The following is a 57,671-nucleotide window of genomic DNA, read 5'->3' as shown; positions in this document are numbered from 1 at the left end:
GACTGATCAGGCAAGTAGAAACCGAGTTCTGCTGCGTGTAAAAACAAGCGTTTTAGACCCAATTGACGCATGCTTTCATTAATTTCATCATTGCCATACTTTTCATCCCCGACCAGACTATGGCCGGCATACTGCGCATGGACTCTTATCTGGTGGGTGCGACCGGTAATCGGTCGAGCTTCAATTAACGTAAAATCCCGAAAAGATTGGAGCACTGCAAATTCCGTGAGACTCGGCTTTCCTTCTGGATTCACTTTAACAATACGCTCCCCATCACCCACCTCACTCTTAAGCAAAGGCACATCAACCCGTTTACATGCCGCCGGCCACACACCATTGACTAACGCTTGGTATACCTTGCGCACACCACTTTGGCCCTTATTGCGCAAAGCGGCTTGCAGATGCCGCAGCATACTGCGTTTTTTAGCGACCATGATGCACCCAGAAGTATCCCTATCCAGCCGATGAACCAACTCAAGATAACGCGCGTCCGGACGCATCTGGCGCAAAACTTCAATCAACCCCAGACTCACTCCACTGCCACCGTGAACAGCCAAACCCGGCGGTTTATTGATGACCAATAACCCATCATTTTCAAACAAAATCGATTTTTCCAATTTATTGGTCAAGACATGGCTTGGCTGAGGAGAGTCGGCCTTTTCGGCAATCCGCACGGGTGGAATTCTGACGATATCGCCTGCTGCGAGCTTGTAATCCGGCTTGCATCGACTTTTATTGACCCTGACTTCACCTTTACGCAGGATGTTGTATATCCGCGATTTAGGTACGCGCTTGAGGCGTGCCATCAAAAAGTTATCAATGCGCTGGCCAGCCTGGTCCGCATCTATCTCAACATGCTGAACCTGGGCGACAGTAGTCTCTTCGGGGGCCTTCTGGGCAAAGGGGGCTTTTTTCATGGCGCGATCATACCGCAAACCTTCAGCTCAGATGTAGCAGGCACGAGATATTCAACTAGACTTGACGATGAAGCTTCCTTATCGCACACGTTCATTGAAGGTATTAATGAATACTGCTATATTCGGCGGCGCCGAGACAGGCAGGTTTCCGGATAACGCATTGAAAAGGCGTATCAAATAGGAAATACCGCTGACGGCGAAAGGAGGCTTTGACCCTTGAGGCAACCGATTGGGAACACTCGGGTCCAATACTCCACGAAACAAACAAAACGGTATTTTCGCAACGTTATATGTTGCGCGAATACACTGTGACAATCGCGCTTAACTGCGTCATAGCTATTGTTAATACCGAAAGTGTTTTGTAGGACTCTAGATTCTACGTATTGCCAGACAAAATTCTGGATGTGGTCCACCCTGACGAGCTAATACCGCGCCGCCAACAGGCCGGGAATGATACAGACCCACGAGGTCATATCATGCAGCCATTAAGGCTAGCAATTGCGATCACCATCCCGAAACGGTTGCTTGATTATCAGCAACCAGCAGTACATGAGCGGACTGGAATGACAACCGTCCAAAACCTGAGTTAAATGGGAAGAGAACTAACTATCAGCGCAGGAATGTTATCCGTCACGAGCCGAAATTCGCCCATGACAAATCCAGACTGAACAGCATCTGCCCACCAACCGCTGTCGCGAGCATTATGTAGCGCGGCAGTCTACACGGTTGCACAAAACGCCTCTGTGTTAACCCTAGTTATTTCGTTGCCAATGCGCTCGAACTAATCAGGTAACACATGAAAAGAATGCTCATCAATGCAACTCAACCCGAAGAGTTGCGCGTAGCTCTGGTCGATGGCCAATGGCTTTATGACCTCGACATCGAAAATCGCAACCGCGAACAAAAGAAATCCAACATCTATAAAGGCCGTATCACTCGGGTAGAACCGAGCCTGGAAGCAGCCTTTGTCGACTATGGTGCCGAGCGCCATGGTTTCCTCCCCCTGAAAGAAATCTCCCGTGAGTACTTCAGTAAAAATACTGGTGATAGCGATGGGCGCGTAAAGATCAAGGAAGTGCTCAAAGAGGGTACCGAGGTCATTGTCCAGATTGATAAGGAAGAGCGCGGCAATAAAGGCGCTGCGCTCACGACCTTTGTCAGCCTCGCCGGCCGTTACCTGGTATTAATGCCAAACAATCCGCGCGCCGGCGGCATCTCCCGTCGCATAGAAGGTGAGGATCGGGCAGAACTTAAAGATGCCCTCGGTTCTATTGAAGTGCCGCAAGGTATGGGCGTCATCATTCGCACTGCCGGCGTAGGCCGTAGCGCTGACGAACTGCAATGGGATTTGAATTATTTGCTGCAATTATGGGGCTCCATCGACAGCGAAGCCAAGAAGTCCCCTGCCCCAACCTTCCTGTTCCAGGAAAGCAACGTCATCATTCGGGCTATTCGCGACTACTTACGTCAGGACGTTGGTGAAGTCATTGTTGATAATAAAGAAGCCTTCGAATTGGCCTCGGCCTTTATTCAGCAAGTGATGCCCAACTACCGCAGCAAGGTAAAGCTGTATCAGGATGATATTCCCTTATTTAACCGCTACCAGATTGAAAGCCAGATCGAAACCGCCTTCCAACGCGAGGTGAAACTCCCCTCTGGTGGCGCCATTGTGATCGACGTTACCGAAGCGCTGGTCTCGATCGACATTAACTCCTCGCGCGCGACCAAAGGTGGCGATATCGAAGAGACCGCACTGCAAACCAATCTGGAAGCTGCAGACGAGATTGCGCGGCAATTGCGTTTGCGCGACATGGGCGGCCTGATTGTCATCGACTTTATTGATATGCAGCCAGTGCGCAACCAACGCGAAGTAGAAAACCGTATGCGCGATGCTCTTTTGATGGATCGTGCACGCGTACAAATCGGGCGTATTTCACGCTTCGGATTGCTGGAGATGTCCCGTCAACGTCTGCGCCCCTCCCTGGGAGAGATTCATTCCAAGGTGTGCCCACGCTGTAACGGACAAGGCACCATCCGCGGCACTCGCTCATTGGCACTGGCTATATTGCGCCTGGTGGAAGAGGAGGCTCAGAAAGAGCGTAGCGCTGAAATTCGCGCGATTGCGCCTATGTCTGTGGCCACTTATTTGCTGAATGAAAAACGCAAAACCATCTCCAATATTGAAGCGCGCAACAACACGCGGGTAGTCATTGTTCCGAGCGCGGATATGATGACACCTCATTTTGAAGTGCAACGTCTCCGTGACGATGACGAAGGGACACTGGAAACCAGTTACAAAATCACGCCAAGCGCTGATGAGAGCAAAGAAGAAGACGAAGAAATGAACGTAAAGGCACTGCCAGTTAACAGGCCTGCCGTTCAAGTTACCGCGCCATCACAACCAGCGCCTGAGCCGGTAAAAAAACCTGGCGTCATTGCACGGTTTATCAGCTTGCTACTGGGTCTGTTCAGCGGCGAGAAATCCGACCGCAGCAGCAAAGGCCACAAGCACGATCGTAATCGCCAGGGTCGCAACAGGAATCAGCCACAATCGCGTCATCGTCGCGATCGAAATCGTCGCGATAAAGATCGGAAAGATGATCGGGAACTTCGCGATAACCGTGCACCGCGTGAATCAAGCGATACACCCACGAGCGATACACGCAATACTAATGAGCGCGGCAATCGTGAAAATGAGCGCCGTGAAAATCGCCAACAACCGCGCGATACACGCGACAATAGCGACGCCCCCAAAGAAAGAGACAACAAGGATAAAGACGGCGGCGATAATCGCAACCAACGCGGCAATCGCAACAATCGTGATGATCGGGACAACTCCCGCCGCAACCAAGCGAGCAACGACGTTACCGCAGAAGTCAAAAGTGACAACATTGAAGCTGAACAAGACAGCGATGAACGTCCAGCAAAACGTCCCGCTGGAAGACGTGCCCGCTCACAACAGCGCCGCCGGGGTCGCCGTGAGACACAGGAAGATAATGCACAAAACGCAGGTGCAGTTGAATCCATCAGCGCAAACGACTCAGTTGCTGCCAATGAAACTGAATCCAGTATGGAGTTCATCTCTGATGAAAACGCAAATCTGAACACTCAGGTTTCTGAAGCGATTGCCGAGCAAACAGCTGCTTTTGGTCAAACCAGCCCCAACACCATGGAGCACCAAGAAGAAGTGGAAGTGGTAACTACCTCCACGCAATCGTTCGTCATCGACCAGGAGCCAGTGACAACTTTTGCTGAAGAATCTGTAGTAACTACAGAAGAAAGTCACATAACAGAAGCACCTTCCGTTTCACAGGTTTTTGAAGCGCCACTACCCGAAGCTGCGCCCTTACCCAAAAAAGAAACTGTGGCTGTAGCGGTTACAACAGAAAGCGTTGTCATTGAACAAGAACAGACGGACCAACCTGTTGCACCAGAGATTATTGAAACCACCGAAACAATTGCTGAAACGGAAATGGCTAAAGAAACTCCTGACAATGCAACATCCAACGGAGAAATTGTTCGTGCCAGTAATGATCCGCGTCGAGCACCAAAACCGGCAGCAGTTCATATCGTGACAGAAACATTGACACGGGTTCAGCCGCGCGCATTGGATACCAGCATGCCAGCAAATGTGGAGCACAATCCTCGCCCGCTGACGCGACCATCCAACGATCCCCGTCTTGCAAAACGCGTAGCGCAAGCTACTGATGCAAAGACTGAAGATCAGGAATAAAAACTAATACGCTGTAAAAAAGCCGGGCTAACCCCCCGGCTTTTTTATTTCTAAACCATTGCCGCTCATGAAGTGTTCAGGCTGTGGCCGTTAACGCGGCAACGGCTGCAAATATTATTCTCTGCGTCTTGCTCACCGAAAAAACCTATGTATAATCTGCACCTCTTCGGAAGGGTGGCAGAGTGGTTTAATGCACCGGTCTTGAAAACCGGCGTAGGTGCGAGCCTACCCAGGGTTCAAATCCCTGCCCTTCCGCCATATCTGTCGACAGACTACAAAAGGCGCCGCAAAACGGCGCCTTTTGTTTTTCTACTTTCCGGTCACTTGTGAACTGTTAATTTGCCCCAATGTCCAATAATCGACGCTTACCGCGTTCAGGCCGGGCATATAATCTCTTGGAATTTATAATCCGACTTTGTATGATGACCATCACTTTTTAACAAAGCCCAGTGGAGATTCACCATGCAAGAGCTTTACACACAAACAGCTTCGACCAGCGCCCTTGAAGTTAATAAGGTACTGCGTAACACCTACATGCTACTCGGCATAACTCTGGTATTCAGCGCCCTTACAGCAGGCATCAGCATGGCAGTCGGCATTGGCCATGGTGTCGGGCTGATTATGAGCCTGGTGGCTTTGGGACTGATATGGTTTGTCCTTCCACGCACCGCTAATTCCTCGGCGGGTCTGGCGGTGGTATTCGCCTTTACCGGCTTGATCGGAGCCAGCCTCGGCCCAATCCTTAATCACTACCTGGCTTTTGCTAATGGCGGCTCTATTGTGCTCCAGGCGTTGGGAGGCACAGCATTGATCTTCCTTGGCCTTTCCGCCTATACCCTGACGACTCGCAAGGACTTTAGCTTCCTGCAAGGTTTTGTCGTCGTTGGTATGATGGTCATGATCGTTGCCATGCTGGTATTAATTGGAGCCTCACTATTTGGCTTTAATGTTTCTGGCTTGCAACTGGCATTCTCAGCCGGTGTGGTTCTGCTGATGTCTGCGCTGATCCTGTATCAAACCAGTGCCATTATTCACGGTGGCGAAACAAATTACATCATGGCCACCACTACCCTTTATTTGTCTATCATCAACCTGTTCACCAGCTTGTTGCACCTCCTTGGCGCCGGCGGTGACGACTAAAACCCTTTAGGCTATTTGAGGAAGCCCCGTTAATACGGGGCTTTTTTATTACTACGCATGATTTTTTCATTAGCCATATATTCAGCCCCTCACACCACTCAAGCCAGCGATAGCGCATATCGGTTTGCCGAAACCCTATTGTCGGAAGGACACAGTCTCTATAGAGTCTTTTTTTATCAGGATGGCGTATACAATAGCAACAACCTTATAACCCCTGCACAAGATGAAACAGACCTTTCATCTGGATGGCAGCAGCTATCAGCTAAATATCAAATCGATATGGTGGTTTGTATTGCTGCCGCCCTAAAGCGCGGCATACTCAACCAGGAGGAAGCGGAACGCTATGAAAAACCTGCCCATAATTTGCGTGATGGTTTTGCTATCAGCGGTTTGGGCCAATTGGTAGATGCAGCGCTCATGTCAGATCGCCTGATAACCTTCGGTGGCTAACATGCGCAAAAGAATCCTGTTTATCAGTCGACACGCACCTTATGGCTCTTCAGTTGCCAAAGAAGCGCTTGATGCGGTGCTAACGACGGCAGCCTATGATCAGGATCTGAGCTTACTATTTATGGATGACGGTGTTTTTCAACTACTGAAAAATCAGCAAAGCACCGGGATTGCGCAAAGAAGTTTTGCTTCCATGTTACCTGTGCTCCCCCTATACGAAGTGGAAAATATTTTTGTACACTTGGAATCGCTACAGGCACGTGGCATAACAAGAAATGAACTTCTCCTCGACAGTGTCCAGGTTCTTGACAGTCATGCTGTCAGTGTCTTACTGGCACAGCAAGATCAACTGCTGAGCTTCTAATCACGATGAGCACTTTGCATACCGTTAATAAGTCACCGTTTACGCATAGTACTCTGGCCTCTTGCCTGTCTATCTGCGCACAAAATGATGGGATTTTATTGCTTGAAGATGGCGTTTTTGGTGCGATGACTACAGCACCTTGTGCAGATAAGCTATCAGAGCTGATTGAGTGTGGAGTAAAAGTCTATGCACTCACCAACGATATTAAAGCGCGCGGCTTGCAAGAAAAGCTTCTGAGCAATGTCCTCCTGACCGATTACACCGGTTTTATGCAATTGAGCATTGATCACCGCTGCGTGCAAAGCTGGTATTAACGATGGGGATATATATTGATGGCCAGAGCATTGAAACTGATAAAGAAGGCCATCTAAAAAACCTGCAGGACTGGAATGAAACCGTAGCCGAGCGTTTGGCTGCGCAAGAAAATATTGTGCTTGCTCAGGCTCATTGGGAAATCATTTATTTGCTGCGGGAATTTTACCAAGAGTTTGAGCTGGCACCGGCTATGCGACCATTGGTTAAACGTGTAGCCCAGAAACTCGGTGGCGACAAGGGACGCAGCGTCTATCTAATGCAGCTCTTCCCTCCCAGCCCTGCGAGAGTTGCCGCCAAGATCGCCGGCTTACCGCGCCCACCCAACTGCTTTTAACTTTCTTTCTTCGTGCGCTCAACACTGGTGTCATGTGCAAAATAGGATCTGGTCAGCCCCACCACTACCGGGCTGAGTAATATCAGCGCAATTAAATTCGGAATCGCCATTAAACCGTTTAGCGTATCCGCTAACAACCAGACAAAATCCAACTGCGCCGTTGCTCCCCAATAAACAGCTATCACCCAGAAAATTCGAAAAGGCAGGATAGTTTTTACACCGAACAGATAGCTCCAGCACCGCTCCCCAATATAACTCCATCCCAGTATGGTGGTAAAAGTAAACAATATCAGGGAGACCGTGAGCACATGCCCCCCAACACCAGGCAATGCCGACTCGAAAGCCGTTATAGACAAGGCTGCCCCACTCTCACCGCTACTCCAGACGCCTGAGGAAATAATGGCCAGACCCGTCATAGTGCAGATAATGATGGTATCAATAAAGGTACCCATCATTCCGACCAAACCGGACTTCACCGGATTATTACTAGTACCTGCCGCTTGAGCAATGCCGGCCGTACCCAAGCCGGCTTCATTGGAGAATACACCGCGTGCAACACCGAAACGAATCGCTGCCATTACCGCCGCACCAGCGAAACCACCTGTTGCAGCTGCGGGTGTGAATGCGTGAGTAAATATCAAGGAAAATGCAGCAGGAATAGCTGATACATTGATGATCAAAACAATAAGTGCGGTCACGACATAAATGACACACATAAATGGCACCAAAGACGCGGCAACCTTACCAATACGTTTTATACCACCCAGAATGACAGCGGCCACAACAACCATTGTCAATACACCGGTAAGCCGCACATCAATAGCGAAGCTCGATTCAAGTGCCTGGGCCATACTGTTCGCCTGAACCATATTACCGATCCCGAAACCAGCGAGCCCTCCGAACAGCGCAAAGAGCGCAGCCAACCAGGCCCAACGCGGCCCCAGGCCATTTTTGATCGCATACATCGGACCACCGACATGCTCACCATTTTGGTCTCGCTCCCGATAATGCACAGCCAAGACAACTTCAGAATATTTAGTGGCCATGCCGACCAGCGCAGTGCACCACATCCAGAACAAGGCGCCGGGTCCACCCCAAAAAATTGCGGTTGCTACACCGGCAATATTGCCGGTGCCCACTGTGGCAGCAAGGCAAGTCATTAATGCCTGAAAGGGGCTGATTAATCCTGTGTCCGGGTCACCTTTAATTCGCCCATGCCAAATGGAGAGTATCCCCTGCCGTATGCGCATAAGCGGCATGAGCCTTAACCGCAGCATCAAAAAACAGCCAGTCCCGAGGATCAACACCAACATGGGTGGCCCCCACACCAGGCCATTGAGGAAGTTCACCAGATTATTGACAGCATCCATGGAAGGCTCGCTCTTTGGGAAAAAGCACCTAATAATTCTTATTTATAGAATCAGGAAGGCGTTGAGAAAATATCAGTAGCAGGAAGATAACAAAATTTATGCGTGATCGCACAAACTAATCGTTAAGCACACTGTAGAGCGGGGATTTAATTAGGAGCTCTTATCCGATGAGGGCGAGCATGCGATGAGGGCAAGCAATAGCTCGCCCTGAATGGACCGCAACTATTCTTTAGCTGCGTCAATAGATTTAATCGTACCCTTGGGCAACACAGCATGAACGGCAACTTTCTGAAACTTCAATTCAATATTATTGCCTGTTTCCAACACGATATAATTCTCATCCACCTTGACCACTTTACCCAGCATACCGCTGGTCATGATGACTTCATCACCTTTCGCCAAACCTGAAACCAAAGCGGTGTGTTCTTTTTGACGTTTGCGTTGTGGGCGGATGATAAAAAGATACATAAACACAAACAAACCACCGAACATCAATAAGGTCACCATTGGGTTACCCTGCGGTGCGGCGCCGGTTTGTGCTTGTGCCATAGCGGAGGAAACAAAGAAACTCATGAAACTAACCCCTATTATTTGGAAAAGCGCTAACTCTACCCTGTTTGCACAGAGCAGGCAATTAGCGCCCCCTCCTGACGATATTGTTAGGTATCGTCACGTAGAGTTAGCCGCAAGAGCCAGGCTCTTGCGTCACGATCAGGCATAATCGCGGAACAACTTACGGAACACACTCGGGGAAAGCCCTGTCCAGCGCTTGAAAGCGTTGGTAAAGCTCGTGCGATCAGAAAAATCAATGCCTTGGATACGGTATCCACACTCATATGCTCATCAATTAAATACTTAATGGCATAATGGAAACGCATGCTATCACGCAACTGGGCAAAATTAGCTTGCTGTTGTTGCAGACGGCGTTGCAGTGTCCTTTTTGAAAGGTTGATGTCTTCGGCTATCTTATCGATCGATAGCTCAGCGTGACCAACACGCTGTTGCAGTGCATCCATGACACGCGCAGACACCCCTTCGCAAGAAGGTATTTTTGCCATATCCAGATACTCTTCATAAGATCGAATATGCGATCCATCAAAAGCATTTTCGGAAGCGGCATCGTTGTTGCGGTATATACGTTGTAACTGAATCATACAGGCCTCTCCTTCTGCCAAACTAAGCTGGGCATTTATTATCGAACAAAGTGTTTGCACACCGATTGAGAGAAACAAAAAATTTAACTTCGATTCCTCCCTGCACAAACTTAAGCCTACTTTCCGTGTGCACTCATTATAGGCCAATACTGGCAGATACAAAGTCCATCTCGTAAATATTTCCTGTTTAAAAGCTGCGTAAGATCACACAATTCTAAATCCGTTTTTTAAAAGTGCTCTTTGATGTAAGCAATGACTTCCTGATCATGAGTTTTCGTATTTACCTTGCTCATGATATAACGCAAACATCCGTTTTTATCAACAAAGAAAGAAGTTCGTAATATACCCATAAACTCCCTTCCCATAAATTTTTTCAAACCCCACACGCCGTATTTTTCTGCAACGGCGTGATCCTCGTCGGCCAACAAATCAAAGTTGAGATCGTATTTATCAATAAACTTTTGTAACTTTTTTGGGTTATCCGGACTGATACCCAAAACAACTGTATCGAGATTTGCCAATTCGGTTTTCGTGTCACGAATACCACAAGCCTGGGTAGTGCAACCCGGTGTTGAAGCCTTTGGGTAAAAATAAATCACTACATTCTTTTTACCCTTAAAATCTTTCAACGAAACATTTTCGCCGGCCTGATTTTGAAGCGTAAAGGCCGGAGCCAATTTACCTATTGCTGGAAACGTCATGAGCAACTCCAATAAGATTTTATTCGATCTATCCTTGATATAAAGGTGTTATAGCTCAATTGACATTACCATTATCGACCCGTTGCCGATGGCCAATGAACGCACATTCACCTGCATCCGTGCCTATGTTTAAACGATTACGCCCGAGCGTTTTCGCATCATACATTGCACGATCTGCAGAACGCAAAAGCGTTTCCGAGTCGTTACCGTGGTCCGGGAATACGCTTATACCAATACTGGCACTGATACGAGACAAACTATCCGGCGGACTGGCCTGGTTTGATAACGCGCTGAGAATTTTCAGCGCAACCTGCTCCGCATCGGTTAGCGCCTGAATGTTTTCCAATATCACCACAAATTCATCACCAGCGAGTCGGGCAGCGGTGTCCGTTTCGCGAATGCTGCCTTGAATACGGTTAGCGACTTCTATCAATAATCGATCACCGGCTTCGTGACCCAAAAGATCATTCACTTGCTTAAAGTGATCGAGATCAATAAACAACAGTGCCAACTTCTCATTCTTTCGCCGCGCACTTTGCAACGAGCGGGTAAAAGTCGCATTGAACATGTAGCGGTTGGCTAGACCTGTTAATGGATCGTAGTTTGCCAACACCCTGAGATTTTCTTCTGTACGCTTCCGCTCAGTAATGTCAGAAAAAATCGTAACGTAGTGAGTCAAATTGATAAAATCGTCGTACACACCATAAACCGCCAACTCTTGCGGGTAGTGACTACCATCGATTCTCACCCCTAAAGCTTCACCACGCCACTCCATACGGTTGTTAATCTGCATTTTTATAACTTTATGGAATTGTTCTGAGGGGATTTCGGCATGTTGGAAAATATAGCTCCGGCCAACCACGACATGTTCCTGCTGACCACTGATCTGACAGAAGGCCCGATTAGCAGCGAGAATCCTGAAATCCTTGTCCAGCATCACAACCGCATTCTTGGTACATTTAAAAGCAGTTGAATAAAGCTTTAACTGCTGCTCGGACATTTTGCGTTGCGTCACATCGCTGACCGTGCCAGACATACGTGCCGGCGCACCATGATCATCCCACTCAACAACACTGCCACGAATCTGAATCCATCGATATCCGGAATCATCATCCTGTTCGGGAATACGATATTCACCTTCAAAAGAGGAGAGCTCTCCTGCTGCAATCCGCCTGAAATATTGTTTGGCTTGTTCGGCATCCTCAACAAATAGTCGTTTAAGCCAAAGCCGGTTATCAGCAGCCAATTCTTCGGGCTTCACATCAAGAATGTTGCAACAATTGGGATCAATGTATGAATTGTTCTCTTGAATATCCCAATCCCACACCCCTTCCCCACTACCGCGCAACGCCAGGGATAAGCGCCGCTCGCTACCAATAACATTGTGTTCACGGAGAAGAATTTTTCCCAGCATATGGCGAATACTGCGGGAGAGAATGTTGATTTCCGCAATATGGGTATTGGGCTCAGCGTGCAGATTATCCGTACTTGCACTTAATTGGGTGTTCGCAATCAGATGCGTTATTGGGCGCGCTAGCTGATCTTTTACATAACGGGTGGTGACATAAACCAAACCGATAGTGCCGCCTATACAAATACCCAGGAAAATCAGCAGCACGGATATGGACGGTCGCGCGCTCCCCAGGAGATACCAGTAGGCAAGAACAACTCCACCCAAAAATGCGAACAATCCGCCACAAAAGCCGATCAGAGTACGCCGGAGGAAGTTGTTAAGGGTTATCAGTTGCTCAGTTTTTTTCACACGCGCCCTGCGAAGAAATGCATTCTACAAATGGCTGGGGTAAGCCACCTTGCCACCTTGCTGTAATACTCCAGAGGTAACTATGTACAGGCCGGAAAGATTTTGAGTCAATCGTTATAGGTCGTTAGTCGCGCGGCGGCTGATTAACAGCGCGGCATAATCCCCGCAACATGTCGCATGGATCAACAATAGACCATACTTCCACATCTGTCGAGCTGACATATAAGAGAACAATATCAATACACTGTCTGTGAAAAAGTGTTCACTCTTAGCGCTTCCCGGCCTTCATCGGCCGGTCGATCCCAATAGCGCAGCCTTTTCTTCCGGTGTTACCGCAGCGCCCGCCGTTTTTTGTTCGGGGACGGGATGGGCCACGCGATTGCGCCCCTGATGTTTTGCTTGATACAGCCAGGCGTCAACCCGTCGCAACAGACTATCCGCCGTACCACCACACATCGGCGTATAGGTATCTACGCCCGCACTGAGTGTAAGCAGTACGGGCTCGTTATCTTCGATGGCTATCGGTGCACTGGTAAGCGCCTCTCGCAACCGCTCTGCAACCTGTACCGCCTGCCCCAGCTCAGTGTCCGGCAGAATAATGACAAACTCCTCTCCACCAAAACGGCAAGCCATATCCAACTTGCGCACGGTCTGCGCTATCAATCGGCTGATATGCCTCAAGGCAGTGTTGCCGGCCTCATGACCCAATCGATCATTAAATAATTTGAAGTGATCTACATCCAACAGGATCAACGCCATGGTCTGACCCGAACGACGGGTCCGCTCCATTTCTATCGCAATGACTTCATTAAAAAAACGAAAGTTATATAACCCGGTCAGTGCGTCGGTACGATTCTGCTCGTTTAGGCGGACAACTTCTTCGCGAAGTTGAATAATTTCACGGAGATAGCCGCACGCTGAATCGCCGTTAGGACATTCAACTCGCGCAGTGGAATTATTCGTATTTTCTTCGCGAGCGTCGCTGTTCATGAGTGAGTATTCGTTTGGTTATTCTCGGCGCATATTATTGTGCAAAGTGACCCCGATTTAACAGCCAATCGAATAAAAAGCGAAGGGGAACGACAAATATTTCTTCGGACAACGTTGACCAGATCCATCCATGACGCTTCCTTGCGTTAGTTCTGAAATCCAGCAATCAAAATAAAGATTTATCTGATCAGCTAATCGCGAAAGATTTTTACCAGATCACCATAATGATCAATTCGGCGGTCGCGCAAGTATGGCCAGATTCGCCGAACGTGTTCACTGCGTGCCATGTCCACCGCAACGACTTGGGTTACTTCGCCGTGAGTATCCGCCTGGAACAAAAATTCGCCCTGTGGGCCGGCAACAAAACTGTTGCCCCAAAAGTTTATTCCCGCTCCACCGGCGGGATCGGCTTCATGACCTACACGATTTACACTGATAACCGGAACCCCATTAGCAATGGCGTGCCCCCGCTGGACCGTTATCCAGGCCTCCCGTTGACGCCCCTGCTCTGCTCTGTCATCGTCCGGGTTCCAGCCAATAGCGGTGGGATAAATCAGCAACTCGGCACCAGCCATAGCCATAAGCCGCGCGGCTTCCGGAAACCATTGATCCCAACAGACCAATACACCCAGCTTACCCACCGAGGTTTGAATAGGATTAAACCCCAGGTCTCCCGGCGTGAAATAAAATTTTTCATAAAATCCCGGATCATCCGGAATATGCATCTTGCGATATTTGCCTGCGATGCTGCCGTCTTTCTCCAACACAACCGCCGTGTTGTGATGCAAGCCGGTTGCTCGCTTTTCAAACAGCGAAGCGACGATCACCACACCCAGTTCCCTGGCAAGCGCACCCAGCGCGTCAGTGCTCGGACCGGGAATAGGTTCCGCGAGGTCAAAAGCTTCCACCTGCTCTTGCTGACAGAAATACAAACCGCGATGCAATTCCTGTAGCACAATCAATTGAGCACCCTGCTGCACAGCCTGACGAATTTCGGCCATGGTTTTTTGCAGGTTTGCGGTGGTATCCGCACTACAGCTATGTTGAATAAGCCCGACGTTTAACTGGTTCATAACGGCTCAAGAACTCCTTCAGGTAATTGCATGGTGATACAGTGCAAGCTACCACCCTGTTCAATCAAGGTTGCGCAGGGAATGCCCAACACATCGTAGCCGGGGAAAGCTTGGGAAATCTGTTCCAATGCATCCTCATCGGCCATACAGTCATAGATGGGCACCAGCACGGCCTCATTCAGAATCAAAAAATTGGCATACGTTGCTGGCAATCGTTGGTTTTCGTCATTGGCTATCGCGTGGGGCCAAGGCAAGGGAATGAGGGTATACGGTTCGCCATCCGCGTCCGTCATACCGGCCAGCTCGGCCTCCATCTTCTTCAGTTCTGCATAATGCTCATCGGCCGGATCATCACAAGCAACATACACAATCACGTTGTTCGGGCAGAGCCGCGCCAGGGTATCAATATGACTGTCGGTATCGTCACCGGCCAAATGTCCGTGTTGCAGCCAGTTGATCTTGCGTACACCAAAAGCTTCTTTTAAACGTGTTTCAATTTGGCTCTGTGTCAATTGGGGATTGCGATTAGCATTGAGCAAGCAGGAAGCCGTGGTAAGTAATGTGCCTTTGCCATCCGTTTCAATGGAGCCGCCTTCCAGGACCCAATCCTGCTTTTCATAGGCAGCGGCAGCGAAAGCGCCCTGCTCAAAAAGGTTGCCGGTGATCTGGTTATCGAGGTCATGCTTAAACTTGTTCCCCCAGCCATTAAATTGAAAATCGAGCAGCTTCATGCCGTCCGCCGTTTCAACGGTAAGCGGACCGAAGTCCCGCGCCCAGGTATCGTTGGTTGGGGTTGGGTAGAGATAAATGTATTCCATGGGCGCATCCATCGCCGCGAGACGCGTGCGAATGTGATCCAACTCCTCGGCCGGTGCGGCAATCACCAGGTCAGCATAATCGCAAATAACCGTAGCCAGGGCCTCGTAGAGCTGGGTCACGTCCTCCAGAATCCAGTCCCAATCGGTACCCTTATGCGGCCAGGAAAGAAGTACTGCATCCTGGGGTTCCCATTCGGCGAGAAGGCGTTGGCCAGCCATAGTCATACCTCGGTGATATATATAAAGAAGCAGGTGCCATATGGGCACCCGAAGATGGGCGGGCATTATAGCCCAGAATTACGCGATGACTGCCAGTAAATGAGAAGACTTATCATTAGCTGGACTTACTATTGCTGGATGATGGTTTCCTGAGCTGGCAAAGGGATAACATCGTCCGCGCTACCTGCTTTCTGGCGACTGTCTGATGGGGCTTCCGGGCCGACTTGCACGATGGCGGAAAGCGCGCGCATGGTTTGTCGCCCTTGGTGATTGACCGCCACCTGCATATGGATGTAATAGCGCCCCGCTTCTGCCGCCAGCAAACGCAACGGCATACTGTAATGACCTGTTTCGCTCAACGAAAAGGTGTAGTGAGTTTCTCCAGCCACAACATGGAGTCCATCGCTACCAGCCAAGGTGACAGTCATATCGCCTTCACTGTAAGAGGCTGCCAACTCCAGGGTCACATCAGCATCAACACCCGGCTCAAGTCGGTGCACGATATTTTCGCGCAAGCTTACCTCTGCACCGGGTTTGCCGTGATGAGTTTTATAATGATCCGTTGAGTGTTTTAGGGTTGCTTGTGATTGCTCGACTATTGGGCTTTTATCCGCCTCAAGCTGCGTTGTGGTTGATTCATTACTGCATGCAACAACAAACATGCTCATCAACAACCAGGAACAACCGTACATTTTCCTAAACCAATACATTTTCCTAAACATAGCTACCTCAACAGTTAACTTAGCTATTGCGATCAATTTATTGACGCGCGATAAAGACATTAAAACAGGTGGTAACATCGCTTGAACGATTGACGTTTTCATAGTCGGCAACTTCAACAATATGATCACCTGTTTCCAACGTCACTGTTTGCAGTTCCACGTTATTGGTTGTGGATGCACCTTCAGCCACCACCGCACCACGCGAATAAATCACAAAGTCCGGGTCACTTTGCGTGACGAAGTCACCACCGGATCGCTCAACGCGCACGGCATAGTTACCGCGCTGGGTTATCGATAAACGCAGAAATTGGTAGATACCCAACTTATTGTAATCAGTGTGTTCCGAAGTACTGCATACATTTGTCGGCGCTCCACCTACTGCCAAGGTTTTATAAACCGGCAAGTTAATACTGTTACTACCACTGTTGGTTTCGTCATCGGCATATTGGTTTACCGCATTAATATCCTGCTCATAAAGAAGGCTCTCAAACGCATCGCGGTGTGCTGGATAACGCGCAAGAAGGCGCTCAGCAAATAAAAATATCGTTACCAAACTCTCTGCGTTGACATAAGAATTATCCGTCAACGTGGAAAGAATCGGTGAGAAGTCCTTGGCGGTTTTGTTGGTGCTACTCAGGAAATAATTATATAAAACCGACTCAACAGAAGCTTCACTGTACCAGCCCTTTGTGGGATGATTTTTTTCGCCCACATCATACATAAAACTGTTGGATTGGTTGAAACCGCTGCTGTCCCGATAGATAGGATCATCCAGCATCATCGCCGCAAATGCATTGGCGAAGCCTTCGGAAAAGGCAACGCGCATATCGAGGTAATCAGCATATTGATGGGGGCCGCCAATAGAATCAGAGCGCGCTAACGCATCTTCAATGTAATGGCCCCACTCGTGAACAACGACATGGCTATCAAATTCGTCAGTGTCCTGATTGGCTTCACCGAGAATATAAATCGCATCACCCCAATAAAAACTGGTGCCAATCTCACCGAGAGCAAGATCTCCTTCGGCCGTGTTATTTTTAACACTCCAACGAAGTTGTAAGGGCGGGAAATTGCCGTTGTATCCGGCAGTGACAAATTGTTGCAAGCCGGTGTAGACAGCATCAAGAATGGCGAAAGGGCCGGCAGGACGTGAGCTGATGTAATCGCCACTGTCCCAGCCAGAGGGTGCATGCAAATTGCGTATTGAATTACTGTCACCGACGTTCGCTTCATTGCCCACCAATGCATACAACCGGTTGTTCGCTGTGTTGTCATTAACTGTCATGTTCCAGCTTGGAGCTTGATCGCGTTTAAGTTGCGCTTTCACCTGGACCTGCAAAACAGTATTTGCCTCAACGGTTGTACTGTAGAACCCATTATCATCCGTTGATGTTGTTGCTAAAACGCCATCTGAACTCACCAGCTCCACAACCGCTCCGCGAACGGGTCTGGCTTCAGTCGATGAGTAATCGAGCCCAATATGATTTTCATTATAAGGAATAAAATCGTAAGTGACTGTGCCGCTAACAATGACCGGATTAGCAACACTCGCCGAAGAGGAGCTGTTTGCGCTGGAGCTTGACGAACTGCGCGGAACCAACGGATTCGAGGAACCGCCCCCACCCCCACCACATGCACTCAGCAATAACATCGATAAACATAAAAACAGGATAAGACGTGCGCTAATTGCATTACTACCGGAGCTGAGACGCATACATAGCCTCTGAAGAATAAGATGAGAGCGAGGAAGCTTTTTCTTTATGATTTGCCGTGAGCATAGCGAAAAACCTCCCCGATGCCCATTAAATTATCCACCTTTATGAGGCAGACGTTAACTGTCACTCATGGTCAACGTAAATTAATTCCTGTGTTGCAAACCCCAGTCCACCGGCTGCTTTCACCAGGTTATCCACGATCGACTGATCCAGATCCGGTGTGCGTGCCAATATCCACAAATAGGAGCGATCGGGGCCGCAGACCATGGCGTACTGGTACGCCTCATCCAGGGCAATAATGTTGTACCCACCATAAAAGGGGCCGAAGAAAGATACCTTTAGCTGACCGATGTTTTTATCACCCACAAAGTATGCCTTTCCTGTTGCTTCATCCCACTCCTGCTTTTGGGTATCAAAGCCGCGATTCACTACCTTGATACCGCCGTCATCACGCAGGCTGTATTCGGCGGTCACCTGTTGCAGCCCCCGTTCAAATGAATGGTCCAACCGCGCAATTTCGTACCAGGTTCCCAGGTAGCGATTGACGTCGAAGTCGGTAACCGGCTCGATATTTTCCGGCAATTGGCTACAGGCTTGCAGTAAAAGCACACTGGTTATGAACAATAGGGCCATAAACTTTTGCATCATATTTTCCTTATCGTTTTCTTACCGTTTAGTTATAGAAGGTTTCACTGCACGCCTTGCAGAATATTCGTAGATGTCCACGCAGACAGATCAATCACAAATGAATACCCATACCAAAAGCGGGTACATTGATTCGGTCTTGCAAATTTGTCTGTACAGCCTTTACATAACGTATATGTTTTCCGCAGGCGCGCGTAAATGGCTGCAAAAGCCTGCCTGGCACAGCTATAATCGGTTGCAATTTCGCGGGCAATGACAGGTTGTTGAATGTTACAAAGTATTTTGTTGATTCTACTGGTGATCGGGGCCTTCTGGGGTTACCGGAGAATTGCGCATCTGGGGCCGAAAGAGCGTCGCAAAATTCTGTTGCGTAGCGCTGTCGGGGCATTAATCCTGATGCTGATCATGATGGCGGTCACCGGCCGTATGCATTGGGTTTTTGCCGTCATCGGCGCGTTGATTCCCTTTATGCGAGGCTTATTGGGCATAGGCTTGCAGTTCTTACCTTTTTGGCTCAAGTACAAAAATCGCCAGCAACCGGACCCAGGGCAAGAGCGCCAGCAGACGCAAAGCCCTGTGCAGTCGTCAACAATGGACGCCAAAGAGGCACAGGATATTCTGGGTCTTAAGGGCGACATTCATCGTGGAGAGATAACCGCAGAGATGGTTAACGACGCTCACCGCCGATTGATCCAGAAGCTGCATCCTGATCGCGGCGGCAATGATTATCTGGCGGCCCGCGTTAACCTGGCTCGGGACTTATTGTTAAAGCGCATTGAAAAGTCCTCGTAGGCTATACCGCAACCACTAATCCTTTTTCCCCATCACGTGGATATATCGACCAAGGGAACGGTATGGTTCCTGACGCGATAAAGCCAATTCCAGAGCAACCAGCTCTTCCGGCGAACGCTCACGCTGCTGCCCATCCAGAATGTAGTCGTGGAACACGCGTATACCGCTGCGCGTCACAACCGTCAGCGGCAATTCCGCCAACCAGGCATCAACCTGCTGCGGCTCCAGCGGATTAATAGGTGTCAGGCTACCTTTGGCTCCACCAAAATCCTGCGCGATAATTTTTTTAAAATTGGTTCGCAGTAAATTTTTAAAGATCAATCCGTGACGATTGTAATAAGTCAACGACAGCCATCCGCCGGGTTTGATGTATTGACACAAATGCGGCAAAAGCGATTGCGGTTCTGCCATCCACTCCATGACAGCATGGCATAACACCAAATCGAACTGATCATCATCCAGGTGCGCGCCCAGGTCCTGAATGGCACAATGAATCAGCGTAACCTGCTGCTGAAGTCCTGCATCCTCAACCTGCTCGCGTGCAAGCTTTAGCATTTCAGCGGAGATATCACACACCACCACCCGATGTCCCGCTTTCGCCAAAGCTAATGAAAATTGTCCCTGGCCACCACCGGCATCCAGTATGCGCAGAGACGTTTCTGCAGTAAGGACATGAGGGATGTATTCCGAAAAATCACGTTGCAACACGGCGAGACGCACAGCACCTTTTAAACCGCCATAAATATTTTTTTTGAAGCGCCCCGCCAGATCATCAAAGTTGCGGTCTTGCGATGCATTTTGTTTAGCCATGGATTTACATCACCTTGAAATAAGCGATTGCTAACGCGTTGCGTTTTTATTAATTTTTTGCGCGATGGCGGTCGGCATATCAATGTCGAGTCGCACACATAGCTCTGTCAGGTACATAACAATGTCCGCGACCTCATCGGCAACCCGGTTTTTAGCATCCTGATCGTCTTTAAGCTGTTGCGCTTGCTCATCCGTTAACCATTGAAAAATTTCCAATAGCTCCGCCGTTTCCACGGCCACCGCAGCGGCGAGGTTTTTAGGCGTGTGGTATGCTTGCCAGCCCTTAGTCGCCGCGCGCTGACGGAATGCCTGATTTATCTCGGTCAGGTCAAGTGTGTGATTTTTCATGAATGATTTCACCTTAAACAAACACAGCTGCATTATGTCGAACACTACCAAACCCTGTGCGACATCCACTGAATCAACCACAGGAAAAAGCTGGTACGTTTATATGATTCGCAGTTCCGATAACCAGCTCTATACCGGCATCACTACAGACATCCAGCGCCGGTGGCGAGAGCATAGCACCGGCAAAGCCGGGGCGCGTTATTTTCGTGGTCGCAAACCGGGCAGCCTATGCTTGTTGGAAACCCACCCTGATCGCAGCAGTGCCAGCAAACGCGAAGCGGCAATCAAACAATTATCCCGCCAAACCAAAGAACATTTGCTGTTGCAACAAACGGCTGAACAACAGCTCCGCCTCAGCGAATTCAATACGATTTTCGATCATGCCGACCAAGCCTGAGCGCCGTTATTGTGCGCACTGCCAGCGCCCCTTGCGCACGTGTTTGTGTCCTTGGGTTACCCCGTTAACCAACCTGACGGAAGTGGTCATCCTGCAACACCCGCTGGAAACGCATAACGCAAAAAATACGGCGCGCTTACTTCACATGAGCTTGCACAACAGCGAGACGTTTGAAGGCGAACAATTTGCTGATGATTTTTTAGCCACGCTGTTGAGCCGGGAAAGCAAGACCAATCTACTGCTATATCCGCCAACGCCTGCAGAAGATTCACTTCAACTGCTTGCACCAGCGCCGTTACCGGCCTTGCCACCGCCAGAGCAAATCCGCCTGATCGTGATTGACGGTACCTGGCGAAAAAGCCGGAAGATGCTGTACCTCAACCCTCCCCTGCAAGGCCTGCCGCGCGTGTCATTAGCCGATTGTCCTCCATCGGCCTACGCTATCCGTAAAGCGCAAAAAGACAATCAGCTTTCCACACTGGAAGCAAGTTGTTACGCTTTACAGCAATTGGAAAATTCACGGGTGGATTACGCTCCGTTGTTAGCAGCGTTCGAAGGATTTGTGCGACAACAGCAGGCGTTTATGCCACCCCGACATTGAATTATTTTCAGTCATTCTCACCTACAGGATTTCGAGCCTTTTTATGACTAGTGCCCACCCCAGTTTTGAGTTACTGCGCAGCCAACACGTTGAAGCCCTGAAGATCCGGGTAGAGGAATACCGCCACAAGGCTACCGGTGCGCAGCATATTCACCTCGCCGCCGATAATAATGAAAATGTGTTTCTCGTCGCCCTGCGCACCGTTCCCCATGACTCAACCGGTGTGGCCCATATCCTTGAACACACAGCACTGTGTGGCAGTGAACGTTACCCGGTGCGCGATCCCTTCTTTATGATGATACGCCGCTCGCTTAACACCTTTATGAATGCGTTCACCAGTTCAGACTGGACTGCCTACCCCTTTGCCAGCCAAAACCTTAAGGACTTCAATAACCTGCTCGATGTGTATCTGGATGCGGTCTTTTTCTCGCGCCTCGATGAACTGGATTTCGCCCAGGAAGGCCACCGGGTGGAATTTGCCGAGGCCGATAATCCTGATTCAGAGCTGGTATTCAAAGGCGTGGTCTATAACGAAATGAAGGGCGCCATGAGTTCGGTGGCTTCCCAACTGTGGCATACATTATGTAAATACCTGTATCCCAGCACGACCTATCACTTCAATAGCGGCGGCGATCCGGAACATATTCCCGACCTGACTTACGAGCAACTCAAACATTTCTACCAGACGCATTATCACCCCAGTAATGCCATCTTCATGACCTATGGCGACATCCCTGCCGCAACCCATCAGGCGCGTTTTGAATCCCAGGCGCTGTCGCGTTTTGAACAACTGGATAGCCTGATCAGCGTGCCCGCCGAAAAGCGTTACTACGCCCCGGTCTGTGTTGAAGAAGCCTATCCCCTGGATGAGAGCGAAGACGACGATCTGAGCCACAAGACCCACGTAGTCATGGCTTGGCTGTTGGGGAAAACCACCAACCTGGCTGAAAGCCTGGAAGCGCACTTGTTGTCCAACGTGTTGCTGGACAACAGCGCGTCTCCCTTGCAACAAGCGTTGGAAACCACGGAGTTGGGGCAAGCGCCCTCTCCTCTGTGCGGCATGGACGACTCGCAACATGAAATTGCTTTCGTGTGTGGACTCGAAGGTTGCGCTCTGGAAGATGTAGATAAGGTCGAACAACTCATCCTGGATACCCTGCAGCAGGTTGCCGAGGAAGGTGTTCCCCAGCAACTATTGGAAGCCTCTCTGCATCAGCTGGAATTGCAACAACGTGAAGTAGGTGGTGATGGCTATCCTTACGGTTTGCAGCTGATCATGACCAGCCTCACGGCCGCGACCCATCGCGGCGATCCGATTGCTTTGCTGGATCTGGATACCGCTCTGGCTGACCTGCGCGCAAAGATCCAACAACCGGATTTTATCCAACAGCTGGCGCGCACGCTGTTACTCGATAACCCCCATCGGGTGCGCCTGACCCTGCGCCCGGATACGCAAATGAACCAGCGAGTCAAACAGGCGGAAATTGACCGCTTGGCCGAACTGAAAAGCCGGTTAACTGAGACTGACAAACAAGCCATCATCGAACGCAGCCATGCCTTGCAGGCCCGCCAGTTGCGCAAAGACGATGAAAGCCTGCTGCCCAAAGTCGGGCTGGAAGACATACCGCCACAATTGCATTACATCGGTGGCAGCCATGAAACCTTCAATGGTTATCCGCTGCGCCGCTACAGCGCCGGCACCAATGGCCTCGTCTATCAGCAGATCACCTGCAAACTGCCCGCTCTGGACGCAGAACTGAAACCCCTCCTGCCGCTGTATTGTATTGCCATGACCGAGTTAGGTGTGGGTGACAAAGACTACCTTGCCACCCAACGCTGGCAGGCGGAGGTGGTGGGTTCAATCAATGCCTTCAGCAGTGTGCGCGGCAGCGGAGAAGATGTGCAGGCTATCGATGCTTACCTCACGCTTTCAGCCAAAGCCTTGACCCGCAACAATGGCGCCATGAGCGATCTGATGCACACAACCCTGACCGAGGTTCGTTTTGATGAGCTCAGCCGCTTGCGCGAACTAGTTGCCCAGACCCGTGCCCGGCGTGAACAGAGTGTAACCGGCAACGGCCACAGTCTGGCGATGAGCGCCGCCTGCGCAGGCATGAGCCCCGCCGCAAAACTCACCCATGAACTCAGTGGTCTGGCAGGCATTCAGGCACTCAAGGCGCTGGATAACGGCCTGGATGATGAACAACAGCTGCAAGCCTATGCCGACAAACTTTCCCGCATTCATCAGCTGGTTTTGGCAGCCCCCAGACAATTCCTACTGGTGGGTGAGCAAGAGCACCTCGATGATTACCTGCACGACCTGCAACAACGCTGGCCGGCCCATACTGCACCGGCTGATTTCCAGGCTTTCCATCTGCCACCGGTCAATGAACAGATTCAGGAAGCCTGGCTCACCAATACCCAGGTGAACTTCTGTGTAAAAGCCTACCCCACAGTACCCGCAGATCACCCGGATGCCGCAGTACTTACCGTTCTGGGTGGCTTCCTGCGCAACGGCTATCTACATCGCACCATTCGCGAACAGGGCGGCGCCTATGGCGGTGGCGCTAATCAGGATAACCACAGCGCGGCATTTCGGTTCTACTCCTATCGCGACCCCCGCCTTGCCGACACGCTGAAAGATTTTGATGCAGTATTGGACTGGCTACAGAGCACCTCCCACGATTGGCAATCCGTGGAGGAAGCCATCCTCGGAGTTATCGGCAGTATCGATAAACCCGGCTCCCCGGCGGGCGAAGCCAAGAGCACCTACCATGCGGAGCTCTTTGGGCGTACCCGCGAAAAACGCGAGCAATTCCGTAATCGGGTACTGGCGGTGACACTGGCGGATTTACAACGTGTGGCGACCACCTACTTGCGCCCGGAACGCGCCAGTGTCGCCGTGGTAAGTCATAACGGTCAGCGGGAGACACTCGATAAATTAGGTCTGGTACTCAAAACCTTGTGATGCATAAACGGAAAATCGTGGCCACATGGTTTTCGGCTTTAAAGTCAACTATATTGCTTTAGGCTATAACGACAATTTGTCATAGGGATATACGGGATAAATCCCTATGACACCGCCTCGCGGCCAATAACAATGTACCCATGACCAAGACGACCACAGCATTGACGCTCAATTTATGATACCCACTCGCCCGCTCAACTTCAGCGCCGTCACCCATCCCGGACTCGCCCGCGATAACAATGAAGATTGTTATCTGAGCTTGCCGGAATATGGCATCTGGCTGGTCGCTGATGGTATGGGTGGCCACGAAGCCGGTGAAGTCGCCAGCGCTATTGTCCGCGACACTGTTAAAGAGACTCGTGAAAAACATGCCAGTACGTCCCTGAGTGACAGTATTCAGGCGTCACACCGTGCCGTACTGGAGGCAGCTGCCCGTGGTGTCGGCGCGCTGGGTATGGGCTCGACCGTGGTGGCTCTCTATAGCCATCACAATGAATATGAAGTGGCCTGGGTGGGTGACAGCCGCGCGTATCTCTGGACCAACACTGCCGATGGTGGTCGCCTGGAACAACTGACTACCGATCACTCTTACGTGCAGATGCTGCTGGATTCCGGCGCGATTACCGCCGAAGAGCTGGAGAACCATCCCGAGAAAAATATCATCACCCAGTGCATCGGTTCGCAGGAACTGGCGGATGTCAGGGTCGATATGGTGCACGGGCAGTGGCAGAGAAACCAATGGATTCTGCTATGCAGTGACGGACTCAGCGATGAACTGGACGATAAAGCCATCGCCCAGGTGTTGTGTGATGCAAAAGACACCGAGACAGCCGCCGACCAATTGCTACACGCCGCGCTGACCAACGGCGGTCACGACAACATTACCTTGCAAATCATCGAGTCGCCCTTCACCCGTCGGCATCCTCTGGCGCCGATATGGCAATGGATTCCCTATCTCACCGGCCGCCGCCGGTGGGATGCGTTGATTTACGGTGCCGCTGTTGTGTCGCTGCTGGTACTGCTCTACTCGATCGTGAAATAAGGCACATAGCGCTTCTATGCAAATACCCGGATATCGCATTATTCGCAAAATTGCCCAGGGAGGCATGTCCACCGTCTACCTCGCGATACAAATCAGCGTGGGGCGCGTTGTCGCGCTCAAAGTGATGTCCCCAACCCTGAATGGTGATCCGGCATTCAGCGAACGCTTCCAGCGGGAAGCCAATATCGTTGGTCAGTTATCTCATCCCAATATCGTTTCGATTTATGACATAGGCCGCCATGACAGCCTGAATTACATCGCTATGGATTATCTGCCGGGCGGTTCGGTGCATGACCGGATGATGACCGGCCTCACGGCCGAAGAAGCGTTGCGCGTGACCCGTGAAGTCGCCAGCGCACTGGATCATGCCCATGAGAAAGGCTATATCCACCGCGATATCAAACCGGAAAACATTCTGTTCCGTGCCGACAACTCTGCCGTCTTATCTGACTTTGGTGTGGCCAAAGGCATGATCGGTGTGTCACGCATGACCAACGTCGGTCAGGTCGTGGGTACGCCGCACTACATGAGCCCGGAACAAACACGCGGTAAACCTGTGGATGGCCGTTCCGATCTTTACAGCCTGGGCGTGGTGTTTTTCGAGATGCTGACCGGTAGCGTCCCCTTTCAGGGCGAGGACGCCGTAGCCATCGCGATCAAGCATTTGAGTGCTCCGGTACCTAAATTGCCGGTGCATTACCAGGGCTATCAAAAGATCGTTGATCGCCTGCTGGAAAAAGATCCGGACAAACGCTTCCAAAGCGGGAAGGAACTGGCTGCAGCTATTGAATTACAGGAGGCCACCGGGCGCGGCAGTTACATCACTACCGCCAACCCGACAGAACTCAGCACCCTGGCACTCCTCAAGGCGCTGGTTGCCGCCACTGGTGCAGCCCTTAATCGCCAACTGATAAAACTTTTACGCCTTCGCTGGACGCCACAACGCGGTGTCTATCAACACCCGGAGACGCGAGTAACCGAAATTCTGATTACCGGCGAGAGCGAGGATGAACGTTCAACGGCGGTGTCAACGCGAGTCCACCAGGCCACACACCTGCAACTGGTTCACAATGCCCGCCGCCGATTGCTGTCACGGATAGTGCTCGGGATTGTGATGCTGGGCCTTATCGGTTTTGGTGTCAATGCACTGATTAGTAACGATGTTATAAAGAGTGACGATGCTGTAAAGAGTGACGATAAAGTAAAAATCGCTACCGCGAATACGGAACATCAATCCTCGGCATCCGGTGGTCGTGCCTCTTCCGCACAAGCAAGCTCAACAACCGCAGTGCTGGGCCAGCCGATTCCAGCTTTATCAACGAATATCGAAACGCCAGCTTCTTCTCTGGCAGCATCGTCAGCACCTATGGCACCACCGCCATTAATCATGGCTGAACTGGTACCGCGTTATGCCCTCACGGTGGACACCATACCCAGTAACGCACGGGTCAGGATCATGAATATTCCTGACCGCTACCAACACGGTATTTTGCTTGAGCCCGGTCGCTATCACATTGAAGTAAGCCACCCCGGCTTTGAAACCCGCTATGAGTGGATTGAAATCATCGATAAGGATTTTCAGCCCAGTTATATTCTTGAACGGGTTATTCCTCCGAGCACTAATTTCGTCAGCAACCTGGGCGGCAGCAAACGCGGCCCTGAAATGGTACGAATTCCCGTGGGCAGTTTCCTGATGGGTAATAAAATTGACCCTGCCAGCACGCCCGTCCATAACGTCATCATCAATAAACCTTTTGCAATCAGTAAGTATGAAGTCAGCTTTGACGAATACGACATGTTTGCCAAAGCCACCAATCGCGCATTACCCGGCGACAACCGTTGGGGACGCAAGAATCGCCCTGTCATCAATGTCAGTTGGAACGAGGCACGCGCCTATACCGAGTGGCTCAGCAAGATGAGTGGCGAAACCTACCGTTTGCCTACTGAGTCGGAGTGGGAATATGTCGCACGTGCCGGCAGCAGAACCCTCTACTGGTGGGGCGACAATGATCGGGATGCAATGGACAGAGCTAATTGCCGGCGCGGCTGTTACAGCAGTTTTTCCGGTTTGTTTGGCAGCAAGACGGCACCGGTCGGCACCTACCCGGCCAACGATTTTGGCGTGTATGACACCGCCGGAAATGTAGCCGAATGGGTGCAGGATTGCTACGCAGCGAATTACAGCAATAAACCCAAGGACGGACGCGCGTTTGAACCCTCCACATGTAACCAACGCGTGGTACGTGGAGGCTCATCCAAAAACAATGTGGAGCAAATCGCTTCCCATGTACGCGACCACTACGCACCGGAAATTTACGAAGAAAACCTGGGCTTCAGGGTCGTGATGGAATTGCAATAATTTTCAGAATGGCTACTGCAGTTTGCGGTTAGATACTCGCAAGGAGAGCATCGTAATCCGACACAAAACCTTGGCCTTCACACCCAAAATACCACAACAAAAATCCCAACCTACAAAAACAAAAAAGCCAGCATAACGCTGGCTTTCTTGTTTACCGCAGAAGCTGATTAATTACAGCTACGCACGTAACTCCATGCGTTTGTCCAAGCCCAACCTGAACCTGGAGCGTATGGACCACCCACTGTACACCAGCCGCCGACAGTACACTGGTACTCGCTGCCGCCGTTAACAACTTTAGCGCCAGTTGAGTATGAGCTGCCATCAACATAAGCCGGTGAAGTGCAGTTACCGGTGCTTACAGAAGAAGAGCTGCTGGATACAACTGAGCTGCTTGAGCTGGCAACTGAGCTGGAGCTGCTGGAAACCGGTGAACCGGTACAGCTACCCAAATCCAACCAAACAAAGCCTGAACCTGCAGGACCAGAGTTGTTGGCCGGGTTTTGACCTTGAGTCCACCACTGAGCCTGGTAACGCTTACCGTCGTGCTTGACCTGGTTACCATTATTGTAAACGGTGCCCGAAGCCCAAGCTGGCAGAGCAGCACAGGTGTCATTGGAGTTAGAAGAGCTGGAGCTGCTCGGAACGCTGCTGGATACGCTGCTGGAGCTGGAAGAGCTTGCTGGCGGATTGCCACCGTTACCGTAGTCAACATCCACACACTGATAGAAACCTTCAGCCGCATCTCTTACCCAATCACGTTGCCAAATGCTATAGACAATGTGTTTGCCAGTACGTGGAGGCATCCAGACACTGTGGGTAGAAACCCATTCCTGATCAGCTTGACCTGATTCGTGAATCTGTACCAAATCGCTCCAACGCAGTGGTTGGCTGTGGTTATAGCCTTCTTTGGTGATGTAGTAGCGGAAGTACATGGTTTTGTGAGCAGCGGTATTAGTCCACACAAAGTTCATGAAACCTGAGGTGACGTTAGTTGCTGGCCAGTCGGTCCTTGCCAAATCCATACCGTAGAGATTGGAACGACCAACGCTACACAATCTACCATCGGGGATAAAGTTCTGGTGGTCATCACGCACCCCGCCGACAGCCACTTCTTGCGGCGTGTACAGTCCCTGGTTGCCGGCTGCCTTGGCAGCGATACAAGCCGGATGCGATGGGTTTTCAATTCCGTTTTCTTTACACATGATCACACGGCTTTTGGGTGATGAAATGTAACCGTGCGCATTAGCTCCAGTAGCTGGAAGCAAAGAAGCTGCACCGACGATTAATGCCAAGGCACCCAAGCCTTTACGGGTTTTAACGCCCGCGATGGAACGTTTTATATTAGTTGTTTTCACGCCTCAATCTCCTGCGTTTTTGGTTTGCAAGTAGACAACAGTTCAGTGACTTGTCAGCCACCATTTATAACAACCTCTCGATACGCCAGTGGTACTGCTTACCCCCTCCACTGAAAATATCGAAACCAGATTGTATCCATCAAAGATATTAAATACCATATTTTTTTATTTTCAACGGTATTTAATATCATTAAATTTAAGTATCTTCCGGCACGCATCAATAACTAAAAAACAATTTCACCGTGCTTTTCAAAAGACAAATCCGGAAAACAGAATAAAGAAAATATTTATCACAAAATTTTGTGACCAAGTTCCGCATTTCACTCGGCACAGATCATATAAATTCTACAATCCTTGCATTGATAAGCAGCGATACACTTTACTTACGTGCCCATCAATAAACTACGGAGGCAGCCTCCAGCTTTAAACGTCGGTTTTTAGCCATACGAATTAATACGTACATCGCGGCAAATGCCATCATCCAGATCATTACCCAGACACTTAATACAAAGGCCAGCGATTCGGAAAAATTCCAATGGCGAGCAACCCCCAGAAAAGCGGCATAAAACCAAATGCTGTTAGAAATGGACGCGGGCAATACTGTCTTGGCAAATTCGTCGTGTTGATCGAAGTTAAAAATTCGCGGCAAGGAAACCAGATGAAGTGCAAATGCATTGATGGTGAGAATAATCACCAGAATTATCTTCGCCTGCAGTTTTTGGTTATGCAAATATTCAGGATTAACCGCAATGCCCTGCAACACCAACAACAAACCAGTGGCCCATAACACAGCCAGCGAAGCGATGATGATTTTTATCTCAAGGTGAATATCGGGGTGTTTGTCTTCTGAGCTCGAATTGAAAAAATAAGTTGATAGTTTCAAGTCTGAAATCAGAATAACGCCAATCGCCGAACATGCAGCGATCAGATGAAGATAGACTGTCAATGTATGCACCATTGCCTTAAACACCCCAATGCCAACCAAAGAGTGAATTATTTTTACCTGGCACTATGCCGGTAAATTTTTAATTTTTACGCTGCCAACAAGAACACATTAATGCTGGGGTATTGACCGAATATATTTTGTATAAACCCTGGCATCAAAAAAATGTTAACAGGTGATGAAAGCTGTTTGAAAAAATCGATCAGGCCGCGCATAACCTGGAACCGCTTTTCAACAACCTGTTAACAACAAAGGCGAAATGAATCGCCAGACTAATGGCCACAAAAAACATATGTCACGATGACGAAGTCATCACTAACACTCGGGATACAACATGAACGGGAAGGATGCGCGCAAACCTGGTTTGGCTAATCATTCCACAACAGAAAATGTGCATGAAAAAATAGTCAAGGCCGATAGCGGAATGATCCGTTCCAGCACCTGCTATTTCCCCTTATGAAAACGGGCTTGCTCAACACATTACAAACGGGCAATTTAGGACTACAAATCTTTATTGTTAGTGGTACTGCTTACTGCTCAGATGGACCAATGATACTTAATACCAATAAAAACGCAATATTTTTGTTACTTAATACCAAGCAAAATATTACTTATTGCGTCACAATTCGCAGATTCAGGGCTTTTAAGGAAAAAAAGTACTATGGGAACAAACAGTTAATAACTGAAAGCGGGGAAGTGCCCTGCCGTTGCGGGCCATGAAAAACGCGGTTTTCGTGAAGAGAAATTCTGCAACAGCCGGTTATCAATCGAAGGATTAACCTCCAATAACTCAATTGGCGCGTTTGAGTACCGCAACGAACATCGTATCCGCGTTCCATGCAGGCGCCCCTACCAGCGTCCGAGATGCCAATGAAAATGCGAGCTGACATGCTAAAAAGTCATCCACCTGATTTTCATTCTCGCTAACCTGCCAGCTGCAGGTTGCATAAACCAGATAACCGCCTGGCCGGACGGCTTTACTGGCAGAGAGCAAGATGGCTTTTTGCAGATCCAGCAGTTCGCTGGTATCCACCGCATTAAAACGCCAGCGCGCATCCGGATTGCGTCGCCAGGTGCCGGCCGAGGTACAGGGCGCATCCACCAAGACCCAGTCGAAGCCTTGCTGACGCGCCGCCTCAGCAGGTAAACGCAGCGCTTCTCTGCCCTGCCATTCAAAAGTTCGGATGTTATACAAACCCGCACGCTTCGCGCGACGTTTGAGTTCGTCCAGTTTATAACTCTGCAAATCCGTCGCCAGTACCATGCCTTTATTATTCATGCAGGCGGCAATCGCCAGGGATTTCCCCCCCGCCCCCGCGCAGGCATCCCAGACTTTATCACCCGGTCGCGCAGCAACGCAGGCTGCGATATGCTGGCTTGCCCGGTCCTGAATTTCGACCCAACCGTTTTTGTACGATGAGGTTTGAGTAATACCTGTACCACCCAGGGCGTAAAGTCCTTCGCTATCGAGTACTACGTCTACCCCTTCCGCGCTCAACAATGGCAGTAAATCCTCTGCCGTCATCTCACCTTGGGGCCGGAGCCAGAGCGGCGGAGATTGGCTTTGCATTGCAACGAAGCCGTTCAGATCTTGCGCCGACCATTCGCTGACCTGCGCGCGCGCCTGCAAAAGATCCCACCACTGTGGGCGCAAGCCGTGCCACAACAATTCCGAGGCAACGTGCTGACTTTGCCCAAGCGAAATGTCTGCCCCTTCATTATTTGACCCTGCCAAGCTTTGTTGTGCTCTCAAAAACCACGCTTTGCGTGACTCAGCATCGCGCAATGCTCCCGGCGCAGGGGCATCTGTCGTGTTACGCAAAGTCACCCAATACCAAAAAGCAGTGGGGGAAATTTTATGCACCTCTGCTGCAGTCCAATTGCTATCCCACGCCGACCAGTCCAACGCCAGTGTTTGTGCGCGGTAACTGTGTTCCAACGCAGCCGCAAGTTGTAAATAACGCATCGCCGAAAACATGGCTGCCGATAACATTAATTGTGTTGCAAGATCCAATGGCTGCACTTTCTTTCGATGCGTTGGCTTGCCATGATTTTTCACAAACGGTAACTGTCGCTTCAACCAGCGATCCAGCAATGGCCATTGCCCGGTTAGTTGTGCATCTTCTGCTAACCATTGGCGCCATAGCGGCAACAATAGTTCATAGGGTGCATTGCTCCACGCCATTGTCATCACGTTTTACCTGCCACAACTATTCATAAAAATTAATTAACAACCAAAGAGGCGATACCGACCAGGCTGACGATCAACAATGTCACACCCAGCACCCGATAAAACACCTTCGGATCGCCCTCCAGAATACGGTGATGAAAGCGCAGGCCGATCACATGACCGACAGCGGCGCAAGGCAGCAACCAGAGATGGTGAATCAGTTGCAAGTCCACGCCCGCATAGATGAACGCCGCCATTTTAATGGTCACCAGGATGAACCAGAGTACGAACAGCGTATCGCGCAATTGGTGTTTAGCGACGTGAGTGGCAAATACCGAAATGATCAAGGGCGCGCCGATCAGGGAGGTGCCACTGATATAACCTCCGAGCATGAGGAATCCAGTGTCCAACACCGGATGATTGCTTTTGAATGGCCGATTGATGATGTAGGAAATCGAGTAGACGGACACAATACCAAAAATAATTCCGGTCATTAATCCTGCCGGCAAGGTTAATAAACCCAGCACCCCGACTATCTTGGGAACGATCATGATCGCCAGGGCTTTTTTCAGATACGCCCAATCTACGGTGCTCTCCGGCGCCGATTCGCTGGTCGACCTACGCCCTTGCTTGCGCTGGTTCTGCCAGACCGTCAGTGCAGAAAAAACCAACAGGTGCACCGCGATCAAGGGCAAGTACACCAGCGGTTGGTTGTCCACCAACAACAGGAAAGGTAACGAGAGCACGGCGCCGCCAAAACCCAAACCGGAACGCACGAAACCGCTCCAGATAAAAATCAGTGCAATCAACAAGTACTGGTAAAACGCGAGATCAGCCATGGCAGGAAATTCATAGACAACAAGGAAAGCCGCGCATTATAGCCATTGAAAACCCTAACTACCGAGGTAATTTTTTGTTTAGCTGTTTGCCCGCAGGGAGCTGACGACGTAAAACTGACTCCAATCTCTATTTCGTCAATGCGCATTTTCCCAACCGTAAAGGAGTGAACGATGAGCTATCCACCGTTTTCCCGTCGCGATTTGATTAAAGCTATGGCTGCTCTGGGCGCCTTTTCTCTCGCACCCGGACTCTTCGCTGCCCCATCCGGCAAGAAAAAAATCGGGGTGGCACTGGTGGGCCTGGGCTCTTATAGCCGAGGCCAACTCGCTCCCGCCCTGCAACAGACAGAACATTGTTACTTGGCCGGTATTGTTACCGGTTCGCCAGAAAAAATTCCGGTGTGGCAAAAGCAATACAACATCGCCGATAAAAACGTGTACAACTACGACAATATGCACCAGATGGCCGATAACCCCGATATTGATGTAGTGTATATCGTGCTGCCAACCGGCCTGCACAAGCAATATTCCATCATCGGTGCCGAAGCGGGAAAACACGTCTGGTGCGAAAAGCCTATGGCGATGAACGCTGGCGAGTGCGAGGAAATGATCGCCGCGTGTAAGAAAAATAAGGTGAAACTGACCATCGGTTACCGCATGCAGCACGAACCTAATACCCAGAGGGTTATCCAGATGGCCACGGAAAAACCCTACGGCAAGATTCAATTAATTACCGCCGAAGCGGGCTATCGCAGCGGCGGCTCCCACGGCTGGCGTGCTGATCCGAAGTTAGGCGGTGGTGCCATGTATGACATGGGCGTGTACCCTCTCAACGCAGCGCGCTATACCTCCGGCGAAGAGCCTATCGCGGTCACCGCACGCCAGGAAAGCATCCGCCCGATGTATAAAGATGTGGATGAAACCATGGAATTCCGCCTGCAATTTCCCAGCGGCTGCATCGCAGAATGTGCCACCAGCTATGCGCGTGGTATGAATCGCCTGCATGCGCAATGTGAAAAAGGCTGGTATGAATTACAGCCGTTCCAGTCTTACAACGGGGTACAGGGTCGCACGAGTGACGGCACCTTATTAAATACGCCGATTGAAAATCAGCAAGCGCGGCAGATGGATAATGATGCCTTGGCAATTTTAAATAATTCGCCGGTACTGGTGCCGGGTGAGGAGGGATTGAGAGATATCCGAATAGTGGATGCGATTTTTAAAGCTGCTAAAGAAGGTAAAGAAATTCGTTTGTAATTTTTTGGTGCTAATAACAATACCAATCCCTAAATGAAGCCCTACAATGCGAGCTTGGCGTTAGGTCATTGATTTCGAAACCCTCAATTCACGACTGCATGGATGCAGGAGGTAGAGCAACGCAGGAGCAGTTGCCGAGGGATGAATTGAGGGAGCTACATGGACGTATTCATGCGTTTTCGAAATCAATGACCTAATGACAAGCGGACTACTGGCACTCACCATCTGCGCTCAAATCACAACGCAATCGCTTTTTCCTTCAACTTCTCAATCTGATCCCGCAGTTTCGCTGCCGCTTCAAACTCCAGATCTTTAGCCGCCTGGAACATTTGTTTTTCCAATGCATCGATCGTTTTCCAAATATCCCCGCCGTGCATATCCACTGCATACTTGCCCTGCTTCTCCGCCACTGCCGCGCGATTGCGCGCACTGCGTCCGCCGGCACCGGGGACCTGCGAACCTTCCATGATGTCGGTAATATTTTTGCGGATACCTTGTGGGGTAATGCCGTGTTTGAGGTTGTGTTCAACTTGTTTCTGGCGGCGGCGCTCGGTTTCTTCCATGGCGCGCTGCATGGAGCCGGTCATACGGTCGGCATAGAGAATCGCACGGCCATTGACGTTGCGCGCGGCGCGGCCGATGGTTTGAATCAACGAACGGTCAGAACGCAGGAAGCCTTCTTTATCTGCATCGAGAATGGCCACCAGCGAAACCTCCGGCATATCCAAACCTTCGCGTAGCAGGTTGATGCCTACCAGTACATCGAACTGACCCAGGCGCAGGTCGCGGATAATTTCCACGCGTTCTACGGTGTCGATATCCGAGTGCAGGTAGCGCACGCGCACACTGTGTTCGGCGAGATATTCGGTCAGGTCTTCAGCCATGCGTTTAGTGAGCACGGTAATCAGTACACGCTCATCTTTTGCCGTACGTAAACGAATTTCAGACAAGACGTCATCCACCTGACTGGTGGCCGGGCGTACTTCAATTTCTGGGTCCACAAGACCCGTAGGACGCACAACCTGCTCCACGACCTGCCCGGCATTTTCGCCTTCGTATTTGCCCGGCGTGGCCGATACAAAAATCATCTGCGGCGCGAGTCGCTCCCATTCATCGAAACGCATGGGGCGGTTATCCAATGCAGAAGGCAAACGGAAACCATATTCCACCAAGGTTTCCTTACGCGACCGGTCACCTTTGTACATGGCGCCGATCTGCGGCACGGTCACGTGGGATTCATCAATCACTAACAGCGCTTCCGCCGGCAAATAATCAAATAATGTCGGTGGCGGCTCGCCAGGATTACGGCCAGATAAAAAGCGCGAGTAATTTTCAATACCGTTGCAGTAACCCAATTCCTGCATCATCTCCAGATCGTAACGCGTGCGCTGTTCCAGTCGCTGTGCTTCAACCAGTTTGTTGTTGTCACGCAGGTATTCCAGCCGCCCTTTCAGTTCTTCTTTTATGTTGTCGATGGCTTCAATGATTTTACTGCGCGGTGTGACGTAGTGAGATTTCGGATAAATCGTAACACGCGGTACTTTATGCAGCACTTCACCGGTAAGCGGATCAAAGATCGAAATTTTTTCAATCTCGTCATCAAATAATTCCACGCGCACTGCATCGCAATCAGAGTCGGCGGGATAGATATCAATCACATCGCCGCGCACACGGTAAGTGGCGCGATGAAATTCCATATCGTTGCGCGTGTATTGCAACTCAGCGAGACGACGCAAAATACCGCGCTGGTCTATCTTGTCGCCACGCACCAGATGCAGAAGCATCTTGAGATAAGAATCAGGATCACCCAAGCCGTAAATCGCCGATACGGTTGCCACCACAATCGCATCCTTGCGTTCCATCAACGCCTTGGTGGCGGACAAGCGCATTTGTTCGATGTGTTCATTTATCGAGGAATCTTTTTCGATAAAAGTATCGGATGATGGCACGTAGGCTTCGGGTTGGTAATAGTCGTAATAGGAAACGAAGTATTCCACCGCATTGTTCGGGAAAAACTCTTTGAACTCACCGTAAAGTTGCGCGGCGAGGGTTTTGTTGTGGGCCATGATCAAGGTAGGCCGCTGAACCTGGGCAATGACATTGGCGATGGTGAAGGTCTTACCCGAACCGGTCACACCCAAGAGCGTCTGGTGTGCGAGCCCCGCTTGAATTCCTTTCACCAAACCGGCGATGGCAGTGGGTTGGTCGCCGGCGGGACCAAATTCGCTGTTGACGGAAAAAACTTGTTTCGACATAACGTGTTTCGACTTGAGTAAAGGAATGGGGAGACGTCAATGCGGCGCCACCTTATCAGGTTTGATTGACAACCAATGTCAGGAGACTGACAGTCAGTGCTTGATTTGGGCGTTAGGCCAAAGTTCAAGGATCTCTTGCAGCTGTTGTTCGGGACCGAACTCTTCCCAGAGGATGCCGTTGCAATCCCGCGTATCGGTAAAAGCGCTGGCAGCACTCTCTTCCCAGCCCAGGTGACGCAATCCCGGAACTTCACCCGCTGCGATTTGACGAATAGAAAAGTTCAGCGTTTCGGTGCGCCAGAGGGCGTAAACCTCCGGGACAATAACCTGGGGCTGACTCGCCAGGCGTTGCGTGTAATCCGCAATGGAATCCGTCAATGAACTCACACCCAGGGCAATGTGGAACTTTCGCATCTGCTATCCTCCGCTCAGCACTAACGTCACATTCATAATGTCAATTTCACGGGGCCTATCATGACCGAATATCGCACAGAAACCGACAGCATGGGCGAGATCAAGGTACCCGCCTCCGCCCGTTACGGCGCGCAAACCCAGCGCGCAATCAATAACTTTAGCATCAGCGGCAGAGGCTTACCGACCAGTTTTATTGCCGCCGTGGCGCTAATCAAAAAAACTGCCGCCCAAGTCAACCGCGAGCTGGGGTTGTTGGACGACAACATCGCGCAGGCTATTGTCCAGGCAAGCGAAGCGATCATGGATGGCCAGTATGATGACCAGTTTCCGGTGGATATCTTCCAGACCGGTTCAGGCACCAGCACCAATATGAACGTTAATGAAGTCATCGCCAATCTGGCCAGTGAGCAACTACAGAAACCCGTCAACCCCAACGATCACGTCAACATGAGCCAGAGCAGCAACGATGTGATTCCTACTGCAATCCACGTCAGCGCGGTTATGCAACTGGAAGAAAAACTGCTGCCTGCGCTGGAACATTTGCACACCAGCCTGCTCGGCAAAAGTGTCCAGGTAGAGGGTTTCGTCAAAACCGGACGCACGCATCTGATGGATGCCATGCCGGTGACACTCAGTCAGGAACTGGAAGCCTGGACCCATCAGATTGAAGCGAATTATGTGCGCCTGCGGACGCTGATGCCGCAGTTGTTGCACCTCGCCCAAGGCGGCACCGCAGTGGGCACGGGGATCAATGCGCATCCAGCTTTTTCCACTAAATTCGCCGCGCAACTTGCCGTCAACATCGAACATCCCTTTGTTCCTGGAGATAACCTGTTTGCACTGATCAGCAGTCAGGACACCGCTGTCGCCTTGTCCGGCCTCCTGAAAACCCTGGCCGTCAGCTTGATGAAGATCGCCAATGATTTGCGCTGGATGAACTCAGGCCCCTTGGCCGGACTCGGCGAAATTACCCTGGAAGCGCTCCAGCCGGGTTCGTCTATCATGCCCGGCAAGGTAAATCCGGTGATTCCTGAAGCCGTCGCCATGGTGGCGGCACAGGTGATGGGCAACGACACCACCATTGCCATTGCCGGTCAGTCGGGCAATTTTCAGTTAAATGTGATGTTGCCGGTAATCGCACATAATTTGCTGGAGAGTATTGAGTTATTGGCCAATGCCAGTGAGGTGTTGGCAGATAAAGCCATCGCCAGCTTCGCGGTAAATGAGGCCAACCTGACCAAAGCGCTGGCGCGCAATCCCATCCTCGTCACGGCATTGAATCCGATCATTGGCTACAACAAAGCAGCGGCCATTGCCAAGAAAGCTTACAAGGAAGGGCGCGATATTATCGATGTGGCGGAGGAGGAAACGGATATACCGCGTGCGGAATTGGCGGAATTGTTGAATCCGGAGAAATTGACGCGCGGTGGTTTGTAAGCGCATTTCTTTGTAGGTACACCGCGTCGGATTACGCTGCTGGGCAGCTAATCCGACCTACGTTTGCGACCTACTTTTTGCATGCTCGGGGTAATTCGGCTTTGAGGATGTCGGCCAGGTGGCGGGTGGCCGGGCCGGCGAAATCGCGGTCGGCGAAGGTGATATAAATCGGCACCTCACGCTCGGCGCCCACTTCGACTGACAAATATTTCAAGTGGCCAGCAGCTATCTCCTGATGGGTGTAGGCATCTGGCAACCAAGCGTAACCAAGGCCCATGCGAATGGCCTCCAGCGACGTCTTGATATGGCTCACCGTCCAGCGCTGTTCAGCTTCCTGCCAACCCTCCGAGCGACGGCGGAACAATCCGGAATCACGCACGATAATCTGCCTATGCTGGCGCAGATCCTCGACGTTGGCGGGCCGCCCTAGTTGCTGCAATGGGTGATCCGGACTAGTGACGCCCCGCATAATTACCGTCACCAGTTTGTCTCCCATAAATCCCGGCGGCACGCGTCCACCGATGGCCAAATCCACTTGCCGTTGCAGTAAGGCATCCTCGGTTCCACTCAGAACCGACTCATATATTTCCACGCGGGTTTCAGGATAATCCCGTGCAAAAATCTCCAGACAGCGCAGGATTTTCTCGGAAGGAATAATCAGATCCGCCGCAATACTGATGAGCGGTTCTATGTGAGACGACAGACTCGCCGCCGCTCTCTCCAGACGCTCGGCCTGCTCTAGCAGCACTCGGGCGCGGCGGTAAAGCACATCGCCGGCAGGCGTGGGAACAGCGCGCCGCCCTTGCAACTCAAACACCGCCACACCCAACAACGTCTCCAACTGCTGGATGGCGTAGGACACGGCCGATTGGCTCTTGTTAAGCATCTCGGCAGCTTTGGCGTAACCGCCGGCGTCAATGACCGCCAGCAGCGCGCGCCACTGATCCAGGCTGACCTTGGGTTCACAACAAGTGGGTACCGTCGCTTTGGGTGTGGCCATCGCCGCCTCCAATAGATTAGTTTTTTCGATTAAAACAAGTTAAATATCGCTGTTTATCATCGGCTGGTCAAATCATTAAATAGCTCCCATGGCAATTCAGCCGCTGACACATGAAGGAGCAAGACCATGAGCACTCTGTTACAAATCACCAGCAGTATCACCGGCGACAACAGCCAATCCACCGCCTTGAGCAATGCATTCGTCGCGCGCTGGAAAGCGCAAAACCCTGATGGCAAGGTTATCCTGCGCGATCTGGCCGCGGAAGCCTTGCCCCACCTGGACGGCGCACGCCTGGGTGCCTTGTTTACTCCGGCTGACCAGCGCACGCCGGAGCAACAAGCGGTCGTTGATTACTCTGATGAATTGATCAACGAATTGCGTAACGCCGATGTCATTGTGTTGGGTGTGCCCTTATATAACTTCGGCATGCCGTCAACACTCAAGGCATACTTTGACCATATCGCCCGTGCCGGTGTGACCTTCCGCTACACCGCCAATGGCCCGGAAGGTTTGTTGCCCGATGTTCCGGTGTATGTCTTTGCCACCCGCGGCGGTCACTACGCCGGTGGACCAGCTGACTGGCAATTGACTACATTCCTGAATTTCGTGGGCTTTAAGCAAGTGGAAACTATTTATGCCGAAGGTCTGGCTTTAGGTGACGACAGCAAGACCAAAGGTATCAACGCTGCCCAGGAGCGAATCAACCAATTGACCGCTGCCTGATCTTTGAGGAGGTTTTTATGCAACGCGAACTGCAACAGATTGTCCCCGGCCGCGCCACCAGCGATGGGGCTGGCGTGCGCATAAAACGAAGCCTCGGACAAACACCCCACGCCCGTTTTGATCCATTTTTGATGTTGGATGAATTTAATTCGGAAAACGCTGATGACTACATTGCCGGTTTTCCGTCGCATCCCCATCGCGGTTTTGAGACGGTCACCTACATGCTCGAAGGTCATATGCTGCATGAAGACCATTTGGGCAATCGCGGTGACCTGAAAACCGGTGACGTGCAGTGGATGACCGCCGGTCGCGGCATCATCCACTCCGAAATGCCGCAACAGGAACAGGGAGCCATGCGCGGTTTTCAGCTCTGGCTCAATTTACCCGCTGCAGAAAAGATGAAACCGGCGGCCTATCGCGATATCCCCGCAAAGGATATTCCGACAGTGCCGCTTCCGAATGGCGGCCAGGTTAAAGTGATTGCCAACAGCGTAAGAGTTGGCGACGAAGCAATCACCGGCCCTATTCACGGATTAAGCACAGAACCGATTTATTGGGATGTGCATTTACCCGCGCAGGCAACGTTCGAGCAAGCCGTCCCGACGGAACACAATGTCTTTGTTTATGTGTACGAAGGAGAAATCGCCATCGGCGATGACCAGCGCAAATTAAGCGCCGGCAACGCAGGACTATTGTTCAAAGGTGATGAGTTAAAGATTGCCGCTACCGGCGACGCAACCCGTTTCCTGGTGTTGGCCGGAAAACCGATCAAGGAACCCATCGCCCAATACGGCCCCTTTGTGATGAATACCCAGGATGAGATTGAGCAGGCCATTCGGGATTATCGCAGCGGCGAATTGGTCAATTATTAAGTTTTTACCCCAGCCCCTTAACCGGGGCTTTTTTCATATTACCTGGCCAACCGCAAGGTAATCACCGTCGCAAACGCCCACACCCAAAAAAAGAACCACACCAACAAGGGCGTCATCATGCCAAGCTGCAAACCCGCAAAACCTTTGCCGGCATAGAAAGGGTAAATAATAAAAAGCTGAACAAATGTCGGAATCAAACTGATGACGAAACTGCGCATAAAGATACTGCTGGTCAGCATCGGCAACAAAAACAACAGACCCCACAAACCGCCCCAGACAATACGCGGGTACATCCACTGCGGGGCAACAGACCCGTACAAACTAACACCGAAAGATTGCGAAATACCGTAACGGCTGAACAGCCACATCACCACACAATAGATCACACCACCGACACAACCGGCAGCAAAACAGAGCAGGAAATTTTTCATCGCTTTTTCTCAAATACAGGTACAAAGACAGGATGCGGTTATTCTTTAATCACAAACAAATGTAAAGAAATGTCCGAGGTTGTCAGCAGTCTGCGCATTTGGCGAGCATGGCCGACAACGAAATGATAGACTGGCCGCCGAATTTTAACCATGACCTATTCCCTGTTCGATGACATTAAACAGTCAATGTTTATCATCAGAATGTCGGGCTCTCACTGATTGATGTTGGTTGCCATGTTTACTTTTTTTGAAAGCCTGATTAAACCTTTCCCACCCCAGGACCCGCAACAGCCGCCCAAAACACTGTTTGCGTTTTGCCGCCACTACACACGCGGCATAGAATTTCATCTGGTATTTATGGCACTGCTCACCGGCGCCATTGCCATCATGGAGGTCTCGCTGTTCGGCTTTTTGGGAGAACTGGTCGACAAGCTCAACGCCCATACACCGGCCAGTTTATTTTCGGAATCCGGTGACAAATTGATTCTGATGGCCGTGGTCATCGTACTCTTGTTGCCCTGCGCCGTACTTCTCCATTCGACAGTCATCCACCAGACGTTATTAGGCAATTACCCGATGCGGATTCGCTGGCAGGCGCACCGCTATTTGCTGGGTCAGAGTCTCGCGTTTTACCAGAATGAATTTGCCGGGCGCATCGCGACCAAAGTCATGCAAACCGCACTGGCAGTGCGCGAAACCGTCATGAAATTACTCGACGTCTTGTTGTATGTCGCCGTGTACTTTACTGGCATGGTGTTGCTGGTAGCGTCGATGGATTACCGGCTGGCGATCCCGCTGTTGATCTGGTTTATCTGTTATGCGGGTTTGCTTTATTACTTTCTCCCGCGCCTCGCGAAAGTATCCGCCGCGCAGGCCAATGCGCGTTCCGACATGACCGGCCGCCTGGTGGACACCTACACCAATATTTCCACAGTGAAATTATTTTCACATTCCCGACGTGAAGCGACCTATGCAAAAGAAGGCATGGAATATTTCCTGACTACTGTTTACCGGCAAATGCGTCTGGCTACGCTGTTGAACAGCGGTGTATGGACCTTGACGGCACTGCTGATTTTTTCCGTAACGGCTTTGTCTATCTGGTTGTGGACCGAATCCGCTATTTCTACCGGCGCTATCGCTGCGGCGGTAGGCTTGGTGTTGCGCCTGAACGGCATGGCGCAGTGGATTATGTGGGAAGTGTCTTCGCTCTTTGAAAATATCGGTACCGCTCGCGATGGTTTAAATACGCTTTCCAAACCGCGCGATGTACAAGATCAGCCCGATGCACCCGCGCTCGCGATCGAACATGGCGCCATCAGCTTTAACAACGTGAGTTTTCATTACGGCAAAGGCAGCGGCGTGATTGATCATTTCTCTCTCGATATAAAAGCGGGGGAAAAAATTGGCCTGGTCGGTCGCTCAGGTTCCGGTAAATCCACGCTGGTGAATTTGCTGATGCGTTTTTATGACGTGGAGGCCGGCAAGATTCTGATTGATGGAAAAGATATTGCCGAAGTGTCGCAGGAAAGCCTGCGCGCGCATATCGGCATGGTGACCCAGGATACGTCTTTGCTACACCGCTCGGTGCGCGATAATTTACTTTACGGCAAACCGGATGCCACGGAAGACGATATGATTCGTGCAGCCAAACAGGCCGAAGCTCATGATTTTATTCAGCACCTGGATGATGGCAAGCATCGCACCGGCTACGATGCCCATGTGGGTGAACGCGGTGTGAAATTATCCGGGGGACAACGTCAGCGCATTGCTATCGCGCGAGTACTCATCAAAGACGCACCAATCCTGATTATGGATGAAGCAACGTCAGCACTGGACTCGGAAGTGGAAGCGGCTATTCAGGCCAACCTGACAACCTTGATGGAAGGTAAAACGGTTATCGCTATCGCACACCGTTTATCGACTATTGCCGCTTTGGATCGCTTGATTGTGTTGGATCAGGGCCGCATCGTTGAACAGGGAACCCACAGCGAACTCATCGCCCTGGGCGGACTCTACGCCCAACTCTGGGCTCACCAATCCGGCGGCTTCCTGGGCGAGGTGTAATCACGCGCTATGTAGGTCGGATTACGCTGCGCTAATCCGACCTACTTGTTCTTTTTAATAAAGACATCCCAGATCAACAACACCAGCCCCACCGTAAAACCGACATGCGCAACCAGCGCACCGCCGGCAAAGAGCAATCCGAGACCAACCGGGTTGCCGTCTTCCGGGCCAAAAAAAAACATACAACATCAAGGGCGCGGCGCACACCATCACCAGCAACAAACTCAGCGCAATAATTTTGATACCGCGCGGTGAGTTACTGCGCAATATCGCGGTCACAGGATTTTTCAACATAGTGGTCACTGTGCGTGGTTAGCAGGCAACTGTTCAAGCGGCCAAGGAATACACGAAGTAATTCAACCCGGGGGAGAATTACCACATCAAATCATCAGGGATAACGTAATCCGCGTAGGGATCATCATCTTTGGTGTCGGTGGCCGCTTTTGCATTGGCGACCAGCACACAATCGGGATCACGCAATGCAATCTTGTCAGCGATGATACGCGGCACCAGCTCATACTCACCGGCTGATTTCACGATAGTTAACAGCCCGCGAATCAGTTGCTGCTGCATCTCCGGCTTCATGCGAATTTTCTTGATCTGTTTGCCGTCGGTGAAATTGTATTCAACCTCGCCACCTTTGGGTTGGCGATTGTTGTCCACCAATTGTTTAATCTGCGCGGCGATCGCTTTATTTTGCAACTCCTGGTCACGCTGCCGATTCAACTCGCGATCGCGCTGCACTTTTTCCAGCCGCGCCTGTTCCGCTTGTTGTTTAACCTCGTCAACAACCTCTTCCGCCGAACGGCGGGCTACATTCGTTTGTTTACGCTTTTCTTTATTGACCTGTTTGACTTGCTTCTTATCAACCAGACCCGCTTTCAATAATTGATCTTGCAGAGATGGCATACCTACCTCTTCCCGTTTTTCTGATGGATCACAGCCAGGGCGTCACTCTCGCAGCAATTACCTGGATTGGCAATATCGTCCCGCGATTTCAAACTGCCCATGGTTTCGGACAGCCCACAGCGCCAAACTGATAGACTGGCAATCTTTTTTGGCTGACCGATTTGCTGGCTTGAACCAAACCCTATGAAGAACACTGAACACTTACCACCCCGCCGCTGGGATATTTTCTGCCGGGTTATCGACAATTACGGCGATATCGGTGTTTGCTGGCGGCTGGCACGACAATTACAGTCTGAATATGGCCTGTCGGTCCGCCTGTGGCTGGATGACCTTGCCGCACTGCGCCGCCTGTGGCCCAGCACCACAGATTGCGCGCAACAAGTCGTCAGTGGCGTTGAGGTCATTCACTGGCCGGCAGAATTTCCCCCGACAGTACCTGCCGAGGTGGTGATTGAGGCTTTTGCCTGCGAGTTACCGGCGACCTACGTTGCCGCCATGGCCCGGCAGTCTGTGCGCCCACACTGGTTGAACCTGGAATATCTGAGTGCCGAAGCCTGGGTGGATGACTGCCATGGTATGCGCTCCATCCATCCGCAACATGGCTTAGCCAAGACCTTTTTCTTCCCCGGCTTTACCGAGAAAACCGGCGGCTTGTTGTGTGAAACGCAGTTGCGTCCAGAGCGCGACACGTTTCAGACAAATCCCGAAGATCGAGCAAATTTCCTGGCGTCCATGGGGGTATCAATGGCTCCGGATACCTTGCTTATCTCTCTGTTCAGTTACGAAAACCCCGCCATCCATTCGTTAGTGGAAACCTGGCGCGAATCGTCCCGACCGATCCATTGCCTGGTGCCCGAGGGCAGGATTCTCACGTCGATTAGCCGCTACTTCGATCTCACCCCAACTATCGGCGCCAAGGTAACGCAAAACCAGCTGACCTTGCAGGTAATTCCTTTTATGACACAAGACCAGTACGACCGCCTGCTCTGGAGCTGCGACATCAATTTTGTGCGGGGAGAGGATTCCTTTGTTCGCGGGCAGTGGGCGGCCAAGCCACTGGTTTGGCATATCTATCCCCAGGACGAAGAGGCACATCTGGTCAAGCTGGCGGCGTTTATGGAGCGTTACCACCAGGGTTTATCGCCCACGCTGGCGCAGGCGCTTGAAGACCTGTGGTATAGCTGGAACCGTGGAGACAACTGCCAGAATGGGTGGAACCTGTGCATGGAGCGACTGTCGGAATGGCAGCTCCACAGCCACCACTGGGAGCAAACCCTAAATTCTTTGGGGGATTTGGCTGCAAAGCTGGTGCAATTTTGTGAAAAACCGCTATAGTAGCCGCCGATTTTAACCATCAATTTTTGGGATTCGTCATGAAAACTGCACAAGAACTGCGCGCCGGTCATGTAATCAACATCGACGGCTCACCCTGGGTTATCCAGAAAGCGGAGTTTAACAAGTCAGGCCGTAACTCCGCCGTTGTTAAGATGAAGCTGAAGAACCTGCTGAGCGCCATTGCCACCGAAACGGTTTACAAAGCCGACGACAAGTTCGAAGACATCATCCTTGATCGCAAAGAAGTGACCTACTCCTACTTCTCCGACCCTATGTATGTGTTCGTGGACTCTGATTACGAGCAATACGAAGTGACTAAAGAAGACCTGGGCGATTTGCTGCTGTACATCGAAGACGGCATGCAGGACGTGTGCGAAGCGGTGTTTTACGACGGTCGCGTTATCTCTATCACCCCGCCCAACACCATCGTGCGTGAAATCTCCTACACCGAACCGGCTGTACGCGGCGACACTTCCGGCAAGGTGATGAAGACCGCCCGCCTGAACAACGGTACTGAGTTGCAAGTGTCTGCGTTCGTTGAGATTGGCGATTTGATTTCCATCGATACCCGTACCGGCGAATACAAGTCGCGCGCTAAAGCCTAATCGACTCGTGTTCAGTAAAAAGCCCCATCTTTATGGGGCTTTTTTATGGGCGCCAGATTGATGGGTACTAGGTTTATGGGTACTAGAAACCGCAGATTTTATGTAACAGATCGACCAACTTCCTGACATTTTCCTTCAACACAGGGACGAGCCCCGCCAGCTTGCTATACTCCCCCGGACGAAAATAAAAGGAGTAGCACATGGCATTAGACAGCCTCTCATTACTCGTCCTGGTCGGATTGGTATCCATCGCCTGCCAATGGTTCGCCTGGCGCATTCGTATTCCCGCTATTTTGCCCTTGTTATTAGCTGGCCTCGCGCTGGGGCCGGGGTTTCATATCCTTGATCCGGACGCCCTGTTCGGCGACCTGCTTTTTCCCTTAGTCGTACTGTCGGTCGCCATCATCCTGTTTGAAGGCAGCCTGACCTTGCGCTTCAGCGACTTGCAAAATCACGGCACCATGGTGCGCAACCTGGTCACACTGGGCTCCCTTATTACCTGGCTGATCGTGACACCCAGCGCACATTACTTTCTCAATCTGTCCTGGGAACTGGCCTTTTTGTTCGGCGCTATTGTGGTCGTTACCGGCCCCACCGTCATTGTCCCCATGTTGCGCACCGTGCGGCCCAAAGCGAATATTGGCAACATCCTGCGCTGGGAAGGCATTGTGATTGACCCCATCGGCGCCCTGCTGGCCGTTCTGGTTTATGAATTTGTGGTCTCCTCTCAGGAAACCGCACTTGTGCATACCCTTCAGACCTTTGGCCTGACATTAGCCATCGGCTTCGGCCTGGGTGCCGCGGCCGGTTATTTTTTGGGGGTCGCCTTGCGTCGTAACTGGTTTCCGCACTACCTGGAAAATACCGGTGTGCTGACCTTGATGTTGGGCGCATATGCACTCTCCAACCATGTTGCCGAAGAGTCCGGCCTGTTGACAGTAACGGTCATGGGTATCTGGCTGGCCAACATGAAGCACGTTGAAGTGGACAGCATCCTGGAGTTCAAGGAAACCCTCAGTGTCTTGCTGATTTCAGCCTTATTTATCCTGCTGGCCGCCCGTATCGATTTTTATGCGATCAGCCAATTGGGCTGGGGCGTGGTATTTGTGCTGCTGGTGGTCATCTTTGTCGCCCGGCCCTTGAGTGTGTTGGCCTCAAGTATCGGGACATCCCTGAACTGGCGCGAACTGGCATTGCTAAGCTGGATTGCACCACGCGGAATCGTTGCCGCCGCCGTATCAGCACTCTTTGCCCTGAAACTGGAAGAGGCTGGCTTCCTCGAAGCAGAAAAAATTGTCCCCATGGTATTCCTGGTGATTATCACCACCGTTGTATTGCAGAGTTTGACCGCCGGCACCTTCGCCAAACTGTTAGGCGTGCGCGCGCCAGCTCCACAAGGCTTACTGATTTTTGGCGCCAGCGCATTTCCCCGCGCCTTGGCCAGCGAACTCATCAAACAGGATATTCCAGTCAAACTGGCAGATACCAACTGGGATAACATCCGCGCAGCCCGCATGCAGAATATTCCCACTTACTATGGCAACCCCGCCTCCGAGCACGCCCACCGCACGCTCGACCTTGTGCTCACTCGCCATCTCTTGATTCTCTCACCCTATCGCCAACTCAACCCCGTGTTGAGTTACGACTACGAAGCCATTCTGGGCGAAGGCAATGTATGGGGCTTGGGCTACGGAGAAAAAGACACCCGCGCCAGCCACAAACAGGCCGAAGATTACGCCAGGAATTTAAGCCTGTTCGGGGACGATATTACCTACGGCAAGTTGGCCAGCCTGATGGCGCGCGGCGCCCAGATAAAAACCACCCCCTTGACGGAAGCCTTTACCATCGAGGACTACGCCAATAACTACGGCACCCGCGCCCTGCCACTGATCGCCCTCGACCCAAACAATCGCACCTTTATTTATACCGCGGGCATGTATACCCCTGAGACGAACACCAAGGAAAGCAACGCGGCACCTCGCCATGAACCCACCAAGCGTGCCTGGACACCTAAAGCGGGTTGGCAAATTATCAGTTTGATTACACCGGAGACTGAAGTGAAGCCCACCACACCTGAAGATCCGCAGTAAAAGCCAATAAGCTGTCCATTCGGACAGCTTGACTTTAAGAGCGCACAACGTGAGTTTGCCGCTCAGGTTTTTGTTTCGAAACCCTCAAATCACGGATGATTTGCGGGAGCTACAGGGATGTAGTATGCGTTTTCGAAACAAAAACCTGAGTGGCAAACGGACTACGAAGCACCTATATCGCACCAGAAACGCCCTACTGACATCCTACCTCACCTCTTTTAGTGCAGCTCCCTAGCGCAAAACAGTCAGCTTTTTAATTTATTGTCCAATTAGTCAGCTTATTTCAAGCATTCACATAAAGGGGAATGAAAGTTGCAAATCAGGGGCAACAACAAGTGAACCCTGGGAGCTAACGATGCAAACTTTTATTGAAAACATGCCCAAAGCGGAATTGCATGTTCACCTGGAAGGAACACTGGAACCGGAACTCAGTTTTGAACTGGCACAGCGCAATCAGATCGACCTGCCCTACAAAACGCCGGACGAATTGATCGCTGCTTACAACTTCTACGACCTGCCCTCTTTTTTAACCATCTACTACGCCGCCATGGACGTGTTGCGCACCGAAGCTGATTTTTACCAGCTCACCTGGAATTATCTGAGTAAGGCACGCAGTCAAAATACGGTTTATGCCGAGGTGTTTTTTGATCCACAAGCGCACACCAGTCGCGGGGTCGAATTTGGGGTAGTTATCACCGGCATTCACAAAGCCCAGGTGGATGCCAAAGAAAAACTCGGTATCGAAAGCCAATTGATCATGTGTTTCCTGCGGGATATGAGCGCGGAATCCGCCATGGCGCATCTGGAAATGGTCAAACCCTACCGCGACTGGGTTGTTGGTGTAGGCCTGGATTCAGATGAAAAAAATAACCCACCGGTTAAGTTTGCAGAGGTCTTCAAGCAAGCGCGGGAGATGGGTTTAAAACTGACGATGCACTGTGATGTGAATCAGCAAAATACGCTGGTTCACATTGGCCAATGTCTCGATGAGATTATCGTGGACCGCATCGACCACGGCGTGAACTCGCTGGAAGACGATGCGTTATGTGAAGCGATAAAGAAACGCGGTTTGGGGCTGACCGTGTGCCCGGTGTCCAACCGCTTTGTAGTGCAATCACTTACCTCTGCAGAAATTCGCACCATGCTACAAAAAGGCATGCTCGCCACCATCAACTCCGACGATCCTGCTTATTTCCGCGCGTATCTCAATGAAAACCTGGTAGAGCTGCAACAGGAAGGGCAATTCACCAGCGAAGAAATCACCAAGCTGGTTGGCAATGCGTTTCGGGTTGCCTGGTTACCGGAAGCCCAAAAAAATCATTATCTGACGTTACTCAACGAGTATGTCACCACAATCACTGACCAGCCGGCCAATTAATGTATATCGGGATAATGTCATGAAATTTTTCATCCACAAACGGGTACTTTTACTTATTCTCAGCAGCTTTTTTGCGTGTCTAACACTGGCCAGCCAGGCGCAGGAAAAACCGCGCTTCTACGAACCGACGGATACCATTGTGATACTTGGCGCTGTGCCCCAGGAAATTCCGGTACTCACCGATGCACTGGAAAATCCTGAGAAAAAAAGTTTGTGGGGTATACCTTATTGGCAAGGGAAATTGCATGGCAAACCCGTGGTTATCGCCATCACCGGTATCGGAAAAACCTTCACCGGCATGACAACCACGTTGTTTATTAAGGAATTTAAACCGCGCATGGTACTCATGACGGGCACCGGTGCACGCATCAATCAACAGTTGCGCACGGGTGATGTTATCGTGGCAACGCATACCTATGAGCACGACTATGGCAGCCTCACAGCAAACGATATGGTGTATCGCCCGATGAACGGACCCGATGATGGCAAGGAGGTGACCAATGAATTTAAACCCTCCGCAGCCATGTTGGCCCTGGCAAAAAAAGCCATGGATACTTACGAACCACAAACCGTAACCGCCAATGACAGCACCTATAAAAATTCGGTGCGCTATGGTGTCGTGGCGTCATCGGATTTATTCGGTGTTCCGCAGGTACGCATTGATCTGCTGCGCAACCATTTCAAAACTGACATCATGGAGATGGAATCCGCCCCACTGGGTCATGTGTGCGAAGCTTTGGGTGTGCCTTACTTAATTGTGCGTGCCGGTTCCAATGTTGCCCAGGAAGCACCCAATGATGACTATCTGCGCCTTGGCCCTATTGCCGCACGCGAGGCCGCAAAATTTTCCTTACACCTGGTAAAATTTTTATAGTTCAAAACCTCTGTGACGCGGGAAAAATAAACGATGAAGGTGTCATTTTTTGCAAGACTTGCAATGCTATTGATTGCGCTTCCCTGTTACGGCGGAATCTACGCTGATGCAGTAAAACAATTAGGCTACAGCGAACTGGCAGCAACATTTTCTATAGAGAAAGTTACGCGTATCACCGGCAGGGATGCCGGCAAAGCCGAGGATTTTTCCGAGCAACAGGCTCTGGCTGTGCTCAAAACTCTCGACGCCCCCACAACAAAAGTGGATCTCGCCAGCTTTGTTGCACATTACAACAAACCGGACCTTGCCTATCTCGGAAACCTGCGTGAACCTTCTGTATACCAACGTATTGAAACACGCTGGCTGAGCGCCTCGAAAGAAGGCCATTCTGATTTTGCTATTGCCTTGCGCTCGGTGATCGACCAGAGCGTGGCGACCGGTTATAACATCTATACGACTCCCTGGCCGTTGTTCGAGCGTGAGACGCATATTATCTATGGCCACAATGATATTGATCACGCTCAACAGTTACTCGCGCTGCTGGCCAGTGAAGGACTTGAGGCGCAGGTTGGTTTTTCTCTGAAAACATCAGCCTTTTTGCATCGTGATGATTGGGGCACACCAAATCCCAACACCATTCGATTAAGCGACAATCGCCACCTGATAGAAGCACGTGAATACGATTTACACTTTGGCTTTGCGACTGCCGATGACAAACAACGCTTTATGCAGATAGTGAATCGTTACGCTAAAAAAAATCGTGCTGAACAGTCAGGGCTTATTCGTAGTGCCTGGTGGCAACCCTATTACCGCAGCCGGGTGGCTGCACCAAATTTTCATCCGGTTACCCAGATCCTGGTAAGTCACGGTGAGGAAACCGCTGTAATGCTCGCATTGCCGAACAAAGCGCCAGGCTTAATTAAAAATATTGCTGCACTTAACAAAACCTGGACTCTCAACCCGGAAACGATTTGGGTAAATCCCGCGTTTTATCGGTACTTGCAGGGAAATTATAAATAACCGGCAAGGCGGGTATAAATAACAGTAAATGGCTATTGAGCCACGCGACGTTTATTTTTTTTGACGGCCCAAAACAGGCGTATTCCCAGCAATACCGCCACAATAGCACCGTAGACAGCTGCCTCAAAATAGCTGGAGCGCACCTGCCATAAAACATGTATCCAGGCCAGAATCAACGCAAGGTATACCAGACGATGCAGCTTGACCCAGTTTTTCCCCAAGCGCCGCATCATCTTTTGTGTGGAGGTAATGCCCAAGGCAACCAGAATCAACAGCGCCGGAAACCCTACGGTTATGTAGGGTCGTTTGAGTGTTTCAGACACCAGACGACTGAAATCCAACCCGAGGATAAAAATCAGATACGACAGTAAATGCAACAATCCATAAAACAACGCAAATAAACCCAGCATCCGGCGATGCGACATCAGCCAGCTCCATGCCAATAAACGGCGTAAGGGTGTGACAGATAACGTGATAAACAAAAAATAAATCGTCCATTCGCCGGTGAATAACACAATAGTTTTCGCGGGATCAGCGCCGAGTTGCTGGGTGATGGTGTTAAAGACCAGCCAGGCGAAAGGAATGAGTGCGCAGAGAAAGATGATGAGGCGTCGCCAGCTGGTGGGGATTTGTTGCACGAGGTTATCCGGGTTGGTTTGGTTAGAAAGTTGGTTGTCGGATTACGCGGCTTTGCCGCTAATCCGACCTACGGTACGGTTAGTAGTATTTTTTTAGGTCCATGCCTTTGTAGAGATGGGCCACCTCGTCGGCGTAGCCGTTGAATAATTGAGTATCGATAATATTGGGGCTAAACAAGCCGCTGGGTAGGCGTCGCTCGGTGGCCTGGCTCCAGCGCGGATGATCCACCTTGGGATTTACATTCGCATAAAAACCGTATTCCTGCGGTGCGCTGATATTCCAGGTAGTCGGCGGTTCTTTTTCGGTGAACTCAATCTTCACGATAGATTTAATACTTTTAAAACCATACTTCCAGGGCACTACTAATCGCAAGGGCGCACCGTTCTGATTGGGCAATACCTTACCGTACAAACCCACCGCCAATATCGTCAACGGATGCATGGCTTCATCCATGCGCAAACCTTCAACATAAGGCCAATCAATACTGCTGAAGGCACTCTTCTGCGCCGGCATTTGTTTGGGATCTTTCAATGTAGTGAAGGCCACGTACTTCGCGTTCCCCGTCGGCTCAAAACGCTTCAACAAACTCGCCAGTGGAAAACCAACCCACGGAATCACCATCGACCAGGCCTCAACACAACGCAGACGATACACCCGCTCCTCCAGCGTCATGCCTTTCAGGATATCTTCCAACGTAAACCGACCCGTCTTCCCCGCCTCCCCGGCTATTTCAAGCGACCAGGGATGCGGCTGAAAATCTTTACTGTTCTCCGCAGGATCATCCTTGTTGTAACCAAACTCATAAAAATTGTTGTACTGAGTAACATGCTCGTAAGGCGTCAACTTATCACTCACTTTATGAGAGTCCGCCGTCGCCGACGCGATCTGCCGCTTCAACCAATCCGGCCCTTTATTCTCCGCCTCCGCTGCCACATAACCCGGCTCCGCCAACACCCCCGGCACCACCATCCCCGCCGCACCCAACACACCCACCGAAAAAGCCCCACGCATAAAATCCCGTCGCGCCCGATAAATCGCTTCCGGCGTAATGTCTGAGGAGGGAATATCCGACGGCTTCTTGATTAGCATGGCAGTTACCCGAATTTAAAAATTTATGGCACATTCTCTCAGAGAGAATACCGTTGTCGACTCTGAGACCATCGGCAGCACGGATGCTGCTGATGAGCCCCCACGGAAGGGTTCACGGCGAGTCTCAGAGTCGACAACGGTATTCGCGGCACGACCGACTAAAGCTCGGTATAAACACCAGAATTACTTAATCAAATACACCACATACACCTTAGCCTTCGCCCGAATCACCCCCGGCTCAAACGGCTCCGAACTCTTCATCCGCATATCCGCACTCACCGCCAACCCTTGGGCAGACTCACCATAAACCTCACGATTCGGCACCAGGAAATACGTCTCCTCACGGCGCAACTCAAACTCCGAAATCGAATGCACATCACCCAACTTGCGCCCCTGGGACTCCACCAAAGCCGCCGCCCGCGAATGCGCATCCTCCAGCGCCTTGATCAACGCCTGATCACTCACCACCTTCTCATCCGACACCGACAAACTGGTATCCACGGTGTTGGAGATCTTCGCATCCATCAACGCCTGCATCAGCGCGCCATAACGCTCAAGGTCGCGCAGGGTAATATCCACCTGGCGATAAACCCGGCTGCCGCGCGGCACCTGCTTACCTTCAACATAATCGTAAACCGGCGTAACCTGCAGCGCCGTGGTCGCAATATCGCGCGCCTCAATATCCATAGCCTTCAGAGTATTGATCAGATGTACTGAACGCTTATCCACATCAGCCTTGGCTACACCGACATCCATATTCTCCGAGGTCAGGCCCAAGGTGATGGTCATCTCATCAGGGATGACCTCAATCTCCGCCGAACCCTCCACATAAATATGCGGCTTGGCCGGCAAAGGGTTCGCAAATGCGACGGCAGAGGTTAACAACAATACCAGGGCAAGTAAGTGATTCATAAAGTGTCCTTTTGTTACAGAAGAAATACGATGGAAAACAATAAATAGTTTCATCGCCACTATAGTGGAAACGATCAGCTCAATTTGTAAAACGGTGTAAGGATCGCGCAGCCAGCCTTAACCCCGTATGAACCTCGCGCTTGTCCAGCCAAATCTTTAACAAAATTTACATTTCCCACGACCAGAAATGGCGCCCTATTCCGACTCTGCCAGGTATAAATAATTCCGCCCTGACCGGCTGCATACCCACATATGCTCAGCCAGCGGATCACAATCTTTGGTTTCAAGCTGGCTATCCGGCGTCAGGGTTTCACTGACGCCCATGGTGGCTTTGTCTTTCTTTAAAAAACCATACATGGTTTCAAAACGCTGACTGAAATCCAGCCCTTTTTCCTGCAAATCAAAAAACAAAAAATAGAACTTTCCATACGTCATGGTGACACCACCCAAACCTATCTCGTGCATCTTTTCAATGTACTGGCGATAAGCTCGCGCTAAATAGGCATCTATGGCAGTTTGATCTGAGGCGCTGCCGCTATAAACAGGTAGCGCCATTTTATTCTCGGCATCCAATACGCCTTGTGCCAAACGTTGGTTACGGCGATTGCCTATCAAAGTAAATTGTTGATTGCCGCAGTGCATTGTTTCGCCATTAAGCTCGCAAGTAGATGATGCGAGGGTTTTCGGGATATGGGTGGTGAAGTTGTTGTTTGTGGTTGTGGTTTCTGCTCAACAAGTGCTGGCAGTTTTCGCTCCGGCTGCGGCGTCGATTTTGGTGTAATTTTTTTGGCCGTAGATTTTGGCATGGGTAACTCGATGCCAATACGCCCTGCCGGGCGCTTTAATAAAAGTGCCTGGGTGGTCGCATCGTTACGTTTGAATTGATAAAACGGCGGCAGGGTTTTTGCCTCGCCTCTGGCCTGTAGTTCACAGTAAACCTGCTCGTAATAGCTGCTGGCAGAGGCAAAACAGAATGACTGTGCCGAGGATTGCCCAGCCAGCAACGCCATACCGAATAGAAAATACTGTATCGTTTTTCTTATCACCTGTGCTAAAAAATCCTGCGTAATTCTTTTCATGACATTATTGCCTGTTGTTCGCGCTTCCGAACCGGCGATATTCTGCCAAGCTAAGGAACGAGAATCAGTGTTTAATTAACCAACATTGATGGATCTTCGCATTGCGCTGAAAATCCTGATCAATCGTCTGGGCGCTGATATCCTGGATGGTGTAATCCTTTAGCGCGTCATAATCCAATTTGAAACTGCGCAAATTATTCGAAAACATTAGCGTCCCGTCTTCTGCCAAGGCACGCATAGCATGATGGATCATGGTGACATGGTCCGCCTGGATATCCAGCACATCTTCCATGCGTTTGGAATTGGAAAAACTTGGCGGATCTAGCAGGATCACATCAAACTGCTGGGTATTTTCTTCCAGCCACTTTAGACAATCTGCCTGCTCCAGCCGATTGCGCGACTCGCTTAAACCATTCAGTGCGAAATTTTTACGCGCCCAATTCAGATAGGTATTGGACATATCCACACTCACCGTAAATCGCGCGCCCGCCATAGCAGCACGCACGCTGGCGGTTGCGGTGTAGCAAAATAAATTAAGAAAACGTTTGTCTTTTACTATCTGCGCAATACGATCGCGCACCGGGCGATGGTCCAGAAATAACCCGGAATCCAGATACTGCCACAAATTAATATGCAAACGCGATTGGCCCTCAACAACAGTGACCAGATCGCCCGTAGGACGATCACTGAGCTTTTCATACTGCGCGCTGCCCTTGTTGCGGCGTCGCTGTTTGTAGCTGATATTTTTTATCGGCACATCCAGCGCAAAGGGCACGGCCATTTCAATCTCCGCAAAGCGTTGAGCCGCCCGGTCTTCGTCAACAGATTTCGGCGCCGCGTACTCCTGTACGTGCACGTAGGTCTGTTCGTTGCGCCCGTCCTGCGGAATGCCGCGATAAATATCAATGGCTGCTGCGTATTCCGGCATATCGGCATCGTACAGGCGATAACAGCTGATATTGTTTTTTCGCGCCCATTTATCCAGTTGTTTCAGGTTTTTTTGCAGGCGATTGGCCAGCATCTGCGCGCCGTTAGTCAGGGCCGCTGCTTGCGCCGCTTTATCTTCGACTTTGACCTTTTCCTCGGCGATTTGCCGCTCGCGATCATCCTTGCTGAAGCGCCCGTCCTGCTCTACACGGCTTTGAACAAAGGCGTCACGGTCAATGTTAAATAATAAAACCTCGCTGGCGATGGTTCCGTTAAAGAGCTTGTATTTTTTCTCAGCGCGCAATCCCATTTGCTTACCCAAATCGGGATTACCGGTAAAGATGGCGGCACGCCACCCTTGAAATTCATTGCGCAACCGCTCACCCATGTGGGCGTACAGAAGTTTCAAGGATTCAATTTCCCCCAAGCGTTCACCGTAAGGTGGATTACAAATGACCAGACCATAATCCATGGGCGCATGGGTCGGCTTTTTAAACTCCGCCAATTCCTTGCGGCTGACACGTAACCAATGATCCAGCTCTGCACTGACAATATTTTCTTCGGCGGCGCGAATGACTTTAAGATCAGCATCGTAGCCGCGGATTTCCGGTAAATTTTTTGCCAGGCCATCACGTCGGCGATCAAAGGCTTCTTCACGCAACGACAGCCAGATATCATTACGGTGATTCAACCAGCGTTCAAAACCAAAGCTGGCCCGTCCCAATCCCGGTGCAATATCAGCAGCCATCATCGCCGCCTCAATTAACAAAGTTCCCGAACCGCACATCGGATCGAGCAGTGCCCCGCCCTCCGCCGCCACCGCAGGCCAACCGGCGCGTAATAAAATACCGGCGGCAAGATTTTCTTTTAACGGTGCATTGCCCTGCTTGATGCGATAACCGCGTCGATGCAAACTTTCACCGGACAAATCAATACTGATCACCAATTTATCTTTAGCAAGCCGCGCATTCACGCGTAAATCCGGATCACGTTTTGCCACCGATGGACGCTCGCCACTGAAATCACGTAAACAATCGACGATGGCATCTTTCACTTTTACCGCACCGAATTGTGTATTGCGAATGGCGTCATTGGTGCCGGTAAAATCCACTAACAACGAACCGCCCGGATTTAGATGGTCTTGCCAGGGCAAATCGCGCACGCCCTGATACAACTCGTCCTGACTGTTCACAGTAAAGTTGGCCAAGGGCAACAAAATTTTATTGGCCAGACGACTCCACAAACAAATGCGATAAGCAGTTTCCTGTGACGCATGAAAATAAACGCCGGCGATAGTTTCGCGCAACTCGGTCGC

53 protein-coding genes and 1 tRNA gene (2 of these 54 cut by a window edge) are annotated in these 57,671 nt (G+C 50.8%); 24 read left to right on the top strand and 30 right to left on the bottom strand.

The window, feature by feature from the left end:
* Window positions 1-917 carry the 5' portion of a 23S rRNA pseudouridine(955/2504/2580) synthase RluC gene (rluC, locus tag CBR65_RS02070; RefSeq protein ID WP_087465321.1) on the bottom strand. The gene continues 73 nt to the left of window position 1, outside the view, so 917 of the gene's 990 nt are visible here — the first part of the coding sequence; the start codon lies at window positions 915-917; its stop codon lies beyond the left edge, outside the window.
* A gap of 796 nt (window positions 918-1,713) precedes the next feature.
* Here rluC and rne point away from each other — a divergent pair.
* The 7 genes from rne to CBR65_RS02035 all read left to right on the top strand — a co-directional run bounded on the left by rne (window position 1,714) and on the right by CBR65_RS02035 (window position 7,253).
* On the top strand, window positions 1,714-4,650 hold the full coding sequence (gene rne, locus CBR65_RS02065) for a ribonuclease E (protein WP_087465320.1): 2,937 nt from the start codon (window positions 1,714-1,716) through the stop codon (window positions 4,648-4,650).
* Between the two features lie 168 nt (window positions 4,651-4,818).
* A tRNA-Ser gene (locus tag CBR65_RS02060) sits at window positions 4,819-4,908 on the top strand.
* 204 nt (window positions 4,909-5,112) lie between these two features.
* Entirely contained in the window at window positions 5,113-5,790 is a 678-nt protein-coding gene (locus tag CBR65_RS02055; protein ID WP_087465319.1) for a Bax inhibitor-1/YccA family protein, read from the top strand.
* A gap of 57 nt (window positions 5,791-5,847) precedes the next feature.
* Window positions 5,848-6,240 (top strand): sulfurtransferase complex subunit TusD, encoded by a 393-nt coding sequence (tusD, locus tag CBR65_RS02050; RefSeq protein ID WP_087465318.1) that lies wholly within the window; start codon window positions 5,848-5,850, stop codon window positions 6,238-6,240.
* 1 nt (window position 6,241) lies between these two features.
* Complete coding sequence (gene tusC, locus CBR65_RS02045; RefSeq protein ID WP_087465317.1) at window positions 6,242-6,604, top strand: sulfurtransferase complex subunit TusC; 363 nt, start codon at window positions 6,242-6,244, stop codon at window positions 6,602-6,604.
* A 5-nt stretch (window positions 6,605-6,609) separates the two neighbouring features.
* Window positions 6,610-6,918, top strand: coding sequence for a sulfurtransferase complex subunit TusB (gene tusB / locus CBR65_RS02040; protein WP_087465316.1), 309 nt, complete (start codon window positions 6,610-6,612; stop codon window positions 6,916-6,918).
* 2 nt (window positions 6,919-6,920) lie between these two features.
* A complete protein-coding gene (locus CBR65_RS02035; protein WP_087465315.1) occupies window positions 6,921-7,253 on the top strand; it encodes a TusE/DsrC/DsvC family sulfur relay protein in 333 nt (110 codons plus the stop codon).
* Here CBR65_RS02035 and CBR65_RS02030 read toward each other — a convergent pair.
* The 11 genes from CBR65_RS02030 to CBR65_RS01980 all read right to left on the bottom strand — a co-directional run bounded on the left by CBR65_RS02030 (window position 7,250) and on the right by CBR65_RS01980 (window position 18,422).
* Window positions 7,250-8,623, bottom strand: a complete 1,374-nt coding sequence (locus CBR65_RS02030) for a sodium:alanine symporter family protein (protein ID WP_087465314.1) — start codon at window positions 8,621-8,623, stop codon at window positions 7,250-7,252. The genes CBR65_RS02035 and CBR65_RS02030 overlap by 4 nt on opposite strands.
* 222 nt (window positions 8,624-8,845) lie before the next feature.
* Window positions 8,846-9,196, bottom strand: a complete 351-nt coding sequence (gene yajC, locus CBR65_RS02025) for a preprotein translocase subunit YajC (protein WP_087465313.1) — start codon at window positions 9,194-9,196, stop codon at window positions 8,846-8,848.
* Between the two features lie 86 nt (window positions 9,197-9,282).
* Window positions 9,283-9,777, bottom strand: a complete 495-nt coding sequence (locus CBR65_RS02020; protein WP_232461316.1) for an AraC family transcriptional regulator — start codon at window positions 9,775-9,777, stop codon at window positions 9,283-9,285.
* A 227-nt stretch (window positions 9,778-10,004) separates the two neighbouring features.
* Entirely contained in the window at window positions 10,005-10,478 is a 474-nt protein-coding gene (gene bcp / locus CBR65_RS02015) for a thioredoxin-dependent thiol peroxidase (RefSeq protein ID WP_087465312.1), read from the bottom strand.
* A gap of 55 nt (window positions 10,479-10,533) precedes the next feature.
* Window positions 10,534-11,892, bottom strand: a complete 1,359-nt coding sequence (locus tag CBR65_RS02010; protein WP_157671947.1) for a sensor domain-containing diguanylate cyclase — start codon at window positions 11,890-11,892, stop codon at window positions 10,534-10,536.
* A 633-nt stretch (window positions 11,893-12,525) separates the two neighbouring features.
* A complete protein-coding gene (locus tag CBR65_RS02005; RefSeq protein WP_087465310.1) occupies window positions 12,526-13,230 on the bottom strand; it encodes a GGDEF domain-containing protein in 705 nt (234 codons plus the stop codon).
* A gap of 191 nt (window positions 13,231-13,421) precedes the next feature.
* On the bottom strand, window positions 13,422-14,303 hold the full coding sequence (locus CBR65_RS02000; protein ID WP_087465309.1) for a carbon-nitrogen hydrolase: 882 nt from the start codon (window positions 14,301-14,303) through the stop codon (window positions 13,422-13,424).
* Window positions 14,300-15,340 (bottom strand): agmatine deiminase family protein, encoded by a 1,041-nt coding sequence (locus CBR65_RS01995; RefSeq protein WP_198300856.1) that lies wholly within the window; start codon window positions 15,338-15,340, stop codon window positions 14,300-14,302. The genes CBR65_RS02000 and CBR65_RS01995 overlap by 4 nt, the downstream gene beginning before the upstream one ends.
* 128 nt (window positions 15,341-15,468) lie before the next feature.
* Window positions 15,469-16,032 carry a hypothetical protein gene (locus CBR65_RS01990; RefSeq protein WP_087465307.1) on the bottom strand — a complete coding sequence of 188 codons (564 nt, stop codon included), beginning with the start codon at window positions 16,030-16,032 and terminating at the stop codon, window positions 15,469-15,471.
* Window positions 16,033-16,099: 67 nt separating this feature from the next.
* A complete protein-coding gene (locus CBR65_RS01985) occupies window positions 16,100-17,776 on the bottom strand; it encodes a hypothetical protein (protein WP_087465306.1) in 1,677 nt (558 codons plus the stop codon).
* A 124-nt stretch (window positions 17,777-17,900) separates the two neighbouring features.
* On the bottom strand, window positions 17,901-18,422 hold the full coding sequence (locus tag CBR65_RS01980; RefSeq protein WP_087465305.1) for a lipocalin family protein: 522 nt from the start codon (window positions 18,420-18,422) through the stop codon (window positions 17,901-17,903).
* Window positions 18,423-18,689: 267 nt separating this feature from the next.
* Here CBR65_RS01980 and CBR65_RS01970 point away from each other — a divergent pair, with 267 nt between their 5' ends.
* The gene (locus tag CBR65_RS01970) at window positions 18,690-19,214 is read left to right on the top strand and encodes a hypothetical protein (RefSeq protein ID WP_087465303.1); all 525 of its coding nucleotides are present in this window, start codon (window positions 18,690-18,692) and stop codon (window positions 19,212-19,214) included.
* Window positions 19,215-19,229: 15 nt separating this feature from the next.
* Here CBR65_RS01970 and CBR65_RS01965 read toward each other — a convergent pair whose 3' ends face one another.
* Both CBR65_RS01965 and CBR65_RS01960 read right to left on the bottom strand, forming a co-directional pair.
* On the bottom strand, window positions 19,230-20,024 hold the full coding sequence (locus CBR65_RS01965; RefSeq protein WP_087465302.1) for a methyltransferase domain-containing protein: 795 nt from the start codon (window positions 20,022-20,024) through the stop codon (window positions 19,230-19,232).
* A 30-nt stretch (window positions 20,025-20,054) separates the two neighbouring features.
* On the bottom strand, window positions 20,055-20,372 hold the full coding sequence (locus CBR65_RS01960; RefSeq protein WP_087465301.1) for a MazG-like family protein: 318 nt from the start codon (window positions 20,370-20,372) through the stop codon (window positions 20,055-20,057).
* Between the two features lie 103 nt (window positions 20,373-20,475).
* Between CBR65_RS01960 and CBR65_RS01955 the strand changes: the two genes are divergently transcribed.
* The 5 genes from CBR65_RS01955 to CBR65_RS01935 all read left to right on the top strand — a co-directional run bounded on the left by CBR65_RS01955 (window position 20,476) and on the right by CBR65_RS01935 (window position 27,739).
* Window positions 20,476-20,769, top strand: a complete 294-nt coding sequence (locus tag CBR65_RS01955; protein WP_087468871.1) for a GIY-YIG nuclease family protein — start codon at window positions 20,476-20,478, stop codon at window positions 20,767-20,769.
* Window positions 20,753-21,370 (top strand): tRNA-uridine aminocarboxypropyltransferase, encoded by a 618-nt coding sequence (locus CBR65_RS01950; protein WP_087465300.1) that lies wholly within the window; start codon window positions 20,753-20,755, stop codon window positions 21,368-21,370. The genes CBR65_RS01955 and CBR65_RS01950 overlap by 17 nt, the downstream gene beginning before the upstream one ends.
* 43 nt (window positions 21,371-21,413) lie before the next feature.
* Window positions 21,414-24,338, top strand: coding sequence for an insulinase family protein (locus tag CBR65_RS01945; RefSeq protein WP_087465299.1), 2,925 nt, complete (start codon window positions 21,414-21,416; stop codon window positions 24,336-24,338).
* Window positions 24,339-24,513: 175 nt separating this feature from the next.
* Window positions 24,514-25,380, top strand: coding sequence for a PP2C family serine/threonine-protein phosphatase (locus CBR65_RS01940; RefSeq protein ID WP_087465298.1), 867 nt, complete (start codon window positions 24,514-24,516; stop codon window positions 25,378-25,380).
* 16 nt (window positions 25,381-25,396) lie between these two features.
* Window positions 25,397-27,739, top strand: a complete 2,343-nt coding sequence (locus CBR65_RS01935) for a bifunctional serine/threonine-protein kinase/formylglycine-generating enzyme family protein (protein WP_087465297.1) — start codon at window positions 25,397-25,399, stop codon at window positions 27,737-27,739.
* Window positions 27,740-27,906: 167 nt separating this feature from the next.
* Here CBR65_RS01935 and CBR65_RS01930 read toward each other — a convergent pair whose 3' ends face one another.
* The 4 genes from CBR65_RS01930 to CBR65_RS01915 all read right to left on the bottom strand — a co-directional run bounded on the left by CBR65_RS01930 (window position 27,907) and on the right by CBR65_RS01915 (window position 33,046).
* Window positions 27,907-29,094, bottom strand: coding sequence for a lytic polysaccharide monooxygenase (locus CBR65_RS01930; protein WP_232461315.1), 1,188 nt, complete (start codon window positions 29,092-29,094; stop codon window positions 27,907-27,909).
* Between the two features lie 394 nt (window positions 29,095-29,488).
* Complete coding sequence (locus tag CBR65_RS01925) at window positions 29,489-30,052, bottom strand: hypothetical protein (RefSeq protein ID WP_087465296.1); 564 nt, start codon at window positions 30,050-30,052, stop codon at window positions 29,489-29,491.
* Between the two features lie 775 nt (window positions 30,053-30,827).
* A complete protein-coding gene (locus tag CBR65_RS01920; protein ID WP_087465295.1) occupies window positions 30,828-32,228 on the bottom strand; it encodes an RsmB/NOP family class I SAM-dependent RNA methyltransferase in 1,401 nt (466 codons plus the stop codon).
* Window positions 32,229-32,260: 32 nt separating this feature from the next.
* The gene (locus CBR65_RS01915) at window positions 32,261-33,046 is read right to left on the bottom strand and encodes a sulfite exporter TauE/SafE family protein (protein ID WP_087465294.1); all 786 of its coding nucleotides are present in this window, start codon (window positions 33,044-33,046) and stop codon (window positions 32,261-32,263) included.
* Between the two features lie 171 nt (window positions 33,047-33,217).
* Between CBR65_RS01915 and CBR65_RS01910 the strand changes: the two genes are divergently transcribed.
* The gene (locus CBR65_RS01910; protein ID WP_087465293.1) at window positions 33,218-34,303 is read left to right on the top strand and encodes a Gfo/Idh/MocA family protein; all 1,086 of its coding nucleotides are present in this window, start codon (window positions 33,218-33,220) and stop codon (window positions 34,301-34,303) included.
* 236 nt (window positions 34,304-34,539) lie between these two features.
* Here the strand turns inward: CBR65_RS01910 and uvrB are convergent, their stop codons facing one another.
* Both uvrB and CBR65_RS01900 read right to left on the bottom strand, forming a co-directional pair.
* Window positions 34,540-36,558 (bottom strand): excinuclease ABC subunit UvrB, encoded by a 2,019-nt coding sequence (gene uvrB / locus CBR65_RS01905; RefSeq protein WP_087465292.1) that lies wholly within the window; start codon window positions 36,556-36,558, stop codon window positions 34,540-34,542.
* A gap of 93 nt (window positions 36,559-36,651) precedes the next feature.
* Window positions 36,652-36,972: a hypothetical protein gene (locus CBR65_RS01900; protein WP_087465291.1), complete on the bottom strand. Its 321-nt coding sequence runs from the start codon at window positions 36,970-36,972 to the stop codon at window positions 36,652-36,654.
* Window positions 36,973-37,032: 60 nt separating this feature from the next.
* On the opposite strand from CBR65_RS01900, the gene CBR65_RS01895 reads away from it, so the two are divergent.
* Window positions 37,033-38,409 carry an aspartate ammonia-lyase gene (locus CBR65_RS01895; RefSeq protein ID WP_087465290.1) on the top strand — a complete coding sequence of 459 codons (1,377 nt, stop codon included), beginning with the start codon at window positions 37,033-37,035 and terminating at the stop codon, window positions 38,407-38,409.
* A gap of 70 nt (window positions 38,410-38,479) precedes the next feature.
* Here the strand turns inward: CBR65_RS01895 and CBR65_RS01890 are convergent, their stop codons facing one another.
* Window positions 38,480-39,409, bottom strand: coding sequence for a LysR family transcriptional regulator (locus tag CBR65_RS01890; RefSeq protein WP_087465289.1), 930 nt, complete (start codon window positions 39,407-39,409; stop codon window positions 38,480-38,482).
* Between the two features lie 126 nt (window positions 39,410-39,535).
* On the opposite strand from CBR65_RS01890, the gene CBR65_RS01885 reads away from it, so the two are divergent.
* Both CBR65_RS01885 and CBR65_RS01880 read left to right on the top strand, forming a co-directional pair.
* On the top strand, window positions 39,536-40,132 hold the full coding sequence (locus tag CBR65_RS01885; RefSeq protein ID WP_087465288.1) for an FMN-dependent NADH-azoreductase: 597 nt from the start codon (window positions 39,536-39,538) through the stop codon (window positions 40,130-40,132).
* A gap of 17 nt (window positions 40,133-40,149) precedes the next feature.
* A complete protein-coding gene (locus tag CBR65_RS01880) occupies window positions 40,150-41,004 on the top strand; it encodes a pirin family protein (protein ID WP_087465287.1) in 855 nt (284 codons plus the stop codon).
* A 38-nt stretch (window positions 41,005-41,042) separates the two neighbouring features.
* On the opposite strand, the gene CBR65_RS01875 is transcribed toward CBR65_RS01880, so the two are convergent.
* The gene (locus CBR65_RS01875; protein WP_087465286.1) at window positions 41,043-41,435 is read right to left on the bottom strand and encodes a hypothetical protein; all 393 of its coding nucleotides are present in this window, start codon (window positions 41,433-41,435) and stop codon (window positions 41,043-41,045) included.
* Between the two features lie 234 nt (window positions 41,436-41,669).
* Here CBR65_RS01875 and CBR65_RS01870 point away from each other — a divergent pair, with 234 nt between their 5' ends.
* Entirely contained in the window at window positions 41,670-43,499 is a 1,830-nt protein-coding gene (locus tag CBR65_RS01870; protein WP_087468869.1) for an ABC transporter ATP-binding protein, read from the top strand.
* A 41-nt stretch (window positions 43,500-43,540) separates the two neighbouring features.
* Here CBR65_RS01870 and CBR65_RS22405 read toward each other — a convergent pair whose 3' ends face one another.
* Both CBR65_RS22405 and CBR65_RS01860 read right to left on the bottom strand, forming a co-directional pair.
* Window positions 43,541-43,681, bottom strand: a complete 141-nt coding sequence (locus CBR65_RS22405) for a hypothetical protein (protein ID WP_232461314.1) — start codon at window positions 43,679-43,681, stop codon at window positions 43,541-43,543.
* 190 nt (window positions 43,682-43,871) lie between these two features.
* On the bottom strand, window positions 43,872-44,408 hold the full coding sequence (locus tag CBR65_RS01860) for a DUF2058 domain-containing protein (protein WP_087465285.1): 537 nt from the start codon (window positions 44,406-44,408) through the stop codon (window positions 43,872-43,874).
* 183 nt (window positions 44,409-44,591) lie between these two features.
* On the opposite strand from CBR65_RS01860, the gene earP reads away from it, so the two are divergent.
* From earP to CBR65_RS01830, 6 genes are all read left to right on the top strand, one after another.
* Window positions 44,592-45,743: an elongation factor P maturation arginine rhamnosyltransferase EarP gene (earP, locus tag CBR65_RS01855; protein WP_087465284.1), complete on the top strand. Its 1,152-nt coding sequence runs from the start codon at window positions 44,592-44,594 to the stop codon at window positions 45,741-45,743.
* A 38-nt stretch (window positions 45,744-45,781) separates the two neighbouring features.
* Window positions 45,782-46,348, top strand: coding sequence for an elongation factor P (efp, locus tag CBR65_RS01850; RefSeq protein WP_087465283.1), 567 nt, complete (start codon window positions 45,782-45,784; stop codon window positions 46,346-46,348).
* Window positions 46,349-46,548: 200 nt separating this feature from the next.
* Window positions 46,549-48,438 (top strand): sodium:proton antiporter, encoded by a 1,890-nt coding sequence (locus CBR65_RS01845; protein ID WP_087465282.1) that lies wholly within the window; start codon window positions 46,549-46,551, stop codon window positions 48,436-48,438.
* Window positions 48,439-48,793: 355 nt separating this feature from the next.
* On the top strand, window positions 48,794-49,816 hold the full coding sequence (gene add / locus CBR65_RS01840; protein ID WP_087465281.1) for an adenosine deaminase: 1,023 nt from the start codon (window positions 48,794-48,796) through the stop codon (window positions 49,814-49,816).
* A gap of 19 nt (window positions 49,817-49,835) precedes the next feature.
* Entirely contained in the window at window positions 49,836-50,690 is an 855-nt protein-coding gene (gene mtnN / locus CBR65_RS01835) for a 5'-methylthioadenosine/S-adenosylhomocysteine nucleosidase (protein WP_087465280.1), read from the top strand.
* A gap of 63 nt (window positions 50,691-50,753) precedes the next feature.
* Entirely contained in the window at window positions 50,754-51,710 is a 957-nt protein-coding gene (locus tag CBR65_RS01830) for a hypothetical protein (RefSeq protein ID WP_087465279.1), read from the top strand.
* Between the two features lie 32 nt (window positions 51,711-51,742).
* On the opposite strand, the gene CBR65_RS01825 is transcribed toward CBR65_RS01830, so the two are convergent.
* The 6 genes from CBR65_RS01825 to rlmKL all read right to left on the bottom strand — a co-directional run.
* Window positions 51,743-52,348, bottom strand: coding sequence for a sulfite oxidase heme-binding subunit YedZ (locus tag CBR65_RS01825; protein WP_232461313.1), 606 nt, complete (start codon window positions 52,346-52,348; stop codon window positions 51,743-51,745).
* Window positions 52,349-52,427: 79 nt separating this feature from the next.
* Window positions 52,428-53,438, bottom strand: a complete 1,011-nt coding sequence (gene msrP / locus CBR65_RS01820; RefSeq protein ID WP_087465278.1) for a protein-methionine-sulfoxide reductase catalytic subunit MsrP — start codon at window positions 53,436-53,438, stop codon at window positions 52,428-52,430.
* A gap of 183 nt (window positions 53,439-53,621) precedes the next feature.
* The gene (locus CBR65_RS01815) at window positions 53,622-54,350 is read right to left on the bottom strand and encodes an SIMPL domain-containing protein (protein ID WP_087465277.1); all 729 of its coding nucleotides are present in this window, start codon (window positions 54,348-54,350) and stop codon (window positions 53,622-53,624) included.
* Between the two features lie 195 nt (window positions 54,351-54,545).
* Window positions 54,546-54,992: a hypothetical protein gene (locus CBR65_RS01810; RefSeq protein ID WP_087465276.1), complete on the bottom strand. Its 447-nt coding sequence runs from the start codon at window positions 54,990-54,992 to the stop codon at window positions 54,546-54,548.
* Window positions 54,962-55,429, bottom strand: coding sequence for a hypothetical protein (locus CBR65_RS01805; RefSeq protein ID WP_157671945.1), 468 nt, complete (start codon window positions 55,427-55,429; stop codon window positions 54,962-54,964). Before CBR65_RS01805 ends, CBR65_RS01810 begins: the two co-directional genes overlap by 31 nt.
* A 64-nt stretch (window positions 55,430-55,493) precedes the next feature.
* A protein-coding gene (gene rlmKL / locus CBR65_RS01800; protein WP_232461312.1) for a bifunctional 23S rRNA (guanine(2069)-N(7))-methyltransferase RlmK/23S rRNA (guanine(2445)-N(2))-methyltransferase RlmL crosses the window boundary here: on the bottom strand, window positions 55,494-57,671 show its 3' portion. 78 nt of this gene lie beyond the right edge of the window; the window shows 2,178 of its 2,256 coding nt (coding positions 79-2,256); its start codon lies off the right edge, out of view — the gene reads right to left on this strand; its stop codon occupies window positions 55,494-55,496.

The sequence above is a fragment of the Cellvibrio sp. PSBB006 genome (genome assembly GCF_002162135.1).
Taxonomy (GTDB): Bacteria; Pseudomonadota; Gammaproteobacteria; order Pseudomonadales; family Cellvibrionaceae; genus Cellvibrio.
Note: the sequence above shows the minus strand (reverse complement) of the source record. Positions and strands in the feature narration are given on the sequence as shown.

Excerpts from the sequence above, each read along its gene's own strand:
- rne (WP_087465320.1), top strand. The coding sequence starts at position 1,714 with ATGAAAAGAATGCTCATCAATGCAACTCAACCCGAAGAGTTGCGCGTA.
- CBR65_RS02055 (WP_087465319.1), top strand. The coding sequence starts at position 5,113 with ATGCAAGAGCTTTACACACAAACAGCTTCGACCAGCGCCCTTGAAGTT.
- tusD (WP_087465318.1), top strand. The coding sequence starts at position 5,848 with ATGATTTTTTCATTAGCCATATATTCAGCCCCTCACACCACTCAAGCC.
- tusC (WP_087465317.1), top strand. The coding sequence starts at position 6,242 with ATGCGCAAAAGAATCCTGTTTATCAGTCGACACGCACCTTATGGCTCT.
- tusB (WP_087465316.1), top strand. The coding sequence starts at position 6,610 with ATGAGCACTTTGCATACCGTTAATAAGTCACCGTTTACGCATAGTACT.
- CBR65_RS02035 (WP_087465315.1), top strand. The coding sequence starts at position 6,921 with ATGGGGATATATATTGATGGCCAGAGCATTGAAACTGATAAAGAAGGC.
- CBR65_RS02030 (WP_087465314.1), bottom strand. The coding sequence starts at position 8,623 with ATGGATGCTGTCAATAATCTGGTGAACTTCCTCAATGGCCTGGTGTGG.
- yajC (WP_087465313.1), bottom strand. The coding sequence starts at position 9,196 with ATGAGTTTCTTTGTTTCCTCCGCTATGGCACAAGCACAAACCGGCGCC.
- CBR65_RS02020 (WP_232461316.1), bottom strand. The coding sequence starts at position 9,777 with ATGATTCAGTTACAACGTATATACCGCAACAACGATGCCGCTTCCGAA.
- bcp (WP_087465312.1), bottom strand. The coding sequence starts at position 10,478 with ATGACGTTTCCAGCAATAGGTAAATTGGCTCCGGCCTTTACGCTTCAA.
- CBR65_RS02010 (WP_157671947.1), bottom strand. The coding sequence starts at position 11,892 with ATGCTGGGAAAAATTCTTCTCCGTGAACACAATGTTATTGGTAGCGAG.
- CBR65_RS02005 (WP_087465310.1), bottom strand. The coding sequence starts at position 13,230 with ATGAACAGCGACGCTCGCGAAGAAAATACGAATAATTCCACTGCGCGA.
- CBR65_RS02000 (WP_087465309.1), bottom strand. The coding sequence starts at position 14,303 with ATGAACCAGTTAAACGTCGGGCTTATTCAACATAGCTGTAGTGCGGAT.
- CBR65_RS01995 (WP_198300856.1), bottom strand. The coding sequence starts at position 15,340 with ATGGCTGGCCAACGCCTTCTCGCCGAATGGGAACCCCAGGATGCAGTA.
- CBR65_RS01990 (WP_087465307.1), bottom strand. The coding sequence starts at position 16,032 with ATGTACGGTTGTTCCTGGTTGTTGATGAGCATGTTTGTTGTTGCATGC.
- CBR65_RS01985 (WP_087465306.1), bottom strand. The coding sequence starts at position 17,776 with ATGCGTCTCAGCTCCGGTAGTAATGCAATTAGCGCACGTCTTATCCTG.
- CBR65_RS01980 (WP_087465305.1), bottom strand. The coding sequence starts at position 18,422 with ATGCAAAAGTTTATGGCCCTATTGTTCATAACCAGTGTGCTTTTACTG.
- CBR65_RS01970 (WP_087465303.1), top strand. The coding sequence starts at position 18,690 with ATGTTACAAAGTATTTTGTTGATTCTACTGGTGATCGGGGCCTTCTGG.
- CBR65_RS01965 (WP_087465302.1), bottom strand. The coding sequence starts at position 20,024 with ATGGCTAAACAAAATGCATCGCAAGACCGCAACTTTGATGATCTGGCG.
- CBR65_RS01960 (WP_087465301.1), bottom strand. The coding sequence starts at position 20,372 with ATGAAAAATCACACACTTGACCTGACCGAGATAAATCAGGCATTCCGT.
- CBR65_RS01955 (WP_087468871.1), top strand. The coding sequence starts at position 20,476 with ATGATTCGCAGTTCCGATAACCAGCTCTATACCGGCATCACTACAGAC.
- CBR65_RS01950 (WP_087465300.1), top strand. The coding sequence starts at position 20,753 with ATGCCGACCAAGCCTGAGCGCCGTTATTGTGCGCACTGCCAGCGCCCC.
- CBR65_RS01945 (WP_087465299.1), top strand. The coding sequence starts at position 21,414 with ATGACTAGTGCCCACCCCAGTTTTGAGTTACTGCGCAGCCAACACGTT.
- CBR65_RS01940 (WP_087465298.1), top strand. The coding sequence starts at position 24,514 with ATGATACCCACTCGCCCGCTCAACTTCAGCGCCGTCACCCATCCCGGA.
- CBR65_RS01935 (WP_087465297.1), top strand. The coding sequence starts at position 25,397 with ATGCAAATACCCGGATATCGCATTATTCGCAAAATTGCCCAGGGAGGC.
- CBR65_RS01925 (WP_087465296.1), bottom strand. The coding sequence starts at position 30,052 with ATGGTGCATACATTGACAGTCTATCTTCATCTGATCGCTGCATGTTCG.
- CBR65_RS01920 (WP_087465295.1), bottom strand. The coding sequence starts at position 32,228 with ATGACAATGGCGTGGAGCAATGCACCCTATGAACTATTGTTGCCGCTA.
- CBR65_RS01915 (WP_087465294.1), bottom strand. The coding sequence starts at position 33,046 with ATGGCTGATCTCGCGTTTTACCAGTACTTGTTGATTGCACTGATTTTT.
- CBR65_RS01910 (WP_087465293.1), top strand. The coding sequence starts at position 33,218 with ATGAGCTATCCACCGTTTTCCCGTCGCGATTTGATTAAAGCTATGGCT.
- uvrB (WP_087465292.1), bottom strand. The coding sequence starts at position 36,558 with ATGTCGAAACAAGTTTTTTCCGTCAACAGCGAATTTGGTCCCGCCGGC.
- CBR65_RS01900 (WP_087465291.1), bottom strand. The coding sequence starts at position 36,972 with ATGCGAAAGTTCCACATTGCCCTGGGTGTGAGTTCATTGACGGATTCC.
- CBR65_RS01895 (WP_087465290.1), top strand. The coding sequence starts at position 37,033 with ATGACCGAATATCGCACAGAAACCGACAGCATGGGCGAGATCAAGGTA.
- CBR65_RS01890 (WP_087465289.1), bottom strand. The coding sequence starts at position 39,409 with ATGGCCACACCCAAAGCGACGGTACCCACTTGTTGTGAACCCAAGGTC.
- CBR65_RS01885 (WP_087465288.1), top strand. The coding sequence starts at position 39,536 with ATGAGCACTCTGTTACAAATCACCAGCAGTATCACCGGCGACAACAGC.
- CBR65_RS01880 (WP_087465287.1), top strand. The coding sequence starts at position 40,150 with ATGCAACGCGAACTGCAACAGATTGTCCCCGGCCGCGCCACCAGCGAT.
- CBR65_RS01875 (WP_087465286.1), bottom strand. The coding sequence starts at position 41,435 with ATGAAAAATTTCCTGCTCTGTTTTGCTGCCGGTTGTGTCGGTGGTGTG.
- CBR65_RS01870 (WP_087468869.1), top strand. The coding sequence starts at position 41,670 with ATGTTTACTTTTTTTGAAAGCCTGATTAAACCTTTCCCACCCCAGGAC.
- CBR65_RS22405 (WP_232461314.1), bottom strand. The coding sequence starts at position 43,681 with ATGTTTTTTTTTGGCCCGGAAGACGGCAACCCGGTTGGTCTCGGATTG.
- CBR65_RS01860 (WP_087465285.1), bottom strand. The coding sequence starts at position 44,408 with ATGCCATCTCTGCAAGATCAATTATTGAAAGCGGGTCTGGTTGATAAG.
- earP (WP_087465284.1), top strand. The coding sequence starts at position 44,592 with ATGAAGAACACTGAACACTTACCACCCCGCCGCTGGGATATTTTCTGC.
- efp (WP_087465283.1), top strand. The coding sequence starts at position 45,782 with ATGAAAACTGCACAAGAACTGCGCGCCGGTCATGTAATCAACATCGAC.
- CBR65_RS01845 (WP_087465282.1), top strand. The coding sequence starts at position 46,549 with ATGGCATTAGACAGCCTCTCATTACTCGTCCTGGTCGGATTGGTATCC.
- add (WP_087465281.1), top strand. The coding sequence starts at position 48,794 with ATGCAAACTTTTATTGAAAACATGCCCAAAGCGGAATTGCATGTTCAC.
- mtnN (WP_087465280.1), top strand. The coding sequence starts at position 49,836 with ATGAAATTTTTCATCCACAAACGGGTACTTTTACTTATTCTCAGCAGC.
- CBR65_RS01830 (WP_087465279.1), top strand. The coding sequence starts at position 50,754 with ATGCTATTGATTGCGCTTCCCTGTTACGGCGGAATCTACGCTGATGCA.
- msrP (WP_087465278.1), bottom strand. The coding sequence starts at position 53,438 with ATGCTAATCAAGAAGCCGTCGGATATTCCCTCCTCAGACATTACGCCG.
- CBR65_RS01815 (WP_087465277.1), bottom strand. The coding sequence starts at position 54,350 with ATGAATCACTTACTTGCCCTGGTATTGTTGTTAACCTCTGCCGTCGCA.
- CBR65_RS01810 (WP_087465276.1), bottom strand. The coding sequence starts at position 54,992 with ATGCACTGCGGCAATCAACAATTTACTTTGATAGGCAATCGCCGTAAC.
- CBR65_RS01805 (WP_157671945.1), bottom strand. The coding sequence starts at position 55,429 with ATGAAAAGAATTACGCAGGATTTTTTAGCACAGGTGATAAGAAAAACG.